We start from the raw sequence: 57,671 nt of genomic DNA on the forward strand, positions 1-57,671 counted from the left end.
GGCGCCCGTAGCTCAGTTGGATAGAGTACCTGGCTACGAACCAGGCGGTCGGGAGTTCGAATCTCTCCGGGCGCACCATTACACCGAAACAGCAGGCCTCGGCCTGCTGTTTTTTTATGTGTGTTTTTCGGCAGGGCTGCGCCCTGCACCTGCAGAAGCCACTGCACAAGCAACAGCAACAGCTGGCATTCCGTGGGATGGCGGGGCGGTATGGATAGGCAGGACACGCCGTAAACCCATCCATGGGGGCTCGATGGCGCCATCCATGGCGCCAACGGTCCTGCCTACCCATACCGCCCCGCCCCTGACAGATCATCGCGATCTGCGGTAGATCCACGCCGTGCGTGGATGCTCTTCCTTCCTATTTCGAAATATTCGATTTCAACTCGGGGTCAGATCCGTTTTCCGCAGGAAAACGGATCTGACCCCATGCCATTCCGGCAGATCGCGAAAACCTGTCGAAGGCGGGGTGGGTCCGGTTGCGGGAGTGTCCGCGGCATGGATGCCGCGGCCAAGCCCCCATGGACGGGTTTACGGCGTCTCCCGCAACCGGACCCACCCCGCCTCCCCACAGGAAACCAGCTTCTGCTGTTGCTGTTGCTGTTGCTGTTGCTGCTGCTGTTGAGGTTGCCGGCCAGCGTCCGGCACTACTGCAGGTGCAGGGCGCAGCCCTGCCGAACCCTACCCCTCTGCCATCGCCTGCCACCATTGCGCCAGCAGCTCCGGCCGCCGCAGGCGCTCGCGCCACCAGCGCAGGGCCGCGCCATCTTCGCCGGTGCGCCAGGCCAACCAGAAGGTCTCTTCCGGCTTGTGCTCCTCGACCTCGCGGATCACCAGCTGGCCGCGCGCCACCGCCGCGCGCGCGCAGGGCTCGGGCAGGAAGCCGAATCCCAGCCCCTGGCACTGCAGCTTCAACTTGCTGGCCATGTCCGGCACGGTCAACGTCTCCTGGCCCATCAACAGCCCCACCGTTCGTGGCAGCAGCCGCCGCGCCGAGTCGGACACGGCGATCGCGCAATACGGCGCCAATTGCTCGCGGCCCAGCACACCCGGTACGGACGCCAGCGGATGCCCGGGCGCCACCGCAAACACAAAATCAACGCTGCCCAGCGGCTCGACCACGTAGCCCCCGCCACTGGGACCCTCACCGGGAGCCGCGACCAACAGGTCGGCGCGCCGGTCCAGCAGCGCTTCCCAGGTACCGGACAGTGCTTCGCCAAACAGGCGCAGCCGGGTAGGCGCCGCCACCTCGCGGAACGCGGCGATATCCGGCCCCAGCAGCCAGGTCGGGAACACCGAATCCACCGCCAGGGTCAATTCCGCCTCCCAGCCCGAGGCCACCCGCCGCACCCGCAGCTCGAGCTCCCGGGCCGCACGCAGCAGGTGCCTGCCCTCCTCCAGCAGCGCGCGCCCGGCCTCGGTCGGCTCCGCCCGCGGGCCGATCCGGTCGAACAGCTGCACCCCCAGATCCTCTTCCAGCTTGGCCACGGTGTAGGAAATGGTCGAAGGCACCTTGTGCAGGGCCTTGCCGGCGCCGGCAAAGGAGCCTCGGCGGTCGATCGCGTCCAGGATCTGCAGGGCATCGAGGCTGAGCTTGAGCATTCGAAATTTTCGATGGTGGCTGTCAAAACTATCCGTTTTTCAAACCCAAGGTGCAAGCGGATACTTCTCTTCAACGGAGAAACACAGCGGCTACCCGCCCCCCCCCGCCCCATCGAAACCATCGAACAAGGAGATTCCATCATGCTGCAGATCCGCAAGAGCGCTACCCGTGGCCTGGCCGAGCATGGCTGGCTGTCCTCGCGCCATACCTTCTCGTTCGCCAGCTACTACGACCCCCGCTATGTGAGCTTCGGCCCGCTGCGGGTCATCAACGAAGACAAGGTGATCGGCGGCCAGGGTTTCGGCACCCACAGCCACAGCAACATGGAGATCGTCTCCTACGTGCTGGGCGGCGCGCTGGAACACAAGGACTCGATGGGCACCGGTTCGGTGCTGCGCTACGGCGACGTGCAGCGCATGAGCGCAGGCAGCGGCGTCAGCCACAGCGAGTTCAATCATTCGGCCAGCGATCCGGTGCATTTCCTGCAGATCTGGATCTTCCCGGAGGCCGAGAACATCGCGCCGTCGTATGAGGAGACCCACTTCACGCCGGAGAGCAAGCGCGGCCAGCTGCGCCTGATCGCCTCGCCGGATGGCGCCGATGGTTCGCTGCACATCCATCAGGATGCGCGCATCTTCGCCACCATCCTCGATGGCGAGCAGAAGCTGCACCACGCCCTGGCTGCCGGCCGCGGCGCGTATGTGCAGGTGGCGCGTGGCCAGCTGCAGGTCAACGGCATCACCCTGGAAGCGGGTGACGCACTGCAGGTCAGCGACGAGGCACAGCTGACCCTGGAAAACGGCAACGACGCCGAAGTACTGGTGTTCGACCTGAAGCTGTAACCAGCATGCCCGCGATGCCATCCGGCATCGCGGGCATGTCCTGTTGCAACGCGATCAGAACCTGTACGTAACTGCCAGCCGCACGTTGCGCGGCTCGCCCCAGGTGTAGGTGCTGTACCAGCTGAAGATCGTGTAATAGCGCTTGTCCAGCAGGTTGTTGACGTTGACCGTGGCCGACAGGCGATCGTTGAACTGGTACCGGGCCATGGCATCCAGCAGCCAGTACGGCTGGGTGCGATGAACCACCGACGTGCCACTGGCCGGGTTGGTGATGTCGCCGAACGTGGAGTCCTGCCAGCGCGCACCGCCACCGACGGTCAGGCCCTGCCAGTCGCCGCGCAGGCGGTAGCTGGTGTGCAGGCTGAACTGGTTTTCCGGCTCCAGCGTGGTCACCTTGCTGCCGGCCTGGCGGGCGATCTTGTGCGCAAAGCCACCCTGCACCTGCCAGCCCTCGGCCAACTGCCCGGACATCTCCAGTTCGTAGCCCTTGGTGCGTACGCCCATCAGTGCGCGATAGGCGTCTTCTCCGTTGGGCGTTTTGCCGCCTGTAGGCTGGGCGAAATTGTCCTGGTCGAGCTGGAACAGTGCCGCGCTGGCATTGAAGCGGCCGTCGAGGAACTCCGCCTTCAGGCCCATTTCATAGCTGCGGCCTTCCAGCGGATCCAGTGCCTTGCCCTGTTCGTCGCGTTCGCTGTGCGGCTTGAAGATGGTGCTGTAGCTGGCGTACACCGAATAGTGCTGGCCAAGGTCGTAGACCACGCCGGCATAAGGCACGAACACGCCCGTCTCGCGCGTCTGCGGCGAACGGTAGCTGGCCAGGCGGCTGCCGACGATCACCTTCAACGGGTCGGCTACGTCGAAGCGACCGACCACGTACAGGCCGTTCTCGCGGGTCACCTCATTGTTGCCATAACCGCGCTGCCATTCCGGCTCCGGGATGTCGCCCTTCCAGCTGTTGTAGTCGGCAACGGCGGTCGGGTACCCGGGCTGCGGCGAATAGCCGGTGTTGGTCCAGCGCTTGCGCGAGGCACTGCCGCCGACCACCAGTTCATGCTGGCGACCGAACAGGCCGAAATTGCCGCTCAGATAGAAGTCGGCCGCGTTGCTGACCGTCTTGCCGACGTACTTGCCCAGCCACAACGAGACGCCTTCGCCGGTGACCGGATCGGGATTGCCACCGGCCGCACCGGCCAGTGCCGCATCGTAGCCGTTGACCTGGTGGTTGAGCTGCAGCTTGGCTACCCAGTCGTTGTCGAACGTATGTTCCAGCGTGGCAAAGCCGGTGCGCACGTATTGGCGCCAACCGCTCCAGCGGGTGCCGTTGTTGAACGAGCGCGGCATGTCGTTGAAATTGCCCTGGCTGTCCAGCAGCGGAATACCGCCCCAGGTCGAGCCCTTGGGATCGCTCTCCAGCACGTCGCCACCGACTGTCAGCAGCGTGCGTTCGCCCAGATCGGCTTCCAGCACGGCATAGCCGACCTTGCTGGTGCGCTGGTAGAAATCCAGATTGGAATGCTTGTCCTGCCAGGCACCTACCGCACGCCCACGCACGCGGCCATCGGCAGTCAGCGGGCCGCCGACATCGACTTCTGCACGGTAATCGTCCCAGCGGCCGACGCCCAGCGTCGCACTGCCAGCAAATTCCTTGCCCGGCTTCTTGCGCACCAGGTTGATGGTCGCGCCGGGGTCGCCCATGCCGGTCAGCAGGCCGGTGGCGCCCTTGAGCACTTCGATGCGGTCGTAGATCGCGGTATCGCTGAGCGTATTGCCGGCCGAGTACGCCGAGTCGCGTGACATCGGAATGCCGTCGTACTGGAAGTTCTGCACGGCAAAACCACGTGCGTAGTACTCGGTGCGCTCACTGTCGTAGGTGACGATGCTGATGCCCGGGGTCACCCGCATCACGTCATCGATGCCATCCAGACCGAAGTCGTCCATCTGCGCACGGGTGATCACGCTGATGGTCTGCGGGGTCTGCCGCGGGGTCAGTACCAGGCGGGTGGCGGTGGCGATGGTACCCGGCGTGTACGCGCCGCTGCCCTCGGTGATGGTGCCCAGCTGGTTGGCGGTGACCTGCACGGTCTGCAGCGTCTGCGAGGGCGTCTTGCCCTCTTCTTCAGCCGGCGCCGATTGCGCCGAGGCGGCGCCGGCAGTGGCCACTGTGGTCAGCAGAAGACCATTGGCAAGGGCCTTCGCCAATGGGCGGCGACGCAGGGACAGCACGGAAAAACGAACAGGCACAGACGACACGACGGGACCTCCACGAAGGGGTGGGATCCTCTGGCGGCGGCTCGAGGGGAAGGGGGAAATGCGGCCAAGGGCGGCCGGCGCAGGAGTTTACTCTCCTGCGCCCCCGCTGTCGTGGGGTGGCGCCAGTGCCTGACCAGGGACTTCTGCCTGGCGCTAGTCAGCCGTCGACGGCAGCCACGGCCTCCAGGATCAGTGCTGCCACTTCGGAGGGATGCGAGGCCAGCGAGGCATGGCTTGCCTCCAGCTGCAGCAGGCGCTTGGGCTGCATGCGTTCGGCCATGGCCTTCTGGTTCTGTGGCGCGATCATCCGGTCCTGACTGGAAAGCTGGTACCAGCTCGGCTTGTGCTTCCACGCCGGATCGCTGATCGCATCGCCGAAGGTGCTGACCAGCGGCGCCTTCTGGGTCACCGCCATCACCCAGCCTTCGTCGGCACTGAGGTCCTGGCAGAAGCTCTCATGGAACTTGTCGGCACGCAGCCACAGATAGCCATCGCTGTCCGGGGCGAGGTTCGGTGCTGCTTCGGGCAGGTGCTGCTGGGTGATGCCACCGGGGCTCTCACCACTGTCCGGCGCGAATGCGGCGATGTAGACCAGCGCCTGCACATTCGGCTGGTTGCCGGCTTCGGTGATCACCGCGCCTCCGTAGGAGTGCCCGACCAGTACGACCGGGCCATCGATCTGGCGGATCATCCTGCGCGTCCGCTCGGCGTCGTTGACCAGCGAGGTCAGCGGCAGTTCGACCGCCTTCACCTGGTCGTGGCCCTTGCGGTGCAGCTCCAGGATGACCTTGCCCCAGTGTGCGGCCCCGCCCCAGAACCCATGGACGAGGAGGATGGTCGGTGTGGTGCTCATGCGCTGATCTCCGGCGGCGGCCGGGCGGAATGCCGACCGTCGGGCTACTCTCCACTGATGGCGTTAATCAACGGTGACGCATCCGGACCACTGCATTCGTATGCGTCGCCCGATGTCATCCATGGCACTTGCCGATGGCTTCTGAAAACGTTTTCATGAAGGGGATCTTCTGGAGCCTTCCTCGCGCATGACGCCCTCTTCTCCCCGCGCCCAGCAGCACGCGACCCGCGCTGCGTTCTTCATTCCTGGCTTTGCCACCGCTGCCTGGGCACCGATGGTGCCCTTCGCCAAGGCCAAGGCCGGGTTGTCCGACGCCAGCCTGGGCGGGCTGCTGCTGTGCCTTGGCCTCGGCTCGCTGCTGGCGATGCCACTGGCCGGTGCGTTGACCGCGCGCCTGGGCTCGCGCCGGTTGATGATCGCGACCACGGCCTTGATCCTGCTCGCCCTGCCACTGCTGACGCTCGCCCCCACGCCGCTGGCACTGGGAGCAACGCTGTTCGTGTTCGGCGCGGGTGTGGGGGCGATGGACTGCACGATGAACATGCAGGCGGTGGCCGTCGAGCGCGATGCAGGGCGGCCGATGATGTCCGGCTTCCACGCGTTCTACAGCATCGGCGGCTTCATCGGCGCCGGCTGCATGACCGGCCTGCTGGTTCTCGGCACGCCCCTGTGGCTGGCGTCATTGGTTGCCGTGGCGGCGATGCTGCTGGTGGCCCTGTTGTCGGCACCGCACTGGCGCCCGCAGCGCATTCTGCATGACGGCCCGATGCTGGCCCTGCCGCACGGCGTGGTGCTGTTCATCAGCGTGCTCGCCTTCGTGGTGTTCCTGGCCGAGGGTTCGATGCTGGACTGGAGCGCGGTGTTCCTGGCCGAAATACGCCACGTGCCGCGCGACCAGGCCGGCGCCGGTTTTGCCGTGTTCACGCTGGCGATGACGGCGATGCGCCTGTTCGGCGATGGCATCGTCGAGCGCCTTGGCCGCACCCGTACCATCGTCATTGGCGGCATCACCGCTGCGGCCGGTTTCGCGCTGGCCACGCTGGTGCCCTCCTTCGCCATGGCGCTGGTCGGCTACGTGCTGGTGGGCCTGGGCTGCGCCAACATCGTGCCCGCCCTGTTCTCGATGGCCGGCCAGCAGCGCGCGATGCCGGAGAGCATTGCGATCACCGCAGTCACCACGCTGGGCTATGCCGGCATTCTTGCAGGCCCCGCAGCGATCGGCGCGCTCGCCCATGCCACCAGCCTGGGCTTTGCCTTCCTGTGCGTGGCAGCGATGCTGCTGGGTGTAGCGGCATCTGCACGTTCGCTGGCCCGCCGCCTGCCCTGAAGCTCAGCCGCGTGCTGGGGTTTTTGCGGGTGTGTCGACGCCGTGCACCAGCCATTCGGCCTGGGCCGGCAACTGCGGTGCCGGACACGCGGCTTTCGGATGGTGCTCGTCGCGCGCCATCCAGTCATCGACCACTCCGGCCAGCAGGTCCAGCCGCAGCGGCAGGGTGATGTGATCTTCGCCGCGCATCTCGATGTAGTGCGCACGTGGATTGGCCTGCGCCAACGCGCGGCCCTGGCTGACCGGAATGTGCTGGTCGCCCTGCCCGTGCAGCAGCAGCACGCAGGCGCGGGTATCGGCCAGCGCGCGGGCAACATCCACCTTGTCCAGATCCACGTCGATGCGGCGGCTGGCGGCGGCCACCACCTGGTTGATGTCCTGGCTGCCGTAGCGCCAGCGTGCATACGAAGCGATGGCCTGTGCCTTCAACCCTTCCGGCTGCAGAGCCATCAGATGCGGAATCATGGTGCGGATCGCAACCCCGGCATTGGCGAACGATTCCATCGCCACCACGCCGGCGACCTGATCGCCCAGCTTGTCGGCGGTGAACAATGCGGTGGCAGCGCCGTAGGAAACACCGAACAGGTACAGCGGGCCGGTCACTTCGCCGCGCGCGCGCAGTTCGGCGATGACATCCACAACATCGTCCGACTCGTAGGTGCCGTAGCCGGAGGGACCGGCGCCGGACTGGCCATGGTTGCGCAGGTCCAGGGTGATCACGCGGTAGCCCGACTCGGCCAGCTGCAGCGACCATGGCAGCATCGAATCACCGTTCATCATCCAGCCGTGCAGCAGCACCACGGTGCCGCGCGGCGCCTGCGCGCGGAACGGCTGCGGTACGGACAGGCTCAACCCGGTATCCAGCGGCAGGCCGTTCTGGTGCTGCTGCGGCAGGTAGTGGTAGCGCGCACCGTAGTCGCCCGGATCGAAAGCACGCCAGAAGATCGGCACGCCATCACGGCCCGGGGCGAAGCCATGCCGGTTCGGCAGCGCGGCCACAGCTGCGGCGATACGCGGTTGATCAAGCAGGGTCGAGACGCCACCGGGCGCGATCAGGCGGTCGCTGAGCGAGGTGGACGAGGCCGTCATCGAGGAAGAGCATGCAGCCAGCCACAGGCCGGCGCACGCCAGCAAAAGCAGCAGCAGGCGCTTCATGGGCAGTCAGGGGAAAAGTGCGACAGCGTGGCAGGTTAGCGGCCACGCCCGGCGCCATCTATCGCAGCTGGATGACGGGTTGATGACAGCGCAGGATCGATTCAGCTTGTCACAATGTCGCGACCGGCCAAAGCATTGATCCGGATCAATGAACGCCATCGCACGAATGGCCACAGTGCCGGCATGCGCACCCCGTTCAAGCTCGCCATTGCCCTGGCCGCCACCTTGGCCGCCGCTTACGGCATCGCCCGCAGTACACCGTACTGGTTCGCCCCACCGCAACACGCCGAGGTCGACATCCACGACCCGGCCCTGATCGAACAGGGCCGGTACCTGTCGCGTGCTGCCGACTGCGCCGCCTGCCATACCGCACCGGGCGGCAGGCCGTTCGCCGGCGGCCTTGGCATGCAGACCCCGATGGGCACGCTGTACTCGACCAACATCACACCGGACACGGAGACCGGCATCGGCGCATACGACTACGCCGATTTCGAGCGCGCGGTGCGGCGTGGCATCCGCCATGACGGCCAGCCGCTGTATCCGGCCATGCCCTACGCCTCGTACGTGATCGCCAGCGATGCCGAGATCAAGGCGCTGTACGCCTACTTCATGGGTGCGGTGCAGCCGGTCCGGCAGGACAACGCCGACAGCACGATTCCGTGGCCGGCAAACATGCGCTGGCCGCTTGCCTGGTGGCAGCTGTTGTTCGCACGCCCGCGCAGCTTCAGCCCTGATCCCACCCTGGATGCCGGCCAGCAGCGCGGCGCCGAACTGGTTGAAGGCCTGGCCCATTGCGGCGCGTGCCATACCCCGCGCGGGCTGGCCTTCCAGGAAAAGGCGATGGCCGACGATGGCAGCCGCCAGTTCCTGTCCGGCTCGGTGCTGGAAGGCTGGTACGCGAAGAACCTGCGCAATGAACAGACCGGCCTGGCCAGCTGGAGCGAAGCCGAAATCGTCGAGTTCCTGCGTACCGGCCGCACCGATCGCTCCGCAGCTTTTGGCGGCATGGCCGATGTGGTCGAGCACAGCACGCAGTACCTGTCCGACGCCGATCTGCTGGCGATGGCGCGGTACCTGAAGCAGCTGCCGGCCCGCGAAGGGCGCAGCGCGCAGTGGACGCCGGGCACCGACACCACGACCGCCGCACTGCGCGGCGGCGACTACCGGGTGGCCGGTTCGCTGGCCTACGCCGAACACTGCCAGGCCTGCCATCGCGCAGATGGCCGCGGCATGCCGCGTGTCTACCCTGCCCTGGCGGGCAACTCCATCGTCTTCGCCGATGATCCCAGCTCGCTGGTGCAGGTAACCCTGACCGGCGGGCGCACGCCACATACCGCGCATGACCGCATGGCATTCACCATGCCGGGCTTCGAGCAGCTGCCCAATGCGCAGCTCGCCGACATCCTCACCTTCATCCGCAACAGCTGGGGCAACCAGGCCAGCGCGGTCACTGAACTGGACGTAGCGCGCATGCGCCGGGTGGTGCGTGACAAGCCGGCGCATGTGGTCCCGCAGGAGACGGCGCAATGAGGCGTTCGAAGAAGCGTTCGACAGTGTTGATCGCCAGCGCGGTCGTTGCGGTGCTGCTGGCCGGTGCTGGCACGCTGCTGTACCAGCACCTGTACCCGGACCTGGACGCGGAAGTCGCGAGGACCCTGGACATCCTCGACAGCCACGGCCAGGTGGTGGGCCAGTACCACGTGCCCAGTGCCGAGGAGATCGCCAGCCTCGGCAACGCCGACGCGGTGATGTTCGGCCGTCGCCTGCTCAACGAGACCGCACGCCTGCTGCCGGACAACGTCGGCAACGATCTGAACTGCAATTCGTGCCACATGGCCGAGGGCAAGCGACCGTTCGGCAACCACTACTTGAACACCGGAGGCGGCAGCTACCCGCGCTACATGCCGCGACCGGGCAGGGAAATCGGCCTGGCCGAGCGCATCAACGGTTGCCTGCAGCGTTCGATGAACGGCAAACCGCTGGCCAAGGACGCGCCGGAGATGCGTGCGATGCTGGAATACATGGCGTGGCTGAGCCGCCCGGTACCAGAGGGTGCGCGCGTGGCCGCGCCCAGCGAAGGGCCGATCGACAGCACGCTGACACCGGACCCGATACGTGGACAGGCGCTGTATGCCGCGCAGTGCGCCGCCTGCCACGGCGACAACGGCGAAGGCCGGCGCGACGCCAGCGGCGATATCGCGTTCCCGCCGTTGTGGGGCGAGCGCAGCTTCAACATCGGTGCCGGCATGGCGCGGCTGTACAAGGCCGCAGGCTTCGTCAAGCACAACATGCCGCCGGCAACGACCCGTGAACCGCCACTGGGCCAGCAGGTGATGCCCGACCAGGACGCGGTGGATATCGCCAGCTACTTCATCAACCAGCCGCGCCCGGACTTCGCCGGCAAGGCCAAGGACTGGCCGCGCGATCCGAAACCCAAGGACGCGCGCTACTGAGCAATGCCCCGGCCTTGCCGGCGGTCACACAACACACTCCCTGCATCTGCGCGTCACCGCCATGTCATCGGCGCTGCCGACACTCCCGGACTTTCCTCCCTTGAAGGTCCGGTTTCGATGCGAACGATTGCGCGCTTTCCCCGTATCTCGCTGCTTGCCCTGCTGATTGCTCCCGCACTGGATGCCCTGGCTGAAGCACCGCAGGGCGATGTGGCCGATACGCGAAGCGCCGACGCGCGGACCCTGGACCAGGTACAGGTGATCGGCCAGGCCACCAGCTATGCCAAGACCTCGGTGCGCCAGGAAACGTTGAACCGGCAGACCGTGTTGAGCAGCGTCAATGGCGCGCTCAACGAAGTGCCCGGCGTGGTCGTCAGCGAAGCCGATGCCACCGGTTCGTCGGTGTGGGGCACGCAGATCAGCATGCGCGGCTTTGTCACCAACCGCGACACCCAGCAGATCGGCACCACCATCGATGGCCTGCCCAATGGTGGTTCCGGTTATGGCGGCGGCTCGCTGGCCAACCGCTACATCGACACGCTCGACCTGGAAACGGTGGAAGTGAGCCAGGGCACGGCTGATATCTCCTCGCGCTCGAACGAAGCACTCGGTGGCACGCTGAACTTCCTCACCAGCGACCCACTGCAGGAGCAGCGACTGCGCATGGTGGTGGGTGCCGGTGACAATGAAGCGCGCAAGTATTACGTGCGCTACGACACCGGCCTGCTTGCAGGACACACCCGCGCGTGGATCAGCGCATCGTCGGCGCGCGTGCATGACTGGATCGACGGCACCGGCCACACCAGCAACGACAACATCGCCGGCAAGTTCATCACCGAGCTGGACCGCTGGACCCTGACCGGCTACCTGTCCTACAACGATGCCGACGAGCCGGAGTACACCAGTGTTTCGCCGAAGGGGTTCGCCACCAACCCCGACCGCGACGGCCTGGTCGGCACCCTGACCGGCATTCCGTACCTGGACCAGAACTACCGCTCCGGTTCGCGCGCACTGCGCGAGAACACGTTCGGCTACCTGCGCGCAGCCTTCGATGGCGGCAACGGTTTCAAGGCCTCGATGGCCGCCTACGGGCACCGCATGCAGGGCCGCGGTGACTGGCTGCCGCCGTACCTGGCCGACGTCAACGACGACGGTGCCGGTCGCCCGCAGTCGGAGTACCTCGGCGGCAGGACGGTCTACGGTGGCAGCAACCGCGGCCAGATCTACTTCGTGAACCCCGACGGCAGTTCCGCCCAGCGCCTGGCCAGCTGCACGCCGCGACTCGGCTTCAGCGCCGAGTACGACCCCAACTGCTACGCCGGCAACGTGCAGGGCGCGCAGTCCTACCGCCATTCCCACTACGACAACGATCGCGTGGGCGTGACCGCCGACGTCGAATGGCGGCAGACCTTCGGCGCCATCGACAACACCATACGCGGCGGGCTGTGGGTGGAGAAGCTGGACCGTTCCGTGCGCCGCGATTGGCACCGCCTGCTCAACGTCGGCCAGGACATCGCCTTCGACCACCAGCCCTACTGGGTGCAGTTCGAGGACAAGTACAAGGTCGATGAGCAGATGTACTACGTCGAGGACGTGGCCCGCTTCGGCCCGTTCAGCGCGCGCCTGGGCGTAAAGCAGTTCTTCGTCGACCAGTCCCGCCGCCGCGTGATCGGCGCCGCCGAGAATGTGAAGTCCGACTCGAAGTCCGATCCGCTGCTGTCCACCGGCTTCACCTGGACCCCGGGTGTGGAGGGCATGGAACTGTTCGCCGGCTACTCGCAGAACTTCGCCGCGATCCCGTCCGGGGTGCTGGGTGAAACCGATCCCCAGCGCTTCCGCAACGTCGAACCGGAGACCGCCGACAACATCGAACTGGGCATGCGCATCAGCCGCTGGCCGCTGACCGCCTCGGTCACCCTGTACAACATCAAGTTCGACAACCGCATCGTCTACCTGCCGGCCGGCCTGGTCAGCGGCATCGACTACCTCGGCGAGACCGATGGCGTCTACGAGAACTTCGGCGGCGTGGAGAGCAACGGCCTGGAAGCGGCCTTCGGCTACGGCTGGGACAATGGCTGGCGCATCAATGCGGCCTACACCTACAACCGGTCCAAGTACCTGGGCAGCGGCAACGACGCGCGCGACACGCAGCTGGGCATCGTCGATGGCGCCAAGGTGATCGGCCAGCCGGAGCAGATCCTGGTGGTATCGGCCGACTGGCAGGGTGAGAACTGGAACTTCGGCCTGTCCGGCCGCTACCTGGGCGAACGCTACCTGGATGCGGCCAACGTCAACAAGCTGCCCTCGGCCACCGTGTTCAACGCCAACATCGGCTTCGACCTGCAGGGCCTGTCGCCGCGCCTGAAGGGCATGGGCGCCAACCTGGTGGTGAGCAACCTGACCGACAAGCGTTATCTTGCAGGGGTGGACGGCCGCGACAACGCCTTCATCGGCGCCCCGCGCACCGTCGGCATCTCCTTCCGCGCGGACCTGTGAGTGTGACCCTGTGACTGATACCGGCCGACGCCGACTGTTGCAGGCCGGCGTCGCCGCCGGCCTTTCGCCGCTGCTGCCCAGCATCGCCCGGGCAGCAGCGATCGCCCCTGCTTCGCGCACGCGCAGCCTGCAGGACCTGCAGCACATCGTGGTGTTCATGCAGGAGAACCGCTCGTTCGACCACTACTTCGGCACGTTGCCGGGCGTGCGTGGCTTCGGTGACCGTTTCGTTGCCCCGGCATCGCCGCTGCCCGGTGGCGACCGCCCGCGCAGCCTGTGGCTGCAGCCCGACGCCAGCGGACAACGCGCCATCGCCCCCTTTCCGTTGGATACCGCTGCGCACTTCGGCTACATGCGGGTGGAAGGCACGCCCCACACCTGGCCTGATGCACAGCAGGCGTGGGACCACGGGCGCATGGCGCACTGGCCCAAGGCCAAGCAGAACCATTCGATGGGCTACTTCCAGCGCAGCGACATGCCGTTCCAGTTCGCTCTGGCCGATGCGTTCACGCTGTGCGATGCCTACCACTGCGCGATGCAGGCCGGCACCAACCCGAACCGCGTGTTCCTGTGGACCGGCCACAACGACGCCCAGGGCCAGGCAGGCGGCCCGGTGATCGCCAATTCGCACGACAATTTCCCCGAGCTGGGCGGCCATCCGGACTCGTACCGCTGGGCCAGCTATGTCGAGCGGCTGCAGCAGGCCGGCGTGTCCTGGCAGATCTACCAGGACATGGCCGACAACTTCACCGACAACCCGCTTGCCGGGTTCGAGACCTTCCGCCAGGCGTACCGCGGCGCCCCGGGGCATGACCCGGAGCTGCGCGCGCGCGGCGTCAGTACCCGTGGCCTGGCGCAGCTGCGCGAGGACGCGATCAGCGGCCGCCTGCCGCAGGTCAGTTTCATCATCGCCGACGCAGCCGGCAGCGAGCACCCCGGGCCGTCCAGTCCCGCGCAGGGCGCCGCCTATACCGCGCGCCTGCTGGATGCATTGACCGCCGATCCAGAGGTGTGGAGCCGTACCGCCCTGCTGCTGATGTTCGATGAGAACGATGGCTTCTTCGACCATGTGCCGCCACCGGCACCGCCCTCCCCGCTTGGTGCCGGCTGGGCCGGTGCGTCGGCGGTCAGTACCGAGGGCGAGTACCACCGCCACCCGGCACCAGGCGACGAGAAATACGATGCCGCCGAGCTGCGTGGGCGCCCCTATGGGCTTGGCCCGCGCGTACCGTTGTATGTGATTTCACCGTGGAGCCGCGGCGGCTGGGTCGACTCGCAGGTGTACGACCACACGTCGGTGCTGCGTCTGATCGAGCGCCGCTTCGGCGTCGCCGCGCCGGACATCTCGCCGTGGCGGCGTGCGGTCTGCGGTGATCTGAGCAACGCCTTCGACTTCGGCCAGCGCGACACCCGCCCCTTCGCCAAGGCGCTGCCCGATGTCACCGCTGTCGCCGCGCGCGCCGCCGCCCTGCCCGGCCGTACCGTGCCCGCGCTGCCCGATGGCCTGCATCCGGCCCGCCAGGAGCCCGGCGTACGTCCTGCACGGGCACTGCCCTATCGGCCGCACGTGCAGGCCACATCGGTGGATGGCGCTGGTCTCACCCTGCAGCTGGCCAGCGATGGCGCCGCGGCCGTGCTGCATGTATACGACCGCCTGCGCCTGGACGCCGTTCCGCGCCGTTACACCGTGGTACCAGGTGCCCCGCTGCAGGATCGCTGGCCGCTGGATGCGCAGGGTCGTTACGATCTCTGGCTGCTGGGACCGAATGGATTCCATCGCCATTATCGCGGCGATGGCACGCTCGCGCCGCTGCACGCGCACGTGGAGCGCGCGGACGGCCAGATGCGCCTGACACTGCGCAATCCATCGCCTTCAGCGCGGAAGGTCCAGGTGCAGGCCGGCGCCTACGTCGGCCACATGCCCACCCGCGAACTGCAGCTGGTGGCCGGCGCGGAAACCGTACTGGCCTGGGATCCCGCACCAACCGCAGGCTGGTACGACCTGATCGTGCGCTCGCAGGGCGTCGAGCAACGCCTCGCCGGACGTGCCGAAGACGGCCGGCCTGGCACCAGCGACCCTGCCATGGGCAGCGAACCGCTGCGCTTCGATCACGGCTGAAAGTGATTCTGTGGAGCCGGGCGCGTGCTCGGCTCCACAGGGTGGGACATCCCGCTCAGGCCTCCTGCAACCCCGGCCGGCCGTGCTCCACGGCATAGCGCTTCCAGCTCTGCAGCGCGCCGTTCGGCTGCATGACCGTATCGAGCGTCTTCATGTCACCGATCCAGGCATCACGGGTGACGTCGCACAGCACATAACCACGCTTGTCCGTCGTCGCCTTCAGGTGCGGACTGTGCCGCAGCTGGTTCTCTGCATAGGCATCCACGCCCTGCCCGTCCGCGCCCGACGTGATCGAAGTGGCCAGGAACTCACTGGAAATCACCCCGGAATCGGCATTGTCCTGCACCAGGTCGCTGGCATAGTGGCGGTGCGCATCGCCACAGGCGGTTACCACGTTGCCGAAGCCCACCTTCTGGATGTGATCGAGCAGGCGGCGGCGGCTGGACAGATAACCGGACCACTGGTCGTCGGAGGCCTGCACCAGGCCCTCCTTCTCGCGCAGGTAGTTGCCCAGCGAAACCTGGTGGGCGATGGTGTGCCAGCGCGGTGCGGCATCGGCCAGGCCGTCGAACAGCCATTGCTCCTGCTTTGCGCCAACAATGCTGCGTTCGGGAGATTCCACCTGCCCGCGCTGCGCGATGTCCACCTGCTTGCTGCGGTACTGGCGGGTATCGAGCAGGTGCAGGTCCAGCAGCGTGCCATAGCGCGCGCGCCGGTACATCTGCATATGGCCGTCGCGCGGGAACGACGAAGCACGCAGCGGCATGTTCTCGTAGTACGCCTGGAATGCCTGTGCGCGGCGCAGCAGGAACACTTCACTGGGCGTGCCGTCCTGGTCCTCGGCGCCGGCCCAGTTGTTGTCCACTTCGTGGTCATCGAACGTGACGAACCACGGCGACGCGGCGTGCGCGGCCTGCAGGTCCGTATCGGTCCTGTACTGCGCGTAGCGCCGGCGATAGTCGTCGAGCGTGTAGGTCTGCGGGCCAACATGGTTACGCAGGTTGGTGAACGGCTGGCCGTTCATCCTGCGCACGCCAGGCTGGCTTTCGCCCTCGTAGATGTAATCGCCGTAATGGAACACGAAGTCGAGCGGCTCCTCGGCAATGTGCCGCCATGCACTGTAGTGCCCCTCCTCGTAGTGCTGGCAACCGGCCACCGCGAAGCGCACGCGGTCGACCCGTGCGTTGGCCGCAGGCAGGGTGCGGGTGCGGCCAATCGCACTGGCATGGCCTCCCACGGTGAAGCGGTACCAGTACGGCCGCCCCGGCAGCAGGCCGTCCAGTTCCACGTGCAGCGCATGGCCAAGCTCGGGGTGGGCCAGCGCGGTGCCCTGCCGCACCACGGTGCGCATGCTCTCGTCGGCGGCCAGTTGCCATGCCACCGCCATCGGCCGGGTTGGCATGCCGCCACCGAACACCAGTGGCTCGGTGGCCAGCCGCGTCCACAGCACCACGCCGTCGGCCGACGGATCACCCGATGCCACGCCGAGAGTGAACGGCGTACTGGCAAAGCGCGGCGATGCGAGCAGGTTGCGCGGATTCAGCGTTGCCACATCGTTCTGCGCGGCCAGCGCGCGGGCCGTTCCCGCCCACGCACCCAATGCGGAAAGTCCGGACAGGGCAAGGAAACGCCTGCGATTGATCGTATCCACGACGGTCGCCTTCAGTTGTAGATGATGTGGAAGTAGAAGAAGCGGCCGTAGTCATCGATCTCGGTGCGGAAGCGCCCGTTCGGACCGGTGCTGTAGGTCGGCTGGGTGTTGAACAGGTTCTTGGCCTCGTACTTCAGCGTCACGTGCTTGCTGACCTTGTGGCTGAAGGCCAGGTTGAAGGTCATGTGCGGGTCGTAGTACGAATCCAGCCACTGGGTATCGCCGAAGTCGACCAGCATCCGGCTGCGGTAGGTGCCGGATACGCGCAGCTGCGAGCTCTTCCATGGCATGCGCCAGATCACCGAGCCGTTCACCGACCAGTCCGGCTGGTACAGCAGGCGGTCCAGGCGGCGCTCGCTGCCGTCGCTGATGCGGTAGTTGGTCTGCCCGTCCAGGCGGGTGGCATTGAGGTACATGTCGAAGCGGTGGCGGCCCCACTGCAGGTTGCGGTTGGCTACCGCGAACTCGACACCGCGCAGCGTCGACTCATCGGTGTTCATCGGCTGGGTGATCCGGTAGCGGATGTCGCCGACGTTCTCGAACGTGGTCAGGGTGTAGATGTCGTCCTTGATGACCTTGTCGAACAACGCCACCGAGACCAGGCCGTTGTTGCCGTTGAAGTACAGGTCCCAGGCAAGATCGAGGTTGGTCGAGCGGCGCGGCTGCAGCGAGGCATTGCCCTGCTTGATGGTGCAGAAGCCTCCGCCCAGCTCGTCGTCGCCGCAGCTGGTGCTGGTGGCCTGGGCGATGTTGCTGGGCGTCGGCCGGCCCAGCGTGCGGCTGGCGGAGAACCTCAGGCGCTGGTCTTCGCTCAGCTTGAAGGTGGCGTTCAGCGACGGCAGCAGGTTGTTGTAGCCGCCACTGCTCTTGCGGAATGCAGACGTGTAGGTGGTGCCACCATCCTCACTGAACGGGCTGAACGCATCGAAGGTGGTGTGGTCGTAGCGCAGGCCGCCGATCAGCAGCAGCCGGGCCCAGGCGTAATGCGCCGACACGTAGGCGTTGGCAACGTCTTCCACGTACTTGTAATCGCTGGTGAAGTCGGCATTCGGGTACGCCGCATCGTTGTTGCCCAGCTTCGGGTAAAGCTCGTCATGCCACTTGCGGTTGTCGATCAACGGGAAACCGGGAACGCTGCCAAGCAGGGTCGAACCCGGGTACAGATAGTCGTTCAAGGTCGCGCTGGTCTTGTAGTAATCGAAATCGATGTCCTGCCAGATCTTCAGGTGGCGATACTCGGCACCGGCAGCCAGACCGAAACCGCGTGCATCGGCATCGATGTTGTAGCTGAAGTCGGCGCGCAGGTTGTCGACGCTTTCCTTGGCGTCGCGCGGCGAGATATAGGCCTGCGCCGGATTGAGCTTGAACGCCGAACTGGTCAGCAGGCTGGAATCGGAAACACCCACGGCGTTCGGAAAACCATGGCTGTCGTTGGCATAGTCAACGAACAGGTTGCTCGGGTAGGCGCGCACGCCCCAGTAGACCTGGTTGTTGTGGAAGGTCTCTTCGGTGTGGCCGGCACGCAGGGTCAGCCGCGAGAGGCCACCGATATCCCAGTTGAAACTGGCGATCGCGCCGCGGTTGCTGCGGTCCCAGCGGTCGTGGCGGTTCTTGATGTAGATGCTGTTGATCTGTGTGGTGCCGCCGTCCTCGCTCTGGTTGCGTATCGGGAACTTGGCGTTGCCATACAGATCGGTCTTGTTCATCGTCGAGTTCTCGTAGAACCGGTACGAGTACAGCAGCAGCGAGGCATAGAACGGGTCGTCCGATGGCTTCCATTCCAGCTTGGCCGAGCCACCGAAGTTGGTGATGTAGTTGGTGTAGGTGCCGGTGCTGAAGTTGCCCGGCGCGCGCAGGCCGTTCCAGCCTTTCGCCTCGTCGGGGCCGGTGGTTCCATCGGTGAGGTACTTGCCGGCATCGTTGTAGTAGTAGTTCGATTCCACCCAGCGCTTGACGCTGTTGCGCGAGCGCTGTTCGTAGCGCGCGACCGCGACGATGCCGAACTGATCATCGCCGCCGAACTGATTGGAGAACACCGCTTTGGCGCTCTTGCCGAAGTGGCCCAAGGTCTTGTGGTCGCCCCCCGCGCTGCGCCCCACATTGGTCTCGGCCGTGGAATAGATGCCGGCCACGTCGGCGAACACGTACTTGCCGGAGCGGTCAAAGGCGCTGCGGCTGATGATGTCGATCACACCACCGATGGCATCCGGTGCCTGCTCGGCGCTGAAGCTCTTGTAAATGTCGGTGCGGGTGCCGATGTCGCTGGGAATCAGCTGCAGGTTGTTCATGCGCTCGCCGGAGCCACTGCCGCCCACGCTTGCGATCGCGATGCCGTCGATGGTCGTGTAGTTGAGATTGGCCTGCACGCCGCGCACGGTCACGTAACGCGGTTCGCCCGCATCCTCCACCGCACTCAGGCCGGGCGCGGCCATCAGGCTCTCGGCCAGCGTTTCATCGCCATAGCTGTCCATCTCGTCGTAGATCACCGAATCCTTGATCACCGGCGAGGTCTTCTTCTGGTCGATGACCTCATGGGCGGCGATCACCTTGACCGTGCCCAGGGTCGGGGCCACCACCGCTTCCGGTGGGCGCGATGCCGGTGCGGCCTGCCGGCTTTCCCGCGAGACCGGTGCCGCGTCGATGGCGATCACGTTGCCGTCCACCACCGTGTAGCGCAGGCCGGTGCCGGCCAGAAGCGTGTCCAGCGCCTGCTTGACGGTGGCTCCTCGCGGTACCGCGCCCGCCATGGGTGCAGCGCCCGCGCCGGCGTACAGGAACTGCACGCCCGAACTGCGTGACAGCTGCTCCAGCGCCTGGCTCAGCGGCTGCGCGGCGATCGCTGCGGTGACCCGGGTCTCAAGCCCATTGGCCGACGCCGCCTGTGCATGCGCACCCAGACAGGGAGACAAGGCCAGTACCACCGACAGATAGAGCTTCTTGCGCATCACGGTTCCTTGGAGGAGAGAGGACTGCTGGTACCGCGTCGGCATGCGACGGCGGCTTCTCCCAAGTAAGAGCCGGCATCGGCGGAAGTGGAGAACGCCGATTCGATGAATTTTTTCTGACAGCCCTTCGCCGAACCGCGATCAACGGCTGGACACCCACACCGTGTCCGCTTCGCGGCGGATGACGAAGCGCGCGTCCCGCTGCAGGAATGCCTGCAGCGCTGCGACCCGGTGCGCCTCCAGGCTGCCTGACAGGCGCGCCGCGCGCGCCGCGTCATCGGTCAGCCGCACCTGTACCTGGTTGTGGCGGTTGAAGGCAGCCGCCACCTCGTCCAGCCGCTCATCGCGGAACGACACCCGGCGCTGCTGCCAGTCCAGCAGCATGGACATCGGTATTTCCAATGGCTGCACCGCATGGCTGCGGTGATCGACCTGGACCACCTTCCCGGCAGGCAGCTGCGCCAGCCGTCGTTGCCCGCTGCCGGCGGTCCAGACCTCCACTTCGCCGGACACCACACCGATGCGCGTGCTCTGCAAACGACGCGAGACATCGAACACGGTGCCGATGTCGCGGATCTGCAGATCGCCAACCTGCACCTCGAACGGCCGGCGATCCGCTGCGATATCGAACGTGGCCTCGCCGCTCAGCAGTTCAACCCGACGGCTGAACCAGCCGATGTTCACCCGCAGACGGCTGTCTGCGTTCAGGCGCACCTGGGTCCGGTCAGCCAGCACCACCTCACGCAGTTGCCCGTGGCCGGCGATCAGCATCTGTTCGCGAGGCATCAGCCACGGCACCAGTCCGGCCACCAGCAACAGGCAGCAGGCCACCGCAGCCACCCGCCTCCAGAGTGGCCGGCGTGATCGCGATGGGACCACGGCGTTCGGCACGGGCACCGGTACGGCAAACAACGGCACGACTTTCGCCGTTGCCGGCAGCTCCGGCAACGCGGCCCTGTCCCCCTGCTCCTGTCCGTACGCCACCATCACCGCGCCTACCTGCCGGTGCACGTGCAGGACATGCAGGTACGCGCGTATGTGTTCGGGAGAGCGCTTCATCCATGCCATGAACTCGTTGCGCTGAGCGGCGCTCAGGTCACCCTCGCGATTGCACAGGAACCAGTGCGCGGCCTGCTCGGCCACCTCGTCATCCATCGCTGCAGGCTCCTGCCGGTTCATCCATCCTTCCCGGCGCCGAGCGCCTTCCTGCAGGCATCCAGTCCCTTGCCGATGTGCTTGCGCACCATGTGCACCGACACATCCAGCTGTGCCCCCACCTGCCGGCAATCCAGCCCATCGCGATAGTGCAGCTCCATCACCCGCCGCGTTGTCGGCGGCAGTTGCGCGATGGCGCCGCGGATTCCGCTCCAGCGCTGTGCCCGCTCGAAATCAGCTTCGATGTCCTCCTCGCTGCGCAGTACCTCGGCCAGCAGGTCGACGTCCTCGATCTGTGGCAGGCCGGAGCGCGAGCGTGCCTGTTCACGCGCCAGGTTGGCCGCCACCGCGAACAGATAGGCTTCGGGGTTCTCGATCGCCTGGGCATCTTCGCCGGTACTGCGCAGCAGCCGCAGGTAGACCTCCTGGGCCAGGTCCTCGGCATCGGCAGCCTGTGAACCACGCCGAAGGAAGAAGCCACGCAGCAGGCGGCGCCGCAAGGCGTAGCTCTTCTCCCAGATCCTGACGCTGTTCACAACCGACCAACCACCCCGAGGCTGGAAAACCCAGCAGGGTGCACACCAACGATGACATCCGCATTGCAGCGCTGCATGGCCAAGCGAAGGTTCGCGCAGACCCAATCGTCGCCCGTCTACCCGCCAGCCGATACGGCGCCTACGCTTGTCTCCTCGGCAGCCACCACGGCCGCCCCCGCGCCACGGACCTGCCGGCGCGACTCCGCTCCAGAGCTGTCGCCCTGCCGGCGGTGCCGTGCAGGTGCAGAACCGGCGCTCTCTGGAGACGCAGCATGAACCAGGCACATTTCCCTCTCGACGCCGATCCGCAGGAAACCCGCGAATGGCGCGAGTCCCTGCAGGCGGTGATCGAGGCCGGCGGCCGCCCCCGCGCGCACTATCTGCTGGACCAGCTCGATGCACTCGATGTGCAGCAGCATGGCGACCTGCACACCCGCGCGTGGACCGCCTACACCAACACGATTCCCCCCCAACGCCAGCCCGCCTACCCGGGTGACCTGGCCATCGAGCGGCGGTTGAACGCGATGATCCGCTGGAACGCCATGGTGATGGTGCTGCGTGCCGGCAGGCATTCCAATGTCGGCGGCCACATCGCCACCTACCAGTCCGCAGCAGTCATGTATGACGTGGGCTTCGATCACTTCTTCCGTGGACGGACCGAAACCTTCGACGGCGACATGATCTACATCCAGGGTCATTCGGCCCCGGGCATCTACGGCCGGGCGTACGTGGAAGGCCGCATCAGTGCCGAGCAGATGGACAACTTCCGCCGCGAAGCCGGACGCGAGGGCCTGTCCTCGTATCCGCACCCGCGGCTGATGCCCGGGTTCTGGCAGTTTCCCACTGTGTCGATGGGCCTGGGCCCGCTGACGGCGGCCTATCAAGCCCGCTACATGCGCTACCTGGAATACCGGGGGCTGAAGCAGCACCAGGGCCGCAAGGTCTGGGCCTTCCTTGGTGACGGCGAAATGGACCAGCCCGAGTCGCTGGCGGCCATTTCGCTGGCCGGGCGCGAGCGCCTGGACAATCTGGTGTTCGTGGTCAACTGCAACCTGCAACGTCTGGACGGACCGGTGCGTGGCAACGCCAAGGTGATCCAGGAACTGGAAGGCACCTTCCGCGCCGCCGGCTGGAACGTGATCAAGGTGATCTGGGGCAGCGGCTGGGACGAGCTGCTGGCACGCGATCACAGCGGGCTGCTGCGCCAGCGCATGATGGAGTGCGTGGATGGCGACTACCAGACCTTCAAGTCGCAGAGCGGCGCCTACGTGCGCGAACACTTCTTCGGGCGCTACCCGGAACTGCTGGCGCTGGTGGCGGACATGAGCGACGACGAGATCTGGGCACTGGCACGCGGCGGCCACGATCCGCAGAAGGTATTCGCCGCCTACCAGCAGGCGGTGAACACCAGCGGTCGCCCGAGCGTGGTGCTGGCCAAGACGGTGAAGGGCTTCGGCATGGGCGAGGCCGGCGAAGGCCAGAACATCAACCACCAGCTGAAGAAGATGAGCGCCGACGCGGTGCGTGCGTTCCGTGACCGCTTCGACCTGCCGGTCAGCGACGGGCAGCTGGAAGAGATGCCCTACCTGCGCCCGCAACCGGGCAGCGCCGAGGCGCTCTACTTCGCACAGCGTCGCCAGGCGCAGGGCGGCCAGCTGCCGGCACGGCTGACCCAGGTCGATCCGTTGCCGCTGCCGCCGCTGTCCACGTTCAACGTGCAGTTGCAGGGCAGCGGTGATCGTGGCCAATCCACCACCATGGGCTTCGTACGCATCCTCACCACCCTGCTCAAGGATCCCCAACTGGGCAGGCTGGTGATCCCGATCGTGCCCGATGAATCGCGTACCTTCGGCATGGAAGGGCTGTTCCGCCAGATCGGCATCCATTCCTTCCTGGGCCAGCTGTACACCCCGCAGGACGCCGGCCAGCTGAGCTATTACAAGGAGTCCAAGGACGGCCAGATCCTGCAGGAAGGCATCAACGAATCCGGCGCTATCTGTTCGTGGATCGCAGCGGGCACCGCGTACAGCAACCACGGCCTGGCCACGATTCCGTTCTACATCTTCTATTCGATGTTCGGCCTGCAGCGCGTCGGTGACCTGGCCTGGGCAGCGGCCGACGCGCGCACCCGTGGCTTCCTGCTTGGCGCCACCTCCGGCCGCACTACCCTGATGGGCGAAGGCCTGCAGCACGACGATGGCCACAGCCACGTGCTGTCCTCGGTGATTCCAAGCTGCGTGTCCTACGACCCGACCTACAACTTCGAACTGGCAGTGATCATCCACGACGGCCTGCGCCGCATGTATGTGGACCAGGAAGACATCTACTACTACATCACCCTGCTCAACGAGAACTACCCGCACCCTGCACTGCCTGACGGCGCCGAAGCCGGCATCCTGAAGGGGCTCCATCTGCTGCGTCCCGCCGCTGCCGACAGCACGGCACAGCCTCGCGTGCAGCTGATGGGCAGTGGCTCGATCCTGCGCGAGGTGCTGGCCGCCGCCGATCTGCTGCAGCAGGATTTCGCCATCGCAAGCGATGTCTGGAGTGCCACCAGCCTGACCGAACTGCGCCGTGATGGCCTGGCTGCCGAGCGCTGGAACCTGCTGCATCCGGCCGACGAGCCGCGCGTTCCCTACGTGCAGCAGTGCCTGCAGGACCATGCTGGCCCGGTGGTGGTGGCGACCGACTACATGAAGATCGTCGGCGACCAGATCCGCCCCTTCATCAACGACCGGCGCTTCATCGCACTCGGCACCGATGGCTTTGGCCGCTCGGATACTCGCGAATCGCTGCGCACGTTCTTCGAAGTCGATCGTCACTTCATCGTACTGGCGGCACTGAAGGCCTTGGCCGATGACGGGCATGTGGAACGGGGCCTGCTGCAGCAGGCGATCGACCGGTACGGCATCGACACCGGCAAGCGCGATCCCGCCGCAGCATGACAGAACAGCAACGGCACCCGCAGAGCACGCTTCTGTGGGTGCCGCTGCATCACATCACTACGGCAACCGCTTGAACAGGTTGGTCTGCAGGATCGGCGTGCCGTCATGGCCGAAGAAGGCCTTGGTCTCGGTCATCGTTGAACGATCGGCGGCCACCGTGTACACGCGGGTGGACGCCGGCGCGCCATGATCGACCAGCTGCATCACCAGCGTATTCGGCGCCGGCAGTTTCAGCGTTGCCTGGTTGGCGCCGTAGCTGCCGGTCAGCGCCGCAGGCGTGCCATCCAGCGCCAGCGTACCGTCGGATTTCATGGTCTTGCCGTCATGCAGGACGATATCCACGTGCGAGCTCCACCTGCCCGCACCGGCATCCTTGAATTCCAGCACGACCTGTTGCGGCCGCTGCGCCTCAGGAAGAGCGGAAGTGGCGATCTCCAGCGACCAGCGGCCGAGCAGGGGCGAACGCAGAGCGTCGGCCGCCTGCGCCGTCGATGCCTGCAGCGAAAGAAGGGACAGCAGCACAGCAGAAAACAGCTTCATGTGAGTCTCCTGTCGAGTGAAGAACCGTCTGCGCAACGTGCACGATGGCCACACTACCCGGACTCTGCAGCCACCGGGGCAGGCGCGTAACGAACTGCGTCACAGTCCGGCAGTCCGATCCGGGGCCAGGCCCCACGGGGTGAGCATTCATCGAGGTGATTCCACCGCGCTCAGCCGTTCCATCCCAGCCCGCGCGGCTCGTTGCTGAAGCCTGCGGCCCGCAGCGCGTCCACCAGCGCGCCGCGATGCACCGGCACATCATTGATCCGTTCCAGGGTGAAGGACAGGCGCCGCCCCCGGCGCAATGCCACCGCCAGGGCCTGTGCAGCGGCAACCAGAGTATTGGCCGCATCCTCTGCCCCGCCCTCGATCCAGCTGGACAGTTGCCGCCCGCCCTGCGCCAGGTACAGTAGCAACCGGCCGTTGCCGATCACCACCATCGCACCGGAACGCCGCAGCGGACGTGCACCGGCCACCGGCTGCGGCCACGGCAGCAGGCTGCCGAAGGGATTGGCCGGATCCAGCGCTGACAGCGCGACGACCGACAGCTCACGCGGCACACGCTCGGACAGCTCGCGCAGATGGTCGATGGTGCCGCGCTCTGCAAACTGTGCTCCGCCCAGCCCCGCCACGAAGCGGCCACGCAGGACCTGCCCGGCATCTTCCATGCCGCGATAGACAGGCTGCAGTGCAGGGAACCCACCGGTTACCGCTTCGGTCATTGCCGCCGCCCGGGTCACCACCCGGTAGCGATCAAGCAGGCTTTCGCCCAGCGCCAGCGCCCGCACCGTGTCGTTGCTGCGCTCGCGGGGCAGCAACGACCATCGCCCCGCCAGGGTCGGCCCGCTGGCAATGGCCGGGTCCAGCGCCGTGGCCCGCGCGTCCAGCGTCGGCATGAAGCGGAAACCCCGCGTGCGCCGCGAGGCCGACGCAACGCGCGCCCGCTGCTGGCGCACACCGGCCAGGGCCCGCAACGGCGACCACAGGTCGCTGCTCACTTCGCCCCTCCAGGCCAGCTGCCATAGCGCCAGCTGGAAGTCCTCGGCCGCCGCCGCACTGCCGGCCAGGCGTGACTGCACCTGCGTGGCCAGCTGCCGCGCGAAGTAGGCACCGCCATCAGCCAGGACCTGCACGATGGCGTCCTGCATCGGTGTACGCAGCGCCGGATCCGCTTCCGGCAGCAGCGGCAACGTTTCGGCGGCATGGTCCTGCAGGTGCAGCGACACCAGGCCGTCGTCGTCACCCAGCCGCCCGTGCCCGGCCCACAGCGCCATGCCGGTGGCCAGCAGCTCATCAAGCAGGGCCGGTGCGTAGTCGCGCACCCGGGCCGGCAGGACCTGGTGTTCCCAGACCGAAACCGGCAGCGGCAACCCCGCCAGCTGCTCGACCACACGGGCAACGCCGTCGCTGCCCTCAAGCATGGCCGCAACGGCACCATTGCGGGTACGCCCGGCGCCGCCTTCCAGCAACACCCCCTGCCCCTCCAGCAGCAGGCGCACATAGGCTGCCGGTGGCACCGGCCGGGTGGCTTCACGTGCGGCCTGCAGCGACCGCAGGCGCAGACGCTGCAACACATCTTCGCTGACCCATTCGTGCACTACGTCCGGCGACGGATGCACCCGCTCATTTCCCTGCTGTCGCCGCGCTGCGCCGAAATTGCCACGCAGCACCCGCCCCTGCTCCTGCAGCCTTTCCAGCGCGCCGTCGACCACCGCCACACCCAACCCGAACCGCTTGGCCAGCGCGCTGCTGGTGAAGGGCGCATGCGTACGTGCGTGGCGGGCCAGCAGATCGCCGAGGGGATCGGGCATGCCTGCAAGAAACACGTCGGGCAGCCCGCCCGGCAGCGCCGTACCCAACGCATCGCGCACACGTGCGGCGTCCTCCACGGCGACCCACTGCGTGTGGCCGGCAATTGAAGCCGGGATGGCGCGCTGCTGCGCCTGCAGCGCTGCCAGGTGCACTTCCACGCATTCCGGATCGGACAGGCGCAGCGCCAGGTCCGATGCAGGCAACGGTCCCAGCTCGCGCAGCAGGTCGGACACGCCTTCCATGCCATGGGCCCTGCGCGCAGGTTCCAGCCGCTGCAGTTCACGTTCAACCTGATCGACCACCCCCGCATCCAGCAGCTCGCCCAGGTCTACCTGGCCCAGCAGCTCGGCGAGCAGGCCACTGTCCAGTGACAGCACCGAGGCGCGGCGCTCGGCCAGCGGCACGTCCGCCTCGTACATGAACTCGGCGACATAGCCGAACAGCAGATTGGCCGCGAACGGCGAAGGCACCTCGGTCGCGACGTCCAGCAACTGCACCTGGCCGCGTTGAACGCGTTGCATCAGCGCGTCCAGCGCATCCAGGTCGTAGACATCCTGCAGGCACTCGCGGGCGGTCTCGATCAGGATCGGGAACTCCGCATGGGCCTGCGCGATTTCCAGCAACTGGCCGGCGCGCAGGCGCTGCTGCCACAGCGGCGATCGACGCCCCGGCGTGCGACGCGGCAACAGCAGTGCGCGCGAGGCACACTCGCGGAAGCGCGCTGCGAACAGTGCCGAATGGCCGACCGCCGCGGTGATCGTGCGGCGCAACCGTTCCGGTTCGAACACGAACATGTCCGCCCCCGGAACGCGCCCGGTACTGTCGGGAATCCGCGCGATGATGCCATCGTCGCTGGCGACCACGGCCGGGTCGATGCCCCAGCGCTCGCGCAATCGTGCTGCCACCGCCAATGCCCATGGATCATGAACGCGGCGGCCATACGGCGAATGCAACATCACCCGCCAGTCGCCCAGCTCGTCGCGGCAGCGTTCCACCACCAGACGCAGATCGGTGGGCAGCACGCCCGTGGCCTGCCGCTGCTCGGCAACCAGACCGAGCATGTTGCTGATCGCGTTGGCGTCCAGGCCACTGGCCTGCAGGCGTGCGTGCAGCGCCTTCGCCGGGGTGTCACTGCTGTCGATGTGCGCCTCCAACGCGGCGAGAAACGCACCGATGGCCTGTCCCAGTTCGGCAGGGCGGCCGACACCTTCGCCACGCCAGAACGGCAGGCGCGCCGAACGTCCGGGTGCAGGCGTCACCACCACCTGATCGTGGGTGATCTGGTCGATCCGCCATGAGGTCGCGCCCAGCGTGATCACATCATTCACCCGCGACTCGTGGACCATCTCCTCGTCCAGCTCACCGACGCGGCGCGATCCGGCCCGCTCTTCTCCTTCAGGCAGCACCACGCTGTACATGCCACGGTCGGGAATGGTGCCGCCGCTGGTAACCGCCAGTTGCTTCGCACCAGGGCGAGCGCTGAGCTCACCGCTCTGCCGGTTCCATACCAGCCGCGGCCGGAAGCCGGCGAAATCCTCGGACGGATAGCGGCCGGAAAGCATGTCCAGCACCGCGTCGAAGGCACTGCGCGGGAGTGAGCGGTACGGTGCGGCACGGCGTACCCGCGCATACCAGGCATCGGCCTGCCACGGCTCCATCGCCACCGCCGCCACCGTCTGCTGGGCCAGCACATCAAGCGGGTTGCGCGGCGGAGCGATGGCCTCGATGCGTCCGGCCAGCATGCTGTCCACCACCACAGCGGCATCGATCAGGTCGCGCCGCGTACGCGGATACACCAGACCGCGGGACATGCCACCCACCTGGTGGCCGGCGCGACCAACGCGCTGCAGGGCGCTGGCCACCGACGGCGGCGCGGCCACCTGTATCACCAGGTCAACCAGCCCCATGTCGATCCCCAGCTCCAGGCTGGACGTGGCCACCACGCAGCGCAGTGCACCCGATTTCAGCGCCTGCTCGATCTCGCCGCGCTGCTCCTTGGAGACCGATCCGTGATGCGCGCGTGCAATCAGTGCCGGCGCAGCGGAGACCCGGTTGACCGTACTGCCGGTGAAAGAGCCATAGGCCAACCCGCTACCCGAATCGCCACGGATTGCGCCGTCTTCGCCACTGCGTCCGGCGTGCAGCTCGTTCAGGCGTGCGGTCAGCTTTTCGGCTACGCCACGCGAATTGGCAAAGACAATCGTCGAGCGATGGCGCAGCACGTTGTCGAGAATGCTTGCCTCCACGTGCGGCCAGATCGAGCCGATCCGCGCGCCGCCGTCGCGCTCCCCGGGCGTGCCCTGCGTAGCCAGGCTGGACATGTCTTCCACCGGCACCACGATGCGCATCTGAAGCTGCCGCGCCGAGCCGGGTTGGACCACGCTCACCGGGCGGTCGCCGCCCAGGAACGCCGCCACCTCGTCGACCGGCCGCACCGTGGCCGACAGGCCGATGCGCTGCGCCGGTTCGTGCAGCAGCGCATCCAGCCGTTCCAGGCTCAGCGCCAGATGCGAACCGCGTTTGCCACCGGCCACTGCATGGATTTCATCGAGGATGACGGTCTGTACATCGCGCAGGATCTCGCGTGCCTGCGAGGTCAGCATCAGGTACAGCGACTCGGGCGTAGTGATCAGGATGTCCGGCGGCCGCCGCACCAGGCCTGCACGTTCGCTGCTGGAGGTATCGCCGGTACGCAATGCGACGGTCAGCTGCACCGCCGGCTCGCCGCGTCGGGCGCGCTCGTCGGTGATGCCCTGCAGCGGCACCTGCAGGTTGCGCTGCACGTCGCTGCCCAGCGCCTTGATCGGCGACAGGTAAAGCACGCGGGTTCGCCGCACCGGCTTGGCCAACGGCGCTGCGCGCGCTTGCCGATCACGCTCGGCGAACAGCTGGTCGATGGCATGCAGGAATGCGGCAAGTGTCTTGCCCGATCCGGTTGGCGCGATGACCAGGGTATGTTGCCCGGCACCGATCGACGACCAGGCCTGATCCTGCACCGGCGTGGAGGCGTCGAACGCGGCACGGAACCAGGCCTGCGTCGCGGGATGGAAGCGCTGCAGCGGGTCCTGCGGGGAATCAGGCGGCGTCATGATGTGTCGATCATACCCAGCTGCGGCCCGTTGGCCGGACGTTCGCAGGCGCTGGTTGCATCAGGCAGCTGATCCGGGGTCGACGACAAAGGCCCGGAGCGTAGCCATCCTGCCGTCACCGAAACATCAGACGTCGCTGCAGGAAGGTAGCCTTCTTCGCACTGGTCATCGACGTGCTCCGCTCGGCGGTCATGCTGCGAACCTGGCACCACGATCGTAGGCCGCAGGTCACGCGACGCACAAAGAAAACGCCCGCAGATCCAGGATTTGCGGGCGTTCTTTTGCATCTGGCGGAGCGAGAGGGATTCGAACCCTCGATAGAGCTTTTGACCCTATACTCCCTTAGCAGGGGAGCCCCTTCAGCCGCTCGGGCATCGCTCCGGGGTTTTCTCCGCGTCTGGTGCGTTGCACCTCAGCGGGGCGTGAATCATAACGTTAATCACGCGCGAAGGTAAAGCCTTATTCCGCAGAATTTTCACCACCGGTGCTGCCGGCTTCGTCACCACGCTGGATGCGCTGGTAGATCTCTTCGCGATGCACGGCGACGTCCTTCGGCGCAGTGATGCCGATACGCACCTGGTTACCCTTGACGCCAAGCACGGTGACGCTCACCGAGTCACCGATCATCAGGGTTTCGCCGACGCGGCGAGTCAGGATCAACATTTTTTTAAGTCTCCATGGAACCGTGTGGAAGGGTATCCCCCACCGGCTTGACGCTCCGTCAAGAAGCGCGCCCACGACAAAGGGAAAAGATTCGCAATGGTACCGTCAGCCGTCCCGCTCCTACAAGGAGGGGGACGGCAGGGATTCATCACAGGCGGGGGCTGACCCATTCGACGACCGCAGCCAGCGCGGTAGCAAGGGCGGGCCCGTCCTCGCCACCACCCTGGGCGAGGTCCGGGCGTCCGCCGCCCTTGCCCCCGATCTGACCGGCGATATGGGACAACAGTTCCCCGGCCTTGACCTTGCCCATTGCACTGCCGTTCACGCCCGCGACCAGCGCCGCCTTGCCGTCCTGGGCACCGGCCAGCACGATCACCGCGTCGCCCAGCTGCTGCTTCAGGCGGTCCATGGCATCGCGCAGGGCCTTGGCGTCGAAGCCTTCCAGGCGGACAGCCAGAACCTTCACGCCGGCGACCTCGACGGCCTGGCCGGACAGGTCGGCGGTGGCGCCGGCGGCTACCTTGGCCTTCACGGCCTCCAGCTCGCGCTCCAGCTGCTTCTGGCGCAGGCCCAGCGCACGGATCTTTTCGACCACGTCGGCAGCACTGCCACCCAGCAGCTCGGCGGCCTCGGCCAGACGGGCCTCCTCGGCATCCACGTAGTCCAGCGCGCCCTGGCCGGTGACGGCCTCGATACGACGCACACCGGCCGAGACACCGCCTTCGGAGGTGATCTTGAACAGACCGATGTCACCGGTCCGGTTGACGTGGGTGCCACCACACAGCTCGGTGGAGTAGTCGCCCATCTTCAGCACGCGCACGTTCTCGCCGTACTTCTCGCCGAACAGGGCCATCGCGCCGAAGTCCAGCGCTTCCTGCATGCCCATGTTGTGCACTTCGGCGGCGTTGTTGGCGCGCACCTGCTGGTTGACCTTGCGCTCGATGATCGCCAGTTCCTCGGCGCTGATCGGCTGGAAATGCGAGAAGTCGAAGCGCAGGCGGTCCGGCGCCACCAGCGAGCCCTTCTGCTGCACGTGGGTGCCAAGCACTTCGCGCAGGGCAGCATGCAGCAGGTGGGTCGCCGAGTGGTTGAGGATGGTGGCGCCACGGCGCTCGCCATCGACCTGGCCGGACAGCACGTCACCGATCTTCAGGCTGCCCTGGGTGATCTTGCCGACGTGGCCATGGAACTGGCCCGCGAACTTCTGGGTATCGCTCACCTGCAGCTGTACGCCGGCAGCGGACAAGGTGCCGGTGTCGCCGACCTGGCCGCCGGACTCGGCGTAGAACGGGGTCTGGTTGGTCAGCACGATGACCTCGTCTCCGGCCTGGGCAGCTTCCACCGGGCGGCCATCCTTGAGGATCGCGACCACGCCGAGGCCGTCGGCCTGCAGGCGGTCATAGCCCAGGAAGACAGTCGGCTTGAGCGTGGCGACCAGATCGGCCGACAGCGTCACGCCACCGCCGAACTTGCCGGCGGCACGCGCGGTCTCGCGCTGCGTCTCCATCGCGGCGTTGAAGCCGTCAATGTCCACGGTCAGGTCACGCTCGCGGGCGATGTCCTGGGTCAGGTCGAGCGGGAAGCCGTAGGTGTCGTACAGGCGGAACGCGTCCACGCCCGGGATCACGCCATTGCTGACCTTGGCCGCAACGTCGTCGAAGATCTTCATGCCCGAGTCCAGCGTCTCGGCGAAACGCTCTTCTTCTGCCTGCAGGGCACGCACCACGGTATCGGCCTGTGCCGGCAGTTCCGGGTAGGCCTCGCCCATCTGCTCGACCAGGGTCGGCACCAGCTTGCTGAAGAACGGCTGGCGCACGCCCAGCATCCAGCCGTGTCGCAGTGCGCGGCGGATGATCCGGCGCAGTACGTAGCCGCGGCCTTCGTTGGACGGCAGCACGCCATCGACGATCAGGAACGAACAGGCGCGGATGTGGTCGGCGATCACGCGCAGCGACTTGTTTTCCAGATCAGCGGTTCCGGTCAGCTCCGATGCCTTGCGGATCAGCGCCTGGAACAGGTCGATCTCGTAGTTGGTATGCACGTGCTGCAGGATCGCAGCCAGGCGTTCCAGGCCCATGCCGGTGTCCACGCATGGTGCCGGCAGCGGCATCAGCGTGCCGTCCTGCTGGCGATCGAACTGCATGAAGACCAGGTTCCAGATCTCGATGAAACGGTCACCGTCCTCGTCCGGCGAGCCCGGCGGGCCACCGGCGATATGGTCACCGTGATCGTAGAAGATCTCGGTGCACGGACCGCACGGACCGGTATCGGCCATCTGCCAGAAGTTGTCCGAGGCGAACGGCGCGCCCTTGTTGTCGCCGATGCGGACGATCCGGTCTTCCGGAATGCCGATCATGTCGCGCCACAGTGCGTAGGCCTCGTCGTCGGTCTGGTAGACCGTCACCAGCAGGCGCTCGGCGGGCAGCTTCCAGACCTGGGTCAGCAGCTCCCAGGCCCAGGCGATCGCATCCTTCTTGAAGTAATCGCCGAAGGACCAGTTGCCCAGCATTTCGAAGAAGGTGTGATGGCGGGCGGTGTAGCCCACCTGGTCGAGATCGTTGTGCTTGCCACCGGCACGCAGGCAGCGCTGGACGTCGGCCGCGCGCACGTAGCTGCGCTTTTCCGCGCCCAGGAACACGTCCTTGAACTGCACCATGCCGGAGTTGGTGAACAGCAGGGTCGGATCGTTGCCCGGCACCAGCGGCGCCGACGGCACGATGGTGTGGCCTTTGCCCTTGAAGAATTCAAGGAAGTCGCTGCGGATCTGGGATGTCGTGAATTTGGCGGATGCGTTCATGGGGGCTGGCAGTCTGCGGGCCGGGGCCCGTGCCGCCGGCCGCAGTGGCCAGGGTCGAACGGACCGCCGAAACCCCAAAGGGTATCAGGCCCGGCGCCATCAGTCTCAGTCGTCCGGATCGTAGCGGGTCGCGCGGCGGATGCTGTCGCCATCGAAGCCCCGGCGGGCCAGCAGATCGGCGGCCTTGCGGCGCTGCGCGAGGTCCTGCGGACCGGCCTCACCAAAGCGGCGACGGACCAGATCCCGGGCATTCTCCGTCCAGTCGCCCTCGAAGGTATCCATCGCGGCAGTGATCTGCTCGCTGTCCAGCCCGTGGGTTCCCAGCTCGGCACGTACATGGATGGGGCCATAACCCGTATTGGCGCGCATGCGCACCAGATTCTCGGCAAACCGGGTGTCGTCCTGCCAGCCTGCCTCGGTCAGCTTGTCGACCGCCGCCTGCGCAGCCTCGTCCTCGATGCCCCGGGACGTCAGCTTGCGGGTCAGCTCCTTGCGCGAGTGCTCACGACGGACCAGCAGGCCCAAGGCGCGCTGGACAGGCGTCTGTTCGCGTACGCGGCGCTTGCGGCCAGGTGCCGGGGCGTCGGAATCGTTCATTCTCGCCTTCAATCAAATGCGCCGTCCCTGGCGCGTCCCCCGTCGGGGAAACCGAATCTGCAGGACAGGGCGACGTCACTGACGGCGCCGCCCTGCCCCACAGCAAGCCTTTACTCGTCGTCGCCTTCGTCTTCGCCTTCCTCACGGACGGCTTCGGTCGGCTGGAACTTCTCGCGCAGCTCAGCCTCAAGCTTGGCGGCAACCTGCGGGTTGTCGCGCAGATAGCCACGGGCGTTGTCCTTGCCCTGGCCGATGCGCTCTTCCCCGTAGCTGTACCAGGCACCGGCCTTCTCGACCAGCTTGGCTTCGACACCCATATCGATCAGCTCGCCTTCGCGGCTGATGCCTTCGCCGTACAGGATCTCGGTGATGACCTGCTTGAACGGGGGCGCCAGCTTGTTCTTGACGACCTTGATCTTGGTCTGGTTGCCGATGATCTCGTCGCCCTTCTTGATCGCGCCGATACGGCGGATGTCCAGGCGCACCGAGGCATAGAACTTCAGCGCGTTGCCGCCGGTGGTCACTTCCGGGCTCTGGCCCGGCATCATCACGCCGATCTTCATGCGCAGCTGGTTGATGAACACCACCAGGGTGTTCGAGCGCTTGATGTTGCCGGTCAGCTTGCGCAGCGCCTGGCTCATCAGACGCGCCTGCAGACCCGGCAACTGGTCGCCCATCTCACCTTCGATTTCAGCCTTGGGGGTCAACGCGGCGACCGAGTCGACCACCAGGATGTCCACCGAACCGGAGCGCACCAGCATGTCGGCGATTTCAAGCGCCTGCTCACCGGTATCCGGCTGCGACAGCAGCAGATCGTCGACATTGACGCCCAGCTTGCCTGCGTAGATCGGGTCCAGCGCGTGCTCGGCATCGATGAAGGCGGCGGTGCCACCCAGCTTCTGGCACTCGGCGATGGCCTGCAGGGTCAACGTGGTCTTGCCGGAGGATTCCGGACCGTAGATTTCCACCACGCGGCCCTTGGGCAGGCCACCAATGCCCAATGCGATATCCAGCATCAGAGAACCGGTCGGGATCGCCTCGACGGGCTCGACCACGCGGTCGCCCATGCGCATCACCGAGCCCTTGCCGAACTGCTTTTCGATCTGGCCCAGAGCTGCAGCGAGGGCGCGCTTCTTGTTCTCGTCCATCGGATTGGTCCTTGCAGAGGTCACGTCGTTGGAGGTGCTGTCTTTGGAAGTCTTCTTGGCCATGGGTTCACTTTAAGGCTGGCGTATCGCACAGGCTGAGATTCTGCCCGGCGTTCGGAAAAAAATTATCGGACATCCGTACCAACCTCAGCAGAACCAGAGAATCGCCACAAAAGACCGCGGGAATTGCAGGATGAATCGTCAACGGTTCGGTCGCAGCAGCCCGCAGTACAGGCCCTCGATCGAGAAATCCTGGTCCGGAAGCACGTCAATCGGCTTGTAATCGGGATTGCGCGGCAGCAGGCGGATGCGATCCTTGGCGATCTTCAGCAGCTTGACGGTGATCTCGTCATCGATGCGGGCCACCACGATCTGCCCGGAATGGGCATCGCGGGTCCGGTGCACACCGATCAGGTCGCCATCGAAGATGCCTTCGTCGATCATCGAATCGCCCTGCACTTTCAGCAGGTAGTCCGGTGCCGGCGAGAAGAACACCCGGTCCAGCACCACGAAATCATCCGAGCCGATGTCGGCGCCGATCGGCAGACCCGCAGCAACCCGACCCAGGATCGGCAGACGCAGGACGCTGTCGGGCAGGCCCGGCTCGGCGAGCTTCTCCACCGGCGGTGCCTGCACCAGACGGATGCCGCGGGCCTGGCCCGGCACGCGACGGATCGCCCCGGCCTGCTCCAGCGCCTCCAGGTGATACTGCGCTGCGCGTACGCCCTTGAAGCCGAAGGCACGCGCGATTTCAGTCTGCGAAGGGGGTGCGCCTTCGCTCTCGATACGCTCGGCGATCAACTGCAGGATCGCCTGCTGGGTGTCGGTCAGGTCCATGGTTAGTAGTATTACTACTAACACCCAGGACTGCAAGTGCCGAGGGCGATTCCGGCAGGAGCGAAAGCCGCCGGGCATGGCCCGGCGCTACCGGGAATGCGGCGTGGCTGGTTGGGGGCGGCAAAGGCAGAAGCAGCCGACCCGCGGTCGGCGCTACAGGAATCGCTGCGCGATGCCACGGTTCCCGGCGGGAACCACCGCGGTAATCACACTACGTGTGCTTGCCGCTTCTCCAGATCGAGAACAGGATCCACACCCCGCAGAACCCTGCGCCGATGAAACCGCACACGCCCAGCGCCAGCAGCCAACGGCTGGAAACGCCTCCTACGCTGTGCATCACGATCGAGGAGCCGATGATCAAGGCTGCCGTGACGATCCCCATCACCAGCCGGTTCGCGGCGCGGTTGACCTGGTCGCCGAAGCCCTGCAGCGCGTTGGTCTCGACCTTCAGCTGCAGCCGGCCACGGCGCGCCGCCTGGACCAGCTTGCGCAGGTCCCGCGGCAAATCACCGGCGAAGTCGATCATGCCGAGCAGGCTGCGTCGGCCACGCTTGAACAGCGCCCGCGGCGCATAGCGCTGCAGTACCACCCGCTCCAGGAACGGGCGCGCGGCGCTGGCCATGTCGAAATCCGGGTCGAGCTGGCGGCCCATGCCCTCCAGCGTCAGGAAGGCCTTGATCATCAGCGCCAAGTCTGCCGGCAGGGTCAGGTTGTAGCTGCGCAGCAGCTGGGTGATGTCGCCCAGCATCTGGCCGATGCGCAGGTCCTTCAGCGGCACGCCGCGGTACTGGTCGACGAACAGGCTGATGTCGTGCTGCAACCGGTTCTCGTCCACTTCCACGCCACCGGCCCAGTCCAGCAACACATCGGCCACGCCCTGCGGATCCTGTTCGACCAGACCATGCAGCAGCTGCGCGACCTGGAAGCGACGCACCTCCGACAACGCGCCGACCATGCCGAAATCGATCACGCCGATGCGGCCGTCGCGCAGGTAGATGATGTTGCCCGGGTGCGGATCGGCATGGAAACTACCGTCCTCCAGCACCATCTTCAATACGATGTCGGCGCCACGCCGGGCCAGTTCACGGCGGTCGATGCCGGCCGCATCGACACCGGCCAGATCACGTCCGGCAATGCCGTCGACGAAATCCTGGACATTCAGGCTTTCGCAGGTCCATTGCCAGTGCACCGCCGGAATCAGGATGTCGTCACGGCCCTCGAAGTTGCGCGCGATGCGCTCGGCGTTGCGGCACTCCGCGGCAAAATCCAGCTCGCGGCGCAGCGACACGGTGAACTGCTGCACCACCTCGGCGGGCCGGTAGCGGCGCAGATCCGGCAGCCGAGCCTCAACGATTTCGGCCAGCCGTGCCAGCAGGCGCAGATCGGCTTCAACCACGTCACGGATACCAGGGCGGCGCACCTTCAGCACCACTTCGCGGCCATCACGCAACCGCGCCCGATGGGCCTGGGCCAAGGAAGCGGCCGCCATCGGGGTTTCATCAAGGAAGGCAAACACCTGCGACGGCGGTGCACCGAGATCGGCCTCCAGCTGTTCGCGGATCTTCTCGTAGGGCAATGCGGGGACCGCGTTCTGCAACTCGGAGAGTTCAGCGATCCAGTCCGGCGGCAGCAGGTCGACGCGGGTGGCGAGCACCTGGCCCAGCTTCACGAACGTCGGCCCGAGATCCTGCAGGGCGCTGCGCACGCGCACCGGCGCGGTCATCCGCAGCATTTCCTGCCGCTCCTCGTTCCAGTGCAGCAGGCGGCCGGCACGTTCCAGTACCGTGGCCAGGCCGATGCGCCGCACGACGTCGCCGAAGCCGTAGCGGATCAGGACGGCGGCAATTTCCTGCAGCCGGCCAAGGTCACGGACGGTGCCCAGCGTCTCCCACATCGTTGCCTACTCCGGTTGATTGCCGGAGCAGCATGTCACAGCTGGGCGTCGATGCCGTGCAATGCCGCCGCTACGGTCTGCCGGCGGATGGCTTCACGGTCACCATCGAACTGGAACAGTTCGGCCCGGGCATAGCCGCCACGGCGCTTCCAGCCGATCCAGACACTGCCGACCGGCTTGTCCGGGCTGCCACCGCCCGGCCCTGCGATACCGGTCACCGCCACCGCGATGCCGGCACCGGAATTGACCAGCGCCCCGGAGACCATCTCCAGCACGGCTTCGCGGCTGACCGCACCGAACTGCTCCAGCGTCTGCGCGCGCACGCCGAGCAGGCGCTGCTTGGCTTCGTAGCTGTAAACCACCATGCCGCAGTCGAAGAACGCCGAGGACCCGGCGATGTCGGTCATGCACTTGGCGATCCAGCCGCCGCTGCAGCTTTCAGCAGTCACCAGCTGCAGCGAAGCCTGTTGCAGGCGCTGGCCCAGCGCAGCGGCCTGGGCATTGAGTTCGGCGTCGGTCGGGAAGGCCATCGGGGTAGCTGAAAAGTGAAGAACCTGCACGTTGTACCGCAGATGGCAGGGTGGTGTCGCGGCCGCAGGACATGCCGGCCAACGGCCGGCACTGCCTCACCATTCGGGCAGCTTCTCCGGCAGCAGGGCCCGGATCGGCTCGCCATCGGCGCTGGCCGCCAGCTTCTCGGCCTCGGCGATGGGAAGATCGACCTGCAACAGCCAGCCTTCTTCATCAGCCTCTTCACTGCGCACCACTTCCAATTGGTGCAGGCGAGCGCGAAGGCGGCCGGCACTGGGTGGCAGGCGCAACTCGCCGGTGACGTGCTGCAGACCCAACCGCTTGCCGAGCACGGCCTGCAACAGCTCGATGCCCTGCCCGTCGCGTGCGGAAATCCACACCCGCTCACGCCGCGATTCATCCGGCACGCCGTCCTGGCCGTCGTGGCGCACGTCGGCACCCTCGATGCGGTCGATCTTGTTGAACACCAGCAACTGCGGAAGGTCGCCGGCACCGACGGCGGTCAGCACTTCGTCGACCTGGGCGATGCGCTCCTCGCGGTGCGGATCGGCGGCATCGACAAGGTGCAGCAGGAAATCCGCTTCCCGCGCTTCAGACAGGGTCGAGCGGAAGGCCGCCACCAGGTCATGCGGCAGGTCGCGTACGAAACCAACCGTATCGGCCAGCACGACGTTGCCACCGGGCACGGCGATCCGGCGTACGGTCGGATCCAGGGTGGCGAACAACTGGTCGGCCGCATAGGCCTCGGCGCCGGTCATCGCATTGAACAAGGTCGATTTGCCGGCATTGGTGTAGCCGACCAGGGCCACGCGCGGCAGTTCGCTGCGCACACGCGCACGACGCATCTGGGTGCGCTGTACTTCGACTTTTTCCAGCCGCTTCTGCAGCTGTTCAACCCGCTTCTGCAGCAGGCGACGATCGGTTTCCAGCTGGGTTTCACCCGGGCCGCGCAGGCCGATCGAACCACCACGCTGGCGCTCCAGATGGGTCCAGCCGCGCACCAGCCGTGTCGACATATGCCGCAGCTGGGCCAGCTCGACCTGCAGTTTGCCTTCATGGCTGCGCGCACGCTGGGCAAAGATGTCCAGGATCAGACCGGTACGGTCGATCACCCGGCGCTCGAGGAAACGCTCCAGATTGCGCTCCTGGCCCGGGCTCAACGCGTGGTTGACCAGGATCAGGTCTGCGCCGGTGGCTTCGGCGGCGGCCTTGATCTCATCCAGCTTGCCGCTGCCCATCAGGGTCGACGGGTTGGGGCGATCCAGCCGCGCGGTGATGGTCACCGCGATGCTGGCCCCGGCCGAGCGCGCCAGATCACCGAATTCTTCCAGCACATCGTCTTCCAGCTTGCCGAAATGCGGCTGGATCAACAGGGCGTGTTCGCCCTTTTTCGAGCGGTCAAACATTCACCGCTCCAACATCATTCGTCTGCTTCATCACCCGCCTGACCATCCTCACCTGATTGCACGTACCCACCACCCGGGCCGACCTTGACGTTGCGCGCCGGCACCACGGTGGAAATGGCGTGCTTGTAGACCATCTGGCTGACGGTGTTGCGCAGCAGGACCACGAACTGATCGAACGATTCGATCGTGCCCTGCAGCTTGATGCCGTTGACCAGGTACACCGAAACCGGCACGCGCTCGCGCCGCAGTGCATTCAAGAAAGGATCCTGCAGCGATTGCCCCTTGGACATTGCACACTCCTGATTATTGTTCTTATTGGTAGCCGGCGGTTGCCGCGGCCGCCGAGCCGCTTGCCGGCCCATGATGGTACACGGCCAGCGTCGGTTCAGCGTGCAACGAAGGTCGACACCGCGCCTGCGAGGCGCTCCCCATCCATATGGGGGTCGAACCAGCGCGCATCAAGCTCGCCGCGCAGCCAGGTAAGCTGGCGCTTGGCCAGTTGCCGGGTGGCGAAAATGGACTTGTCCCGGAAGCGGGCCGCGTCCCCGTCCCCGTCCAGGTACTCCCAGGCCTGGCGATACCCCACCGCGCGGACGGCGGGCAGGTCCAGCGGTGCGGCCACCGCCCGCATTTCCGGCAATGCACGCAGGGCGCGCACTTCGTCGAGGAAGCCCTGCGCGAGCATGGCGTCGAAGCGGGCCTCGATGCGCTGGTGCAGGACGGCGCGGTCGCGCGGCGCCAGAATCAGCTTCAACGTGCGCACAGGCAACGGGGCCACCCCGGGGCGGCGCTGCCATTCACTGATCGGCGTGCCGGTCAGCCGGTAGACCTCCAGCGCCCGCTGGATGCGTTGCGGGTCGGTGGCATGGATGCGTGCTGCGGCGGCGGGGTCAACGGCGGCCAGCTCGGCGTGCAGCGCCGCCCAGCCTCGCTCGGCGGCGTCGGCGCTCAACACGGCACGCATCGCCGGGTCGGCCTCCGGCATCGGCGACAGACCCTGCAACAGCGCGCGGAAGTACAGGCCCGTGCCGCCGGCCAGGATCGGAGTCTTGCCTCGGGCGACAATATCGGCCACCACACGGGCGGCGTCGGCAGCGAACTCGGCCGCCGAATAGGTCTGCCAGGGATCACGCAGGTCCAGCAGGTGGTGCGGTGCCTGTGCGCGCTCGGCCGCATCCGGTTTGGCCGACCCGATATCCAGGCCGCGATAGACCAGCGCCGAATCAACGCTGACGATTTCACCGTCCAGCTGCTGCGCCAGCGCGATCGCGGTGGCGGTCTTGCCGCTGGCGGTCGGCCCCATCACGGCGATCGCCAGCGGCCGCTGATCCACTGCCATCAGTCTTCGTCCGGCCAGCGGAGGGTCGGCTTGGCGTCCACCCGCACGGCAGGTACCGCCTCGACCGCCTGCCAGACCTTCAATGCATCGACCGTCGCTGCCACATCGTGCACGCGCACGATACGGGCGCCGCGCTGCACGGCGATCAGGTGTGCGGCCACCGACGCAGCGACACGCTCTGCCGGCGACTGACGACCGGTCAGCTCGCCCAGGCTGCGCTTGCGCGACAGCCCGGCCAGCATCGGCACGCCCAGTTCAAGGAAACGCTCCGAGCGGGCCAGCAGCGTCATGTTGTGGGCCGTGGTCTTGCCGAAGCCGAAGCCGAGGTCGATCACCAGATTCTTCTTGGCGATGCCGGCCATCTCCGCGGCGAACAGCCGCTGCACCAGGAAGCCATGGACCTCGGCGACCACATCGTCGTACTGCGGGTCGGCCTGCATGTGACCCGGTTCGCCCTGCATGTGCATCAGCACCACCGGCACGCCCGCGTCCGCCGCCGCGTGCAGCGCACCGTCCTGGCGCAGGCCGAAGATGTCGTTGATCATCCCGGCGCCTGCAGCAACCGCGGCACGCATCACCTCCGGCTTGAAGGTATCGATGCTGATCGGCACCGCCGTGCGCGCTGCCAGCTGCTCGATGACCGGCATGACACGACGCAGTTCCTCGTCGATCGACACCGGCGCCGCGCCCGGACGGGTCGATTCGCCGCCGATGTCGAGCAGGTCGGCACCCTCCTCCACCAGCTTCAGGCCATGCGCGACCGCCGCCTCGGTGGTGTCATGGGCACCACCATCGGAGAACGAATCCGGGGTGACGTTGACGATACCCATGACCCGGGCACGGTCCAGGCGCAGGATGCGGCCGGCGCAATCGAGCTGGGGCGAGATGTCGAACATGGCAGATCCTGCGGGCAACGAAGGTTAGTTTAAGGCGGCGGGGCTGCGCCCTGCACCCGCAGAGGCGGTAGTGCCGGCCGCTGGCCGGCAAGCTCAACAACAGCAACAGCGGCAACAGCGGGCTATCCGTGGGATGGCGGGACGGTGTCGGATTGCGGGGGCGTGAGCCGCATGGATGCGGCGACCGAGCTTACATGGACGTACTTGCAGCGCCCCCCGCAACCGGACCCACCCCGCCATCCCACAGAATGCCGCAGTTGCTTTTGCTGTTGAGGTTGCCGGCCAGCGGCCGGCACTACCGCTTCGGCGGGTGCAGGGCGCCGCCCTGCCGGCAAACCTCACCGCTGCCGGCGACGCTTCCGGTCCACGTACAGCGTCTTGATGATGCTCAGCAGGATACCCACCGCGATACCCACGCCACAGCCGAGCAGCAGATTGTCCACGGTCAGGCCGACAGCGACGCCGACTACGGTGGCGATCACCATCTCGGCGGTGTGGGAAATCGGTTCAGGCTTGGGGGCGGACATGCGGACTCCAGCGGACTGTCAGGATCGGATGGGCCGGGGCCCGGAAACAACAAGGCCGGGTTGCCCCGGCCTCGTCTTGCATTGCGTACGGCAGGCCGTCAGATCGATTCGGCCGGACCGGCGATCGGCGGCAACGGACGGGCATCGCCGCCCTTGTCGTTGTTGCCGCCATCCTTGTTGGACTTGTTCCAGCCCATCGGCGGCGGCGGATCACGACCTTCCATGATCGCGTCGATCTGCGGCGCATCGATGGTTTCGTACTGCAGCAGCAGCTGCGACATCGTATGCAGCTTGTCGATGTTCTCGGTCAGCAGCTCGGTGGTGCGGGCGTACGCCTTGTCGAGGATGTTGCGCACTTCCTCGTCGATGCGACGGGCAGTGTCGTTGGACACGCTCTTGTGCTGGGTCACCGAACGACCCAGGAACACCTCATCGTCCTCTTCGCCATAGGCGATCGGGCCGAGCTGCTCGGACAGGCCCCACTTGGTGACCATGTTGCGGGCCATCTTGGTGGCACGCTCGATGTCATTGGACGCACCGGTGGTGACCTTGTCGGTACCGAAGATCAGTTCTTCCGCCACGCGGCCACCGTACAGCGAGCACAGCTGCGACTGGATCGCCACGCGGTTCATCGAGTACTTGTCGCCTTCCGGCAGGTACATGGTCACGCCCAGCGCACGGCCGCGCGGAATGATCGTGACCTTGTAGACCGGGTCATGTTCCGGCACCAGGCGGCCAACGATGGCATGGCCGGCTTCATGGTAGGCGGTGAGGGTCTTCTCCTCCTCGCTCATGGCCATCGAGCGGCGCTCGGCACCCATCAGGATCTTGTCGCGGGCACGATCAAAGTGGTCCATGCGGACCTCCTTCTCGTTGCCACGAGCCGCGAACAGGGCGGCCTCGTTGCAGAGGTTGGCCAGGTCGGCACCGGAGAAGCCCGGGGTACCACGCGCGATCACCATCGGCACGACGTCGTCGGCCAGCGGCAGCTTGCGCATGTGCACCTTGAGAATGTGCTCGCGGCCCTTCACGTCCGGCAGACCGACCACCACCTGGCGGTCGAAGCGGCCCGGACGCAGCAGCGCCGGGTCCAGCACGTCAGGACGGTTGGTGGCGGCGATCACGATCACGCCTTCGCCGCCTTCGAAACCGTCCATCTCGACCAGCAGCTGGTTCAGGGTCTGCTCGCGCTCGTCATGACCGCCGCCCAGGCCGGCACCACGGTGGCGACCGACGGCGTCGATTTCATCGATGAAGATGATGCACGGCGCGTGCTTCTTGGCCTGCTCGAACATGTCGCGCACTCGGCTGGCGCCGACGCCGACGAACATTTCCACGAAGTCCGAACCGGAGATCGAGAAGAACGGCACCTTGGCTTCGCCGGCGATGGCCTTGGCCAGCAGCGTCTTGCCGGTACCCGGAGGGCCGACCATCAGCACGCCGCGCGGGATCTTGCCGCCGAGCTTGGTGAACTTGGACGGGTCACGCAGGAAATCGACCAGTTCGCCGACCTCTTCCTTGGCCTCGTCGCAACCGGCAACATCGGCGAAGGTGACCTTGATCTGGTCTTCGCCCTGCAGCTTGGCGCGCGACTTGCCGAAGGACATTGCGCCCTTGGCACCGCCGCCACCGCCCTGCATCTGCCGCATGATGAACAGCCAGAAGCCGATGATCAGGATGACCGGCAGGAAATTCATCAGGATCGCGCCGAGGGAGATGCCGCTGGACGGCTCTTCCTGCACGATCTCGACGTTCTTGGTGCGCAGCACGTTGATCAGGTCGCGATCGAACGGCGCGGTGATGGTGGACGACTGTCCACCACGGGTGGTGTAGGTGATCTGGCTGGTACCGCCGCGCGTATCGCCGCCGAAGGCGACCTTCTGCACGTTGCCGGTGTCCACCTGGTCCAGGAACTGCGAGTACGAAGCGCCCTGCGCCCCGGCCCCCGAGGTCTTGGGCGAGAAGCTCTGGAAGACCACCATCAGCACGACGGCGACGACCACCCATAGCAGGAGGTTCTTGGTCAAGTCGTTCATCCTCATTGGCTCCGGTGTTCCTCTTAGTGCTGGCGTTGCGTTGGGGTCGAACTTACGGGGTCGAGCTTACTTCATGTGGGCGCGTTTTCCCTGACCCAAGGCATACACCTCGGGAGAGCGCTTGCGCGAGGCTTCCGGCTTGCGGATGGAGACCTTGTCGTACCGGCGGCGCATGTCGCGCACGTAGTCGTCAAAGCCTTCGCCCTGGAACAGCTTGATCAGGAACGCCCCACCAGTCTTGAGGTGGTTGTCGGCAAAATCCATGGCCAGCTCCGCCAGGTGCATCATCCGCGGCTGGTCGACCGCGTCCACACCACTCTTATTGGGGGCCATGTCCGACAGCACAAGGTCTACCGGCTGATCCCCGAGCATGGCTTCAAACTGCGATAGGACGGTTTCTTCCCTGAAGTCACCGTGAAGGAACTCCACGCCGGCCAGCGGCGGCATGTCCAGGATGTCCAGGGCCAGCACGCGGCCGGTATCGCCGATCTGTCTCCGCACCTGCTGAGACCAGCCACCCGGGGCCGCGCCGAGGTCGACCACCACCATGTGCGGCTTCAGCAGGCGGTCACGTTCGAGCAGTTCTTCAAGCTTGTAGGCCGCACGGGAGCGCATGCCTTCGGCCTGGGCCTTCTTCACGAAGGGATCGGAGAAGTGTTCCTTGAGCCAGCGCTGGCTGCTTTTGCTGCGGGTAGCCATTGGAAATAGGGGCTGATGGGGTCGCCATGATACCCTGATCGTTCCATTCAACCGTGTTTTCTGCATGCCCACTGCCTTGACCCCTTCCCAGACCCGTTTCCTGCGCGGCCAAGCCCACGACCTGAAGGCCCTGCTGCAGACCGGCGGCAAGGGCGTCACTCCGGCCTTCCTGACCGAGCTGAACGAAGTGCTGGAACGCCACGAACTGGTCAAGGTGAAGGTTGCCGCCGAAGACCGTGACGCCCGCGACGTGATGATCGGCGAGATCGTGCAGGCCACCGACAGTGCGCTGGTGCAGCGTATCGGCCATGTGGCCGTGCTGTATCGCCCGAGCAAGGAACACCGCCAGATCGTGCTGCCGCGCGGCTGATCGGACCCTGCCATGCAGCTGAACCACGAACTGCCCGACTACGCCTACAGCCTGCGCGCCGCTGACGGTCGCTCGGCACGGGTGAATGATCGCGTTCTGGGCAACAGCTTCTTCCTGACCCCGGACCAGCTGGTCGAACAGTGGCCGGTGACCGATGTCGCGGCGCTGCAGGTGGCTGACCTGGAGCCGATCCTGGCACTGAAGCCGGCGCTGATACTGCTCGGCACCGGAGAGCGCCAGGCGTTCCCGCCGGCGGTTGTCATGGCCGCCTGCCTGTCGCGAGGCATCGGACTGGAAGTGATGAACAATCCGGCTGCCGCACGCACCTTCAACATCCTTGCCGGCGAAGGCCGCAAGGTGGCGGCCGCCTTCATCCTGGAAGGCTGAGGCCCGAGATCGCCGGGCATGGCCCGGCGCTACCTGAAACACACGTTGCGCATATGCAAGCGTCCGAGCCCATGCTTGGGCAGCGCTCCATTGCGGCGTACAGCCGCCGGGCATGGCCCGGCGCTACCCGTATCTGCCCGCGCTAGCGCGCCGGCAGATACTGCTGCGGGTCGACCGGCTTGCCGTTGTAGCGGGTGAGCCGAGGGCGCTTGCGGCCCATGGGACGCGCCCTTGGCGAACGCCCGGCGCGCTGCGCCGGGCCGGGGATCCGCCCGGAGAAAGAGCGGCCGGTTACTTCGCCGGCAGATATTGCTGCGGGTCGACCGGCTTGCCGTTGTAGCGGATCTCGAAGTGCAGCATGTCCCGGTTGGCGCCGGTACGGCCCATCTCGGCGATCTGCTCGCCGGCCTTCACGCTCTGCCCTTCATTGACCAGGCGCTTGCGGTTGTGGCCATAGGCCGACAGCCACTGGTCGCTGTGCTTGATGATGATCAGCTCGCCATAGCCGACCAGGCCGGCGCCGGAATACACCACCACGCCATTGGCCGTGGCCTTCACCGGAGCGCCGCTGGTGCCGGCGATGTCCACGCCCTGCTTGGTTGCATCGCCGGCCACGTAGCGGCCCACGACTGCGCCATCGGCCGGCCAGCGCCAGGCGATGTTGCTCTTGACCGGACCGGCCGGACCCGGCGTCGGCGCGGTACTGCCGCCAGACGTGCTGCCAGCCGGACGCGGCGCGGTGACCACGGTGGTCGGCGCACGACCGCCACCGGAACCGGCCGGATACAGGCGGATCACCTGCCCCGGGTAAATGGTCGACGGGTTGTCCAGGTTGTTCCAGGCGATCAGGTCGGCCGGCGTGATGTCGTGGATGCGGGCCAGCGCATAGATGGTGTCGCCCTTGCGCACGACCACCGTCTGCCCCGGCTTGGGCACCGACGTCTTCGGCGTGCTGACGCCACTGCTGCCGCCGCCACTGGGCCGGACCACGGTGGCGGTGCCACAGGCGGCCAGGGTGGATACCAGCAACGCCAGCGCGCCGATGCGCACTCCCTTGCTCAGACGATCTGCACTCATGCGAACTTCGACCTCCATACAAGCCAGGCGATCAGCACCACCACCAACGCGGTGGCGATCCAGCCCAGCGGTTCAATCCATCGGCGCAGCGCTGCTTCGGCGCGCGCACCACCGATACGGATGACCGCAGCCAGCACGAACACGCGCTTGCCACGACCGATCAACATGCTCAACAGGTACTGCGGCATCGGCACGCCGACGATACCCGATGCCCACGTGAAGACCTTCATCGGAATCGGCATGAAGCCGCCCAGCACCAGGAAGGTGAACACCGCCCAGGGCGACTCCACCATCTTGGCCTGCACGGTAGCAATGCCCTGCTCGATCGCCGGCAACATGCCCAGCGCCTCGAACACCGGCTTGACCGCTTCGAATGCATAGTGGCCCAGCGCGTAGCCGATCAGCGCGCCGACCATCGAGCCGGCCAGGCTGAGGGTGGCGAACCACCAGCCGCGCTTGGGCTGGGCCACGCACATCGGCGCCAGCATCACTTCCGGCATCACCGGGAAGATGATGGCTTCGAAAAAGCTCAGCACCATCAGATAAGTCGGCGCGCGCTCATGCGCAGCCCACTTCATTGCCCGCTCGTACAGCGGCCCGAAAATCTTCATGCAACCCTGCTCCGTGGATTCAATCGAGCATGCCAGACAGCAGCGGCACGAAGGTGACCGGCGCCAGCACGCGTTGTTCGATGCTGCCGTCATCCTTGCGGTCGAGCTGCACCAGCGACTGTGCGCCGGCGCCACCGACCGGGGCGACCAGGCGGCCACCTGCAGCCAGCTGCTCGACCAGCGCATCGACCAGTGCCGGTGCGGCGGCGGTAACCACGATGGCGTCGAACGGGCCATGCTCGGCCCAGCCCACGCGGCCGTCGTCGTGCTTGGTACGGATGTTCATGCCCAGCGCGCGGAACCGCTTGCGCGCCTGCCGCAGCAGGTCACCGATGCGCTCGACGGTATAGACCTCCAGCCCCAGCGCACCAAGCACGGCGGCCTGATAGCCGGAGCCGGTACCCACTTCGAGCACCTTCTTCGGCGCCACCTGCAGAACGGCCTCGGTCATCCGCGCCACCACCCACGGCTGGGAAATGGTCTGGCCGTGGCCGATCGGCAGCGCGGTGTCTTCATATGCGCGCGAGGCCAGGGCCTCATCGATGAACAGATGGCGCGGCACCACCCGGATCGCGTTCAGCGTCGACTCGTCGACGATGCCGGCTTCGCGCAGGCGGTCGACCAGGCGATCGCGCACGCGCTGCGATGTCATGCCGATGCCGACTGCTTCCGGCTGCAGGCGCAGGCGTGGGCTCATGCCGGCCGGTCCAGCGCGGCGCTGAGGCCGCCGACCCAGCTGGCGACCTTTTCCAGTGCCTGGTAGCGGGTCAGGTCAACCTGGATCGGGGTGATCGAAATGTGGCCGGTGCGCACCGCATGGAAATCGGTGCCCGGGCCGGAGTCCTGCTCGCGGCCGGCCGGACCGATCCAGTACACCTCGTTGCCGCGCGGGTCTTTCTGCGCGATGCAGCCCTCGGCGCGATGACGGTTGCCCAGGCGGGTGACTTCGAAGCCCTTGACCTCGCTCCACGGCAGGTCCGGCACATTGACGTTGAGGATGGTGTCGGCCGGCAGCGGATCGGCCTTGAGGCGGGCAACAATCTCCACTGCGGCACGCGCCGCCGTCTCGAAATGCCTGGGGTCGTGGTTACGGGTCACCAGCGACACCGCCACTGCAGGCAGGCCGAGGAAACGACCTTCCATCGCCGCCGAGACGGTGCCGGAATAGATCACGTCGTCGCCGAGGTTGGCGGCATTGTTGATACCGGACACGACAATGTCAGGCTCGAATTCGAGCAGGCCGGTCAGTGCAAGGTGCACGCAGTCGGTGGGCGTGCCGGCCACCGACACGGTGTAGTGGTCGATGCGCTTGAGCCGGATCGGCAGATCCAGGGTCAGCGAATTGCTGGCACCGGAGCGGTCGCGGTCGGGTGCGACCACCGTGACTTCGTGCCCGGCCTCGCGCAGCACGGATGCAAGCATCCGGATGCCCGCCGCGTCGACACCGTCATCATTGCTGACCAGGATGCGCATCTTCGATTTAACCGCTTGATTTTCCAAGAATTCGATCCCGTCACCTTGCAACGTGGGCGAAGCCGGCCCGTCTCCTCCGGGGAGGCGGCAGCTCCGCAAGTGCGCCGACTATTGTGCCGCAACCGGGCGCTGGGTCCTACCCTGTCTGCGGTCACGGCCGACATCGAACGGTCATAGGCAGGCCCGCGCAGGCGGTTTACCCTGTGCGCATGTCGCACCCTGAAGACGAAGATCCGGCTGCATTGTTCCGGGCAGCCATCGGCGAAGTGACGCCGCTGCGCAAGGAAGTGGAGCCCGCCCCTGCTGCGCCGCGGCCCAGGCCGCGTGCGCGCATGGCCGAGCGCGACGACGCAGAAGCCGCCGGTGAGTTCGCCCGGCTGCTGCGCGACAACGCCCCGCTGGAAGCGGGCGACGTTGCCAGCTACCGGCGCGACAACCTGCCGCCACGCGTGTTCCAGCGCTTGAAGCGCGGACAGTACTCGGTGCAGGACGAACTGGACCTGCACGGCGCCACCGCCGCGCAGGCCGAGCTGATGCTGCGCCAGTTCCTGCTGGAGGCGCACGCCCACGAGTACGGCTGCGTGCGCATCATCCACGGCAAGGGCCTGCAGTCCGATGGCAGTGCGCCGGTGCTGAAGAACCTGGTGGACCGCCTGCTGCGCCTGCGCAACGACGTGCTGGCGTTCCATTCCGCCCCGACCGGGCAAGGCGGGACCGGCGCCATGCTGGTGCTGCTGGCGCGGCGCTGACGTTCTGCCGGTGGGATTCATCCACGCATGGCGTGGATCTACTGACGGCCCGTCCACGCATGGCGTGGATCTACTGAGGGCCCATCCACGCATGGCGTGGATCTACTGACGGCCCATCCACGCGTGGCGTGGATCTACTGACGGCCCGTCCACGCATGGCGTGGATCTACTGACGGCCCATCCACGCATGGCGTGGATCTACTGTGGCGGGCGGAGGAAAGTGGATCCACGCCATGCGTGGATGCTCTTCACCTCTGCCACCATTTCCGTCAGGCCTGCGACACGTCCTCGACCGGGCCGAGCTCGTGCAGGACCGCAGTGGCATAGCAGCCTGGCGGCAGCGCAAAGGACAACTCCAGTACGTCAGCGGCCAGCCACTGGTGCTGCAGCAGCGCTGGACGCAACCGCAGCGCGCGCCGCTCCTGCTTCAGCCGCGCCTCTTCCAGGCCGGTGCGCAGCGCCTTTGATTCGTCATCATCCAGCGCTGCCAGTTCCAGCTCACGGGCGGCGTCGCTGCTGCGCAGCTCACCCTCGCCCCACAACGGAGCACTGGGGTGGATGTCGAAACGTGCCAGGCGCTCGGCCAGCACGTCGCTGTAGGGCTCGGGGCCGAACACGCTGCGGCTGCCATCAAGCATCCACACTTCGCCCTGCAGCGGCTGGTCCCAGCTGCCCTGCTCCACGCGTGCGGCCAGCACGCGGTTGAACAAGGCCGAACGCGCCGCCGACAACAGCAGCGAACGCTGGTCCTTGCGCATGCGCCGGCCACCGAACATCGCCAACGCGGCCGGCACATTGCCGCCATCGCGACCGAAGCGCTGCTCCCCGAACCAGTTCGGCAGGCCACGCGCGGCGATCTGCTGCAGGCGCTCGTCGATTGCCGCCGCGTCACCCTGCACATCGCGCAGCACCAGCCTGAAGCGGTTGCCCGCCAGCGCACCGCGCTGCAGCTTGCGGTTGTGCCAGGTGGAGTCGATCACCTCGATCTCGTCACTGGCCAGCTCGGCCAGATCGGGCGCGACGCGCTTGGGCAGATGTACGCTGAAACGCTGGGTGGTGACCGCGTTGCGGTCCTTCATGCCGGCATAGCTGACCGCCATTTCCGGAAGGCCTGCCCACTTGGCCAGTACCTTGGCCACGTGCACCGTATTGGCGCCACGCTTGCGGATATGCAGCAGCAGATGCTCGCCTTCACCGGTCGCTTCGAAAGCGGGCAGCTCATCGACCTGGAAATCTTCCGGCGTGGTGCGGATGCGCGCCTGCAGCAGCGGTGCACCGAACGCGAGCGGCAACGGGATCATGCGGCCACCAGCAGCACGACCGCCTGCGCAGCGATGCCTTCGCCACGGCCGGTGAAGCCCAGCTTCTCGGACGTGGTGGCCTTGACGCTCACCGCATCCAACGGCAGCTGCAACAGTTCACCGATGCGCTCGCGCATGGCCAGAGCATGCGGGCCGACCTTGGGCCGTTCGCAGATCACAGTGATGTCGGTGTTGCCGACACGCCAGCCGCGCTCGCGCAGCAGGCCATCGCAATGGCGCACGAATTCGCTGCTGTCCGCGCCCTTCCAGCGGTCATCAGTGGGCGGGAAGTGCTGGCCGATGTCGCCCAGCGCGATCGCACCGAGCATGGCGTCGCACAACGCGTGCAGGATGACGTCGCCGTCGCTGTGCGCAAGCACGCCGCAGCTGTGCGGCACCGCGATGCCACCGAGCATGATGTGGTCGCCTTCACCGAAGGCATGGACGTCGTAGCCCTGGCCGATACGGACGGGCGGGAACGGGGAGGTGCTCATGGATGCAGCCCTTGCAGCAGGGCCGCGCGGGCGGTCAGCCGGCGCGGCGGGAAAGTACGAATTCGAAACGATCGAGATCGGCCGGGGTGGTGACCTTGAAGTTGTCCTCGCTGCCTTCCACCAGCAGCGGGCGCTGGCCCTGGCGCTCCATGGCCATGGCATCGTCGGTCACATCGACACCGGCGGTAGCGGCCTCGGACAGTGCGCGGATCAACTGATGGCGGCGGAACAGCTGCGGCGTCAGTGCGCGCCACAGGCGCTCACGCGGCTCGGTGCCGTCGATGCCACCATCATCACCAGCACGCTTGAGCGTGTCGCGTACCGGCGCGGCCAGGATGGCGCCGACCGGATCGGTGCGACCCACTTCCAGCAGGCGGCCAAGATCGGCCTGCGACAGGTTCGGACGCGCCGCGTCATGTACCAGCACGAATTCATCGGCACGCACGCTGTCCGGCAAGGCCTGCAGCCCCGCCAGCACCGAGGCGGCGCGGGTGGCGCCACCGGTGCAGGTCAGCACCGGCTTTCCGGCCCATTCGCTCCAGCCCGGCCAATCGGCATCGTCCGCACCGATCACCACCATCGCCCCGGCCACGGCCGGGTGTGCCAGCAGTGCGTCCAGGGTGTGGGCGAGTAGGGTCTGCCCGCCCGCCTGCAGGTACTGCTTGGGCAACGGCGCACCAAAACGCGTGCCGCGCCCTGCGGCCGGAACAACCACCCAGATCGCCGCGCTCATGGCACGTCCGCCGGATGGTCACCGGCCGGGGCCGCAACCGGCGCAGGCTGCGCCGGACGCGTCGGTGCATCTTCCACGACGCGATAGAACTTCTCGCCGGGCTTGATCATGCCCAGCTCGCTGCGCGCGCGTTCTTCGATGGCGGACTGGCCTTCCTTGAGGTCCTTCACTTCGGCAGCAAGCGCATCGTTGCGCTGCTGCAGACCGTCATTGTCCCGCTCCTGGTTGGCGACCTGGGCTTCGAGCATCATCACTTCACCCGAATTGCCCGGGCCGAACCAGAAACGGTACTGCAGCCATGCCAGCAGCAGGGCCAGCAACAACAGCAGCCAGCGCCAGTCGCGCATCGGCTCAGCGCTTCAGCGACACGAACGCGTCACGACCAGCGTAACGCGCGCCGGCACCGAGGGCTTCCTCGATGCGCAGCAGCTGGTTGTACTTGGCCACCCGATCGCTGCGGCACAGCGAGCCGGTCTTGATCTGGGTGGCGGTGGTCGCCACCGCAATGTCGGCGATGGTGGTGTCCTCGGTTTCACCCGAACGGTGCGAGACCACGGCGGCGTAACCGGCACGGTCGGCCATGGCGATCGCTTCCAGCGTTTCGCTGAGGGTACCGATCTGGTTGACCTTGATCAGGATCGCGTTGGCGGTGCCCGAATCGATGCCTTCCTGGAAGATCTTCGGATTGGTGACGAAAAGATCGTCGCCGACCAGCTGCACCTTCTTGCCGATGCGATCGGTCAGCAGCTTCCAGCCCGCCCAGTCGTTCTCGGCCAGGCCGTCTTCGATGGTGATGATCGGGTACTGCGCGGCCCAGTCAGCCAGGAAGTCGACGAACTGCTCGGAGGTCAGGCGCTTGTTCTCGCCGACCAGGTTGTACTTGCCGTTCTCGAAGAATTCGCTGGAGGCCACGTCCAGGCCCAGCAGCACGTCTTCACCGGCGGTGTAGCCGGCCTTGCCGATGGCTTCGAGGATGGTGTCCAGCGCTTCGACGTTGCTGCGGAAGTCCGGCGCGAAGCCGCCTTCGTCGCCCACCGCCGTGCTCAGGCCGTGGCCCTTCAGCACCGACTTCAGCGAATGGAAGATTTCGGTACCGGCACGCAGCGCTTCGGAGAACGAGGTGAAGCCGACCGGCAGCACCATGAACTCCTGGAAATCGACGTTGTTGTCGGCGTGCGCGCCGCCGTTGATGATGTTCATCATCGGCACCGGCAGCGACGGGGTCGCGCCGGTCTTGCTGGCCAGGTACTGCCACAGTGCCTGCTTGCTGGAGGCAGCGGCGGCGTGCGCGGCGGCCATGGAAACACCCAGCAGTGCGTTGGCACCCAGGCGGCCCTTGTTCTCGGTGCCATCCAGATCGATCAGGCGACGGTCCAGGCCGGCCTGGTCGGTAGCCTCGAAGCCCTTCAGTGCGTTGGCGATGGCGCCGTTGACGTTGTCGACGGCCTTGCGCACGCCCTTGCCGAGGTAACGGGTCTTGTCGCCGTCACGCAGCTCCACCGCTTCCTTGGTGCCGGTCGATGCGCCGGAGGGAACCGCGGCGCGACCGAACGAACCGTCCTCCAGGGTGACTTCGGCTTCCAGCGTGGGGTTGCCACGGCTGTCGAGGATTTCACGGGCATGGATGCTGCGGATCGTACTCATGGTCGGGCCGGTTACCTGTATGGAGAGGGGGCGACAAAAACGAATGCCGCGTGATTATCCCCGGCTACCCCTCACTTGCCAAATGGCGCGATGGGCATCAGCCCCAACTGGACCCGATCACGATCAGCAGCAGCGACACCAGCATCACCAGCAGGGCACCGGCAATGGTCGCGCACACCGGCCCGCGCCGACGTCGCCAGGCCATCACCATCGCCACCAGGCTGCCCACGAAGGACAGCACCAGCGTGACCAGCGCGCCCAGCATCCAGTACTGCATGGCCTGCACGCCGTTGTTGCCATCCCCCGGCGGACGGAAGCTGGCGGCGAAGGCCAGCACGCCCACGAGCAAGCCGCCCCAGGCGAGCACCGACAGCAACAGGGCGATCAGGCCCCACGGCCAGCTGCGCGAGGGTTCAGGGATCGTATTCATCAAAGAAGATCGTGCAGCAGGATGCCCGCCCACAGCGACAGCACGACCATGGCCAGCGCAGCGGTAACCCTGCCCCGGTTCAGGCGCCAGCCGAGCACCGCGGCGAAAAACCCTGCGGAAATGGTCAGCACTTCGGCCACCGCCAGGGCGATGACGAAGGGCATCAGGTTCACTACTGCACCGCCGGCACTCGACGGGCGCATGCCGGCACCGAACAGCATGCCGATGGCGAATACACCGGACACCGACAGCAATGCCAGGCCGAGTGCGATCGGGCCCCACGGCCACTGCCGCCAGCGCCGGCGACGACGCTGGATCTCCAGCGCCGCCTGCGGGTGCTGGCTCACGCGAAGCGCGAGAAGCCGTGCTTCTTGGTCACCGCGTCGAGCTCCATCAGGGTCTCGAGCAGGGCTTCCATCTGGTCCAGCGGCCACGCGTTGGGGCCGTCGGACAGCGCCTTGGACGGGTCCGGATGGGTTTCGGCGAACAGGCCGGAAATGCCCACGGCAACAGCGGCACGCGCCAGCACCGGCACATGCTCGCGCTGGCCGCCGGAACTGGTGCCCTGCCCGCCCGGCAACTGCACCGAATGGGTGGCATCGAACACCACCGGGCAGCCGGTATCGCGCATCACCGCCAGCGAACGCATGTCGCTGACCAGGTTGTTGTAGCCGAAACTGGCGCCACGCTCGCAGACCATGATCTGCTCGTTGCCGGTGGCCTTGGCCTTCTCGACGACAGGCTTCATGTCCCACGGCGCCAGGAACTGGCCCTTCTTGATGTTGACCGGCTTGCCGGCCGAGCACACCTTGCGGATGAAGTCGGTCTGGCGGACCAGGAACGCCGGGGTCTGCAGCACGTCCACCACCGAGGCCACTTCATCCATCGGGGTGTATTCGTGCACGTCCGTCAGCACCGGCACGCCGATCTGCTTCTTGACCTCGGCCAGCACCTTCAGGCCCTCTTCCATGCCCGGGCCACGGAAGGCCGTGCCGGAGGTGCGGTTGGCCTTGTCGAAGCTGGACTTGAAGATGAAGTTCACACCGAGCCTGTCGGTCACTTCCTTCAGCTTGCCGGCGGTATCCAGCTGCAGCTGCATCGACTCGATCACGCAGGGGCCGGCGATCAGGAACAGGGGCTGGTCCAGCCCGACCTCGAATCCACACAGTTTCATGGCGTTTCCTTGTTGTCCGCTACACCGGCAGTGCCGGTGCGCTGGGGTTGAAGCGAGCAAGATGGGGGCCGGCGGCCCCCATGACAAGTCAGGCGCGCACTTCCTGCAGCAGCTTGCCACCGGCCTTGCGCTCGCGCGCGGCACGGATGAAGCCAATGAACAGCGGGTGGCCGTCACGCGGGGTGGACAGGAATTCCGGGTGCGCCTGGCAGGCCAGGAACCACGGGTGCTGGTCGCGCGGCAGTTCAACCACTTCCACCAGGGTGTCGTCCATCGACTTGCCGGCGATCACCAGGCCGGCGTCTTCCAGCTGGGTGCGGTAGCGGTTGTTGAACTCGTAACGGTGGCGGTGGCGCTCGGCGACCACGTCCTTGCCGTACAGTTCGCGGGCCAGCGTGCCCGGCTTCAGGCGCTGCTCCTGCAGGCCCAGGCGCATGGTGCCGCCCAGGTCACTCTTGTCGTCACGCTTTTCCACGTCGCCGGTGGCCGTGCGCCATTCGGTGATCAGGCCGATCACCGGGTTCGGCGACTGGCGATCGTTCTCGGTGCTGTTGGCGTCTTCCAGGCCCACCACGTGGCGCGCGTAGTCGACCACCGCAGCCTGCATGCCGTAGCAGATGCCGAAGTACGGCACCTTGTGCTCACGGGCGTACTGCGAGGTGAGCACCTTGCCTTCGAAGCCACGGTCGCCGAAACCACCCGGCACCAGGATGCCGTCGACATCGGCCAGCGCGGACATGTCGCTGCCTTCCAGGTCCTGCGCTTCCAGCCACTTCAGGGTGACCTTGGTGCGCTGGCGCAGGCCACCGTGCTTGAGCGCTTCGCCGACCGACTTGTAGGCGTCCTGGTGGTCGATGTACTTGCCGACCACCGCGATGGTCACCGCATCCAGCGGATGCAGGGTGGCATCGACGGCGTCTTCCCACATCGACAGGTCGGCCGGGCCGGCCTTGTCGGCCAGCTTCAGCTGGTTGATGACGATCTCGTCCAGGCCCTGTGCGTGCAGGCCCATCGGAATGCGGTACAGCACATCGACGTCGGGCACGCTGATCACCGCGCGCTCGGAGACGTTGGTGAACTGGGCGATCTTGCGACGCTCCGAATCCGGTACCGGCTGTTCCGAACGGCACAGCAGCACGTCCGGCTGGATGCCGATCGAGCGCAGTTCCTTCACCGAGTGCTGGGTCGGCTTGGTCTTCAGCTCACCCGCCGCAGCGATGTACGGCACCAGGGTGAGGTGCATGAACAGCGCCTTTTCCGGGCCGCGCTCGGTGCGTACCTGGCGGATCGCCTCCAGGAACGGCAGCGACTCGATGTCGCCGACGGTGCCGCCGATCTCCACCAGGGCCACGTCGAAGCCCTCGGTGGCTTCGTCCATGCAGCGACGGATCTCGTCGGTGATGTGCGGAATGACCTGCACGGTCGCGCCCAGGTAGTCGCCGCGGCGCTCCTTGCGGATCACTTCCTCATAGATGCGGCCGGTGGTGACCGAGTTCTTGCGGCTCAGGCGGGTGCGCACGAAGCGCTCGTAGTGTCCCAGGTCGAGATCGGTTTCGGCGCCGTCGTCGGTGACATACACCTCACCGTGCTGGAACGGGCTCATGGTGCCCGGGTCGACGTTGATGTACGGATCGAGCTTCATCATCGTGACCTTCAGGCCACGCGCTTCGAGAATGGCGGCCAGTGACGCGGCGGCAATACCTTTGCCGAGCGAGGACACCACGCCGCCGGTTACGAAAATCAAGGGAGTCATGGCTGCAAGCATCCTGTCTGGAAATGGAAAACGGCAGCGCCACGCCTGCCCGGGGGGCGGGCGTGGAGCAGAAAGGGGGTTTTCCGGTTCGCTGGAGCAGCGAGGGAGGTGCGGGCCCGGCCAGCGCAATGCGCCAGCGGGGAACCACCCTGCGAGGTCGGGGCGGCCGTGCCGGTCACTTCGACCGTCACCTGCGACCCGCTTTGCTGGAGGCCACGCTTGGCCGTGCCAGCCCATTCGCAAATGGTGGACACGCACTTACTCCCGGAAAGCCATAGTTTACAGATAGATGGCCGCCAACCCAAGGGGCAGATGGCGCCATCGGCAAAAAGAA

47 protein-coding genes and 2 tRNA genes are annotated in these 57,671 nt (G+C 66.5%); 11 read left to right on the top strand and 38 right to left on the bottom strand.

All coding sequences use genetic code 11. The features are described 5' to 3' along the window. Nucleotide 1: 1 nt before the first annotated feature. Nucleotides 2-78: transfer RNA gene (locus tag AC3WTC_RS02570), tRNA-Arg, on the top strand. Nucleotides 79-681: 603 nt separating this feature from the next. On the opposite strand, the gene AC3WTC_RS02575 is transcribed toward AC3WTC_RS02570, so the two are convergent. Continuing rightward, complete coding sequence (locus AC3WTC_RS02575; RefSeq protein WP_025878941.1) at nucleotides 682-1,602, bottom strand: LysR family transcriptional regulator; 921 nt, start codon at nucleotides 1,600-1,602, stop codon at nucleotides 682-684. Between the two features lie 141 nt (nucleotides 1,603-1,743). Between AC3WTC_RS02575 and AC3WTC_RS02580 the strand changes: the two genes are divergently transcribed. Further along, complete coding sequence (locus AC3WTC_RS02580) at nucleotides 1,744-2,445, top strand: pirin family protein (protein ID WP_025878940.1); 702 nt, start codon at nucleotides 1,744-1,746, stop codon at nucleotides 2,443-2,445. Nucleotides 2,446-2,499: 54 nt separating this feature from the next. On the opposite strand, the gene AC3WTC_RS02585 is transcribed toward AC3WTC_RS02580, so the two are convergent. Continuing rightward, nucleotides 2,500-4,695 carry a TonB-dependent siderophore receptor gene (locus tag AC3WTC_RS02585; protein WP_492710405.1) on the bottom strand — a complete coding sequence of 732 codons (2,196 nt, stop codon included), beginning with the start codon at nucleotides 4,693-4,695 and terminating at the stop codon, nucleotides 2,500-2,502. A 157-nt stretch (nucleotides 4,696-4,852) separates the two neighbouring features. Then, nucleotides 4,853-5,548, bottom strand: a complete 696-nt coding sequence (locus AC3WTC_RS02590) for an alpha/beta hydrolase (protein ID WP_492710407.1) — start codon at nucleotides 5,546-5,548, stop codon at nucleotides 4,853-4,855. Nucleotides 5,549-5,735: 187 nt separating this feature from the next. Between AC3WTC_RS02590 and AC3WTC_RS02595 the strand changes: the two genes are divergently transcribed. After that, nucleotides 5,736-6,875 (top strand): MFS transporter, encoded by a 1,140-nt coding sequence (locus tag AC3WTC_RS02595; RefSeq protein WP_032976527.1) that lies wholly within the window; start codon nucleotides 5,736-5,738, stop codon nucleotides 6,873-6,875. Nucleotides 6,876-6,878: 3 nt separating this feature from the next. Here AC3WTC_RS02595 and AC3WTC_RS02600 read toward each other — a convergent pair whose 3' ends face one another. Then, nucleotides 6,879-8,030 (bottom strand): alpha/beta fold hydrolase, encoded by a 1,152-nt coding sequence (locus AC3WTC_RS02600; RefSeq protein WP_032976526.1) that lies wholly within the window; start codon nucleotides 8,028-8,030, stop codon nucleotides 6,879-6,881. A 183-nt stretch (nucleotides 8,031-8,213) separates the two neighbouring features. Between AC3WTC_RS02600 and AC3WTC_RS02605 the strand changes: the two genes are divergently transcribed. The 4 genes from AC3WTC_RS02605 (at nucleotide 8,214) to AC3WTC_RS02620 (ending at nucleotide 15,098) form a co-directional block, all read left to right on the top strand. Then, nucleotides 8,214-9,560 (top strand): c-type cytochrome, encoded by a 1,347-nt coding sequence (locus AC3WTC_RS02605; RefSeq protein ID WP_154881325.1) that lies wholly within the window; start codon nucleotides 8,214-8,216, stop codon nucleotides 9,558-9,560. After that, on the top strand, nucleotides 9,557-10,483 hold the full coding sequence (locus tag AC3WTC_RS02610) for a c-type cytochrome (protein WP_032976525.1): 927 nt from the start codon (nucleotides 9,557-9,559) through the stop codon (nucleotides 10,481-10,483). The genes AC3WTC_RS02605 and AC3WTC_RS02610 overlap by 4 nt, the downstream gene beginning before the upstream one ends. A gap of 117 nt (nucleotides 10,484-10,600) precedes the next feature. Then, complete coding sequence (locus tag AC3WTC_RS02615) at nucleotides 10,601-12,979, top strand: TonB-dependent receptor (RefSeq protein WP_492710411.1); 2,379 nt, start codon at nucleotides 10,601-10,603, stop codon at nucleotides 12,977-12,979. A 10-nt stretch (nucleotides 12,980-12,989) separates the two neighbouring features. Further along, nucleotides 12,990-15,098, top strand: a complete 2,109-nt coding sequence (locus AC3WTC_RS02620; protein ID WP_492710413.1) for a phosphocholine-specific phospholipase C — start codon at nucleotides 12,990-12,992, stop codon at nucleotides 15,096-15,098. A gap of 55 nt (nucleotides 15,099-15,153) precedes the next feature. Here the strand turns inward: AC3WTC_RS02620 and AC3WTC_RS02625 are convergent, their stop codons facing one another. The 4 genes from AC3WTC_RS02625 to AC3WTC_RS02640 form a co-directional block, all read right to left on the bottom strand. Beyond that, nucleotides 15,154-16,749: an alkaline phosphatase D family protein gene (locus tag AC3WTC_RS02625; protein WP_492710414.1), complete on the bottom strand. Its 1,596-nt coding sequence runs from the start codon at nucleotides 16,747-16,749 to the stop codon at nucleotides 15,154-15,156. An 11-nt stretch (nucleotides 16,750-16,760) separates the two neighbouring features. Beyond that, nucleotides 16,761-19,694 carry a TonB-dependent receptor gene (locus AC3WTC_RS02630; protein WP_492710416.1) on the bottom strand — a complete coding sequence of 978 codons (2,934 nt, stop codon included), beginning with the start codon at nucleotides 19,692-19,694 and terminating at the stop codon, nucleotides 16,761-16,763. Nucleotides 19,695-19,835: 141 nt separating this feature from the next. Continuing rightward, on the bottom strand, nucleotides 19,836-20,873 hold the full coding sequence (locus AC3WTC_RS02635) for a FecR family protein (protein ID WP_492710418.1): 1,038 nt from the start codon (nucleotides 20,871-20,873) through the stop codon (nucleotides 19,836-19,838). Then, nucleotides 20,870-21,385 (bottom strand): RNA polymerase sigma factor, encoded by a 516-nt coding sequence (locus AC3WTC_RS02640; RefSeq protein ID WP_025878928.1) that lies wholly within the window; start codon nucleotides 21,383-21,385, stop codon nucleotides 20,870-20,872. The genes AC3WTC_RS02635 and AC3WTC_RS02640 overlap by 4 nt, the downstream gene beginning before the upstream one ends. Nucleotides 21,386-21,657: 272 nt before the next feature. On the opposite strand from AC3WTC_RS02640, the gene aceE reads away from it, so the two are divergent. Next, nucleotides 21,658-24,330 carry a pyruvate dehydrogenase (acetyl-transferring), homodimeric type gene (aceE, locus tag AC3WTC_RS02645; protein WP_492710419.1) on the top strand — a complete coding sequence of 891 codons (2,673 nt, stop codon included), beginning with the start codon at nucleotides 21,658-21,660 and terminating at the stop codon, nucleotides 24,328-24,330. Between the two features lie 57 nt (nucleotides 24,331-24,387). On the opposite strand, the gene AC3WTC_RS02650 is transcribed toward aceE, so the two are convergent. The 17 genes from AC3WTC_RS02650 to rlmE all read right to left on the bottom strand — a co-directional run bounded on the left by AC3WTC_RS02650 (nucleotide 24,388) and on the right by rlmE (nucleotide 45,141). Then, entirely contained in the window at nucleotides 24,388-24,870 is a 483-nt protein-coding gene (locus tag AC3WTC_RS02650; protein ID WP_059063762.1) for a hypothetical protein, read from the bottom strand. 170 nt (nucleotides 24,871-25,040) lie between these two features. Then, entirely contained in the window at nucleotides 25,041-29,771 is a 4,731-nt protein-coding gene (locus AC3WTC_RS02655) for an ATP-dependent helicase (RefSeq protein ID WP_492710420.1), read from the bottom strand. A 288-nt stretch (nucleotides 29,772-30,059) separates the two neighbouring features. After that, a tRNA-Ser gene (locus AC3WTC_RS02660) sits at nucleotides 30,060-30,152 on the bottom strand. Between the two features lie 78 nt (nucleotides 30,153-30,230). Next, nucleotides 30,231-30,434 carry a carbon storage regulator CsrA gene (csrA, locus tag AC3WTC_RS02665; protein WP_025878924.1) on the bottom strand — a complete coding sequence of 68 codons (204 nt, stop codon included), beginning with the start codon at nucleotides 30,432-30,434 and terminating at the stop codon, nucleotides 30,231-30,233. 148 nt (nucleotides 30,435-30,582) lie between these two features. Further along, complete coding sequence (gene alaS, locus AC3WTC_RS02670) at nucleotides 30,583-33,231, bottom strand: alanine--tRNA ligase (RefSeq protein WP_025878923.1); 2,649 nt, start codon at nucleotides 33,229-33,231, stop codon at nucleotides 30,583-30,585. Between the two features lie 105 nt (nucleotides 33,232-33,336). Further along, the gene (gene recX / locus AC3WTC_RS02675) at nucleotides 33,337-33,828 is read right to left on the bottom strand and encodes a recombination regulator RecX (protein WP_025878922.1); all 492 of its coding nucleotides are present in this window, start codon (nucleotides 33,826-33,828) and stop codon (nucleotides 33,337-33,339) included. Between the two features lie 110 nt (nucleotides 33,829-33,938). Next, nucleotides 33,939-34,976, bottom strand: coding sequence for a recombinase RecA (gene recA / locus AC3WTC_RS02680; protein WP_025878921.1), 1,038 nt, complete (start codon nucleotides 34,974-34,976; stop codon nucleotides 33,939-33,941). A 201-nt stretch (nucleotides 34,977-35,177) separates the two neighbouring features. Then, nucleotides 35,178-35,813, bottom strand: a complete 636-nt coding sequence (lexA, locus tag AC3WTC_RS02685) for a transcriptional repressor LexA (protein ID WP_025878920.1) — start codon at nucleotides 35,811-35,813, stop codon at nucleotides 35,178-35,180. A gap of 211 nt (nucleotides 35,814-36,024) precedes the next feature. After that, nucleotides 36,025-37,707 carry a 2-polyprenylphenol 6-hydroxylase gene (gene ubiB / locus AC3WTC_RS02690; protein ID WP_180831330.1) on the bottom strand — a complete coding sequence of 561 codons (1,683 nt, stop codon included), beginning with the start codon at nucleotides 37,705-37,707 and terminating at the stop codon, nucleotides 36,025-36,027. 35 nt (nucleotides 37,708-37,742) lie between these two features. Then, nucleotides 37,743-38,237: a CinA family protein gene (locus tag AC3WTC_RS02695; RefSeq protein WP_025878918.1), complete on the bottom strand. Its 495-nt coding sequence runs from the start codon at nucleotides 38,235-38,237 to the stop codon at nucleotides 37,743-37,745. Nucleotides 38,238-38,333: 96 nt separating this feature from the next. Next, entirely contained in the window at nucleotides 38,334-39,644 is a 1,311-nt protein-coding gene (gene hflX / locus AC3WTC_RS02700) for a ribosome rescue GTPase HflX (protein WP_492710426.1), read from the bottom strand. Nucleotides 39,645-39,658: 14 nt separating this feature from the next. Then, a complete protein-coding gene (hfq, locus tag AC3WTC_RS02705; RefSeq protein WP_025878916.1) occupies nucleotides 39,659-39,934 on the bottom strand; it encodes an RNA chaperone Hfq in 276 nt (91 codons plus the stop codon). A gap of 95 nt (nucleotides 39,935-40,029) precedes the next feature. Continuing rightward, on the bottom strand, nucleotides 40,030-40,983 hold the full coding sequence (gene miaA, locus AC3WTC_RS02710) for a tRNA (adenosine(37)-N6)-dimethylallyltransferase MiaA (protein ID WP_492710428.1): 954 nt from the start codon (nucleotides 40,981-40,983) through the stop codon (nucleotides 40,030-40,032). Further along, nucleotides 40,983-41,879 carry a dihydropteroate synthase gene (folP, locus tag AC3WTC_RS02715; protein WP_492710430.1) on the bottom strand — a complete coding sequence of 299 codons (897 nt, stop codon included), beginning with the start codon at nucleotides 41,877-41,879 and terminating at the stop codon, nucleotides 40,983-40,985. The genes miaA and folP overlap by 1 nt, the downstream gene beginning before the upstream one ends. A 338-nt stretch (nucleotides 41,880-42,217) precedes the next feature. Further along, complete coding sequence (locus tag AC3WTC_RS02720; RefSeq protein WP_025878913.1) at nucleotides 42,218-42,406, bottom strand: hypothetical protein; 189 nt, start codon at nucleotides 42,404-42,406, stop codon at nucleotides 42,218-42,220. 98 nt (nucleotides 42,407-42,504) lie between these two features. Beyond that, nucleotides 42,505-44,442 carry an ATP-dependent zinc metalloprotease FtsH gene (ftsH, locus tag AC3WTC_RS02725; protein ID WP_025878912.1) on the bottom strand — a complete coding sequence of 646 codons (1,938 nt, stop codon included), beginning with the start codon at nucleotides 44,440-44,442 and terminating at the stop codon, nucleotides 42,505-42,507. 66 nt (nucleotides 44,443-44,508) lie between these two features. Beyond that, nucleotides 44,509-45,141 (bottom strand): 23S rRNA (uridine(2552)-2'-O)-methyltransferase RlmE, encoded by a 633-nt coding sequence (rlmE, locus tag AC3WTC_RS02730; protein ID WP_025878911.1) that lies wholly within the window; start codon nucleotides 45,139-45,141, stop codon nucleotides 44,509-44,511. A 64-nt stretch (nucleotides 45,142-45,205) separates the two neighbouring features. On the opposite strand from rlmE, the gene yhbY reads away from it, so the two are divergent. Then, the gene (yhbY, locus tag AC3WTC_RS02735) at nucleotides 45,206-45,511 is read left to right on the top strand and encodes a ribosome assembly RNA-binding protein YhbY (RefSeq protein ID WP_025878910.1); all 306 of its coding nucleotides are present in this window, start codon (nucleotides 45,206-45,208) and stop codon (nucleotides 45,509-45,511) included. A 12-nt stretch (nucleotides 45,512-45,523) separates the two neighbouring features. Further along, a complete protein-coding gene (locus AC3WTC_RS02740) occupies nucleotides 45,524-45,898 on the top strand; it encodes an Mth938-like domain-containing protein (RefSeq protein ID WP_032976512.1) in 375 nt (124 codons plus the stop codon). 291 nt (nucleotides 45,899-46,189) lie between these two features. On the opposite strand, the gene AC3WTC_RS02745 is transcribed toward AC3WTC_RS02740, so the two are convergent. Genes AC3WTC_RS02745 through surE form a run of 4 tightly spaced genes read right to left on the bottom strand, consistent with a single transcriptional unit; the run spans nucleotide 46,190 to nucleotide 49,059 of the window. After that, a complete protein-coding gene (locus tag AC3WTC_RS02745; RefSeq protein WP_032976511.1) occupies nucleotides 46,190-46,975 on the bottom strand; it encodes a peptidoglycan DD-metalloendopeptidase family protein in 786 nt (261 codons plus the stop codon). Then, entirely contained in the window at nucleotides 46,972-47,586 is a 615-nt protein-coding gene (locus AC3WTC_RS02750; RefSeq protein WP_025878907.1) for a YqaA family protein, read from the bottom strand. The genes AC3WTC_RS02745 and AC3WTC_RS02750 overlap by 4 nt, the downstream gene beginning before the upstream one ends. Nucleotides 47,587-47,605: 19 nt before the next feature. Next, a complete protein-coding gene (locus AC3WTC_RS02755) occupies nucleotides 47,606-48,283 on the bottom strand; it encodes a protein-L-isoaspartate(D-aspartate) O-methyltransferase (RefSeq protein ID WP_025878906.1) in 678 nt (225 codons plus the stop codon). Beyond that, nucleotides 48,280-49,059, bottom strand: a complete 780-nt coding sequence (surE, locus tag AC3WTC_RS02760) for a 5'/3'-nucleotidase SurE (protein WP_033830802.1) — start codon at nucleotides 49,057-49,059, stop codon at nucleotides 48,280-48,282. Before surE ends, AC3WTC_RS02755 begins: the two co-directional genes overlap by 4 nt. Nucleotides 49,060-49,268: 209 nt before the next feature. Between surE and AC3WTC_RS02765 the strand changes: the two genes are divergently transcribed. After that, nucleotides 49,269-49,808: a Smr/MutS family protein gene (locus AC3WTC_RS02765; protein ID WP_492710435.1), complete on the top strand. Its 540-nt coding sequence runs from the start codon at nucleotides 49,269-49,271 to the stop codon at nucleotides 49,806-49,808. Between the two features lie 269 nt (nucleotides 49,809-50,077). On the opposite strand, the gene truD is transcribed toward AC3WTC_RS02765, so the two are convergent. From truD to pyrG, 9 genes are all read right to left on the bottom strand, one after another. Next, nucleotides 50,078-51,109 carry a tRNA pseudouridine(13) synthase TruD gene (gene truD, locus AC3WTC_RS02770; RefSeq protein ID WP_492710437.1) on the bottom strand — a complete coding sequence of 344 codons (1,032 nt, stop codon included), beginning with the start codon at nucleotides 51,107-51,109 and terminating at the stop codon, nucleotides 50,078-50,080. Then, nucleotides 51,106-51,603 carry a 2-C-methyl-D-erythritol 2,4-cyclodiphosphate synthase gene (gene ispF, locus AC3WTC_RS02775; protein WP_025878902.1) on the bottom strand — a complete coding sequence of 166 codons (498 nt, stop codon included), beginning with the start codon at nucleotides 51,601-51,603 and terminating at the stop codon, nucleotides 51,106-51,108. Before ispF ends, truD begins: the two co-directional genes overlap by 4 nt. Nucleotides 51,604-51,637: 34 nt before the next feature. Continuing rightward, the gene (gene ispD / locus AC3WTC_RS02780) at nucleotides 51,638-52,336 is read right to left on the bottom strand and encodes a 2-C-methyl-D-erythritol 4-phosphate cytidylyltransferase (RefSeq protein ID WP_025878901.1); all 699 of its coding nucleotides are present in this window, start codon (nucleotides 52,334-52,336) and stop codon (nucleotides 51,638-51,640) included. Next, nucleotides 52,333-52,683 carry a cell division protein FtsB gene (gene ftsB, locus AC3WTC_RS02785; RefSeq protein WP_025878900.1) on the bottom strand — a complete coding sequence of 117 codons (351 nt, stop codon included), beginning with the start codon at nucleotides 52,681-52,683 and terminating at the stop codon, nucleotides 52,333-52,335. The genes ispD and ftsB overlap by 4 nt, the downstream gene beginning before the upstream one ends. Before the next feature lie 4 nt (nucleotides 52,684-52,687). Continuing rightward, nucleotides 52,688-53,980 carry a phosphopyruvate hydratase gene (eno, locus tag AC3WTC_RS02790; RefSeq protein WP_059063751.1) on the bottom strand — a complete coding sequence of 431 codons (1,293 nt, stop codon included), beginning with the start codon at nucleotides 53,978-53,980 and terminating at the stop codon, nucleotides 52,688-52,690. A gap of 97 nt (nucleotides 53,981-54,077) precedes the next feature. Next, nucleotides 54,078-54,410, bottom strand: a complete 333-nt coding sequence (locus AC3WTC_RS02795; protein WP_080149199.1) for a hypothetical protein — start codon at nucleotides 54,408-54,410, stop codon at nucleotides 54,078-54,080. Beyond that, nucleotides 54,410-54,757 carry a hypothetical protein gene (locus AC3WTC_RS02800; protein WP_117310067.1) on the bottom strand — a complete coding sequence of 116 codons (348 nt, stop codon included), beginning with the start codon at nucleotides 54,755-54,757 and terminating at the stop codon, nucleotides 54,410-54,412. The genes AC3WTC_RS02795 and AC3WTC_RS02800 overlap by 1 nt, the downstream gene beginning before the upstream one ends. Next, complete coding sequence (gene kdsA, locus AC3WTC_RS02805) at nucleotides 54,754-55,584, bottom strand: 3-deoxy-8-phosphooctulonate synthase (RefSeq protein WP_012510652.1); 831 nt, start codon at nucleotides 55,582-55,584, stop codon at nucleotides 54,754-54,756. The genes AC3WTC_RS02800 and kdsA overlap by 4 nt, the downstream gene beginning before the upstream one ends. An 88-nt stretch (nucleotides 55,585-55,672) precedes the next feature. Next, nucleotides 55,673-57,337 (bottom strand): CTP synthase, encoded by a 1,665-nt coding sequence (pyrG, locus tag AC3WTC_RS02810; protein ID WP_025878896.1) that lies wholly within the window; start codon nucleotides 57,335-57,337, stop codon nucleotides 55,673-55,675. Between the last annotated feature and the right edge of the window lie 334 nt (nucleotides 57,338-57,671).

Source organism: Stenotrophomonas sp. FW305-C-20-S1 (assembly GCF_058783335.1).

Bases quoted from the DNA above. Each gene is read 5' to 3' on its own strand.
- AC3WTC_RS02575 (WP_025878941.1), bottom strand. From the start codon at position 1,602: ATGCTCAAGCTCAGCCTCGATGCCCTGCAGATCCTGGACGCGATCGAC.
- AC3WTC_RS02580 (WP_025878940.1), top strand. From the start codon at position 1,744: ATGCTGCAGATCCGCAAGAGCGCTACCCGTGGCCTGGCCGAGCATGGC.
- AC3WTC_RS02590 (WP_492710407.1), bottom strand. From the start codon at position 5,548: ATGAGCACCACACCGACCATCCTCCTCGTCCATGGGTTCTGGGGCGGG.
- AC3WTC_RS02595 (WP_032976527.1), top strand. From the start codon at position 5,736: ATGACGCCCTCTTCTCCCCGCGCCCAGCAGCACGCGACCCGCGCTGCG.
- AC3WTC_RS02600 (WP_032976526.1), bottom strand. From the start codon at position 8,030: ATGAAGCGCCTGCTGCTGCTTTTGCTGGCGTGCGCCGGCCTGTGGCTG.
- AC3WTC_RS02605 (WP_154881325.1), top strand. From the start codon at position 8,214: ATGCGCACCCCGTTCAAGCTCGCCATTGCCCTGGCCGCCACCTTGGCC.
- AC3WTC_RS02610 (WP_032976525.1), top strand. From the start codon at position 9,557: ATGAGGCGTTCGAAGAAGCGTTCGACAGTGTTGATCGCCAGCGCGGTC.
- AC3WTC_RS02615 (WP_492710411.1), top strand. From the start codon at position 10,601: ATGCGAACGATTGCGCGCTTTCCCCGTATCTCGCTGCTTGCCCTGCTG.
- AC3WTC_RS02630 (WP_492710416.1), bottom strand. From the start codon at position 19,694: ATGCGCAAGAAGCTCTATCTGTCGGTGGTACTGGCCTTGTCTCCCTGT.
- AC3WTC_RS02635 (WP_492710418.1), bottom strand. From the start codon at position 20,873: ATGAACCGGCAGGAGCCTGCAGCGATGGATGACGAGGTGGCCGAGCAG.
- aceE (WP_492710419.1), top strand. From the start codon at position 21,658: ATGAACCAGGCACATTTCCCTCTCGACGCCGATCCGCAGGAAACCCGC.
- AC3WTC_RS02650 (WP_059063762.1), bottom strand. From the start codon at position 24,870: ATGAAGCTGTTTTCTGCTGTGCTGCTGTCCCTTCTTTCGCTGCAGGCA.
- AC3WTC_RS02655 (WP_492710420.1), bottom strand. From the start codon at position 29,771: ATGACGCCGCCTGATTCCCCGCAGGACCCGCTGCAGCGCTTCCATCCC.
- csrA (WP_025878924.1), bottom strand. From the start codon at position 30,434: ATGTTGATCCTGACTCGCCGCGTCGGCGAAACCCTGATGATCGGTGAC.
- alaS (WP_025878923.1), bottom strand. From the start codon at position 33,231: ATGAACGCATCCGCCAAATTCACGACATCCCAGATCCGCAGCGACTTC.
- recX (WP_025878922.1), bottom strand. From the start codon at position 33,828: ATGAACGATTCCGACGCCCCGGCACCTGGCCGCAAGCGCCGCGTACGC.
- recA (WP_025878921.1), bottom strand. From the start codon at position 34,976: ATGGACGAGAACAAGAAGCGCGCCCTCGCTGCAGCTCTGGGCCAGATC.
- lexA (WP_025878920.1), bottom strand. From the start codon at position 35,813: ATGGACCTGACCGACACCCAGCAGGCGATCCTGCAGTTGATCGCCGAG.
- ubiB (WP_180831330.1), bottom strand. From the start codon at position 37,707: ATGTGGGAGACGCTGGGCACCGTCCGTGACCTTGGCCGGCTGCAGGAA.
- AC3WTC_RS02695 (WP_025878918.1), bottom strand. From the start codon at position 38,237: ATGGCCTTCCCGACCGACGCCGAACTCAATGCCCAGGCCGCTGCGCTG.
- hflX (WP_492710426.1), bottom strand. From the start codon at position 39,644: ATGTTTGACCGCTCGAAAAAGGGCGAACACGCCCTGTTGATCCAGCCG.
- hfq (WP_025878916.1), bottom strand. From the start codon at position 39,934: ATGTCCAAGGGGCAATCGCTGCAGGATCCTTTCTTGAATGCACTGCGG.
- miaA (WP_492710428.1), bottom strand. From the start codon at position 40,983: ATGGCAGTGGATCAGCGGCCGCTGGCGATCGCCGTGATGGGGCCGACC.
- folP (WP_492710430.1), bottom strand. From the start codon at position 41,879: ATGTTCGACATCTCGCCCCAGCTCGATTGCGCCGGCCGCATCCTGCGC.
- AC3WTC_RS02720 (WP_025878913.1), bottom strand. From the start codon at position 42,406: ATGTCCGCCCCCAAGCCTGAACCGATTTCCCACACCGCCGAGATGGTG.
- ftsH (WP_025878912.1), bottom strand. From the start codon at position 44,442: ATGAACGACTTGACCAAGAACCTCCTGCTATGGGTGGTCGTCGCCGTC.
- rlmE (WP_025878911.1), bottom strand. From the start codon at position 45,141: ATGGCTACCCGCAGCAAAAGCAGCCAGCGCTGGCTCAAGGAACACTTC.
- yhbY (WP_025878910.1), top strand. From the start codon at position 45,206: ATGCCCACTGCCTTGACCCCTTCCCAGACCCGTTTCCTGCGCGGCCAA.
- AC3WTC_RS02740 (WP_032976512.1), top strand. From the start codon at position 45,524: ATGCAGCTGAACCACGAACTGCCCGACTACGCCTACAGCCTGCGCGCC.
- AC3WTC_RS02745 (WP_032976511.1), bottom strand. From the start codon at position 46,975: ATGAGTGCAGATCGTCTGAGCAAGGGAGTGCGCATCGGCGCGCTGGCG.
- AC3WTC_RS02750 (WP_025878907.1), bottom strand. From the start codon at position 47,586: ATGAAGATTTTCGGGCCGCTGTACGAGCGGGCAATGAAGTGGGCTGCG.
- AC3WTC_RS02755 (WP_025878906.1), bottom strand. From the start codon at position 48,283: ATGAGCCCACGCCTGCGCCTGCAGCCGGAAGCAGTCGGCATCGGCATG.
- surE (WP_033830802.1), bottom strand. From the start codon at position 49,059: ATGCGCATCCTGGTCAGCAATGATGACGGTGTCGACGCGGCGGGCATC.
- AC3WTC_RS02765 (WP_492710435.1), top strand. From the start codon at position 49,269: ATGTCGCACCCTGAAGACGAAGATCCGGCTGCATTGTTCCGGGCAGCC.
- truD (WP_492710437.1), bottom strand. From the start codon at position 51,109: ATGATCCCGTTGCCGCTCGCGTTCGGTGCACCGCTGCTGCAGGCGCGC.
- ispF (WP_025878902.1), bottom strand. From the start codon at position 51,603: ATGAGCACCTCCCCGTTCCCGCCCGTCCGTATCGGCCAGGGCTACGAC.
- ispD (WP_025878901.1), bottom strand. From the start codon at position 52,336: ATGAGCGCGGCGATCTGGGTGGTTGTTCCGGCCGCAGGGCGCGGCACG.
- ftsB (WP_025878900.1), bottom strand. From the start codon at position 52,683: ATGCGCGACTGGCGCTGGCTGCTGTTGTTGCTGGCCCTGCTGCTGGCA.
- eno (WP_059063751.1), bottom strand. From the start codon at position 53,980: ATGAGTACGATCCGCAGCATCCATGCCCGTGAAATCCTCGACAGCCGT.
- AC3WTC_RS02795 (WP_080149199.1), bottom strand. From the start codon at position 54,410: ATGAATACGATCCCTGAACCCTCGCGCAGCTGGCCGTGGGGCCTGATC.
- kdsA (WP_012510652.1), bottom strand. From the start codon at position 55,584: ATGAAACTGTGTGGATTCGAGGTCGGGCTGGACCAGCCCCTGTTCCTG.
- pyrG (WP_025878896.1), bottom strand. From the start codon at position 57,337: ATGACTCCCTTGATTTTCGTAACCGGCGGCGTGGTGTCCTCGCTCGGC.